Below are 57,671 nucleotides of genomic sequence, written 5' to 3'. Positions count from 1 at the left end.
CCTGCCGACTGGCTGGAGAGCGAAGGCCGTACGGCCGGCTGGGAGAGCGCGCTGCGGGAGGCCGGTGCCGAGGTGCCACCCGTGCTGCGAGGCGACTGGAGCCCGTTGTCGGGATACCAGGCCGGCCAGCAGCTCGCCGGCCGGGCTCTGGCCTCGGGCGGCCGTGGCACGGAACTCACAGCGGTGTTCGTCGCGAACGACCACATGGCACTGGGCGTGTTGCGGGCCTTCCGGGAGGTGGGGCTGCGCACTCCGGCGGACGTCGCCCTCGCCGGCTTCGACGACACGCCCGAGGCGGAGTTCTTCCCTCCTCCGCTCACCACGGTGCGCCAGGACTTCAGATCGCTCGGCCGTAAGAGCATCGAACTGCTCCTGAACCACATCGAAGGCACCGTGTCCAAGGCCGAGCACCTGACGATCGCCCCGGAGCTCATCGTCCGCGCCAGCACCGCCCGCCGCAGGACCGGGATCGAAGAGCCCTCGGCCTGATCCGGGTCCGGCCTGCCTACGCGCTGGGGGTCAGCAGCACCTTGCCGACGGCGCAGTCGCCCGATGCCACCAGGTCCAGAGCCTGCTCGTAGGCATCCAGGGAGAAGGTGTGGGTGATCAGAGGCCTCGTGTCCAGCCCTCCTTCGGCGAAGGCGCGCACGGCCAGGGACCACGCGGCCGATGAAGCACCCAGCACAGGCTGGACCGCGAGCCGCCGCCGCACCAGCTCGACGACATCGAGGGTGCCCGCGCCCGGGCTGGTGCTCGTGCAGACGAGCCGGCCACCCTCGCGCAGAACGCCCAGCACCTGGCGTGACGTGGCGCGCGCGTCAACCGTGTGGATGGCGACATCGCACAGCCCGGGCAGCGGTTCACCGCACGGGACGTAGACCGTTGCCCCGAAGGCCCGGGCCATGTCCGCGCGCTCGGCGCGGGAGCCCACGACGATCACCCGGCCCACGCCCGCGGTCGCCAGGAACCGGGTTATCAGCAGACCGAGCACTCCGTCTCCGAGCACCGCAACACTCTCACCCGGGTCGGCCTTCGCCGTGAGGACGGTCGCCACCGCCAAGGCCGCGGGTTCCAAGAGGGATGCCGCCGCCAGGTCGGCGTCCTGCGGCAGCACGTGCAGCGAGTGCGCGGGCACCACCAGTGTTTCCGCCATTCCCCCCGGCTGGGTGAAGCCCGTCTCTTCGTAGCCCTCGTCGCAGAGCGTGCCCCGGTCCACGTGGCAGGGTTCGCACAGCCGGCAGCCTCGGATGCTCTCGCCCACGACCTTCTGCCCGAGGAGATCGGCAGGCACTCCGTCGCCCACGCGCTCCACCGTGCCCGACCATTCGTGTCCCGGAGTGACGGGGTAACGCACGAGCCTCTGGGGCCGCACGCCCCGCAGCAGGTCCGCGTCGCTCTGGCAGATTCCGTTGCTGTGCACGCGGACCAAGGCTTGTCCGGGCCCCGGCGTCCCGTGCGCCCTGGCGATCAGTCGATGTTCCCCCGGCCGGGTGACCAGGACCGCCGCGGTCATCGCCCGCTCCCGACCCAGCCGTCTCGCCTTACCCCCGCGACCCAGCACGGGGTGCCGCCGCGCCGGAACAACCCTGTTCCGATCATCATCGTCTCCCCACTGTTCGATATTTCGAATGTTGTTCGATATGCTGGCGGTACGTTAGGACTCTTCCGCGATGCACGTCAATGGCACACACAGTGAAGCCAAGGAGCCGAACCGGTCACACTTCAAGAACCCGACCAAGCGCATGCACGGGAGATCACCGACTTCACCGGGAAGGTGGACGCGGGGCACGCGCCGGCGCTTCGGATGGCCTGATCCCGGACCCCGGACCGCCTCGCCCAGACCCGCGCTCCGGCGACCTGCTGTCCCGCATCACGGGGGCCCTCCACGGCAGCCCGGTGACCTCTCGACGAGGGGAGCGCCCCCGAATTGTGGGCGCTCACATTCACCTACGTTATGTGCCCGTCGCCTTCCGGTCGCACCCCCGCTCGCTCGCGCCGATCGCCGCGTCGGCCTGGCCTGCGTCTCCCCTTGCCGGCCGTAGACAGCTCGTCCGCCGGCCGGTCAGCCAACATTCCCTCTGCTGCTCTATCGGTGGACTTGTCCGCACAGGGCACTTGCGCCGCAGGATTGTTAGCGCTCACAATGCGAGGGCAACGACCGTGCCCGTCGCACTGCGGACCCTGCCCGGCTGCTGAGCCGTCCGCGGCCGTACGGCTTCCCGAAAGGCAATCCGGTGACCTCCCCCTCGCCTCCCGCAGACCTCGCCACCCCCTCCTCGGACGACCGCGAGCGGTACACCGTGGGCGTCGACTTCGGCACCCTGTCGGGCCGCGCCGTGGTGGTGCGGGTGCGCGACGGTCGGGAACTGGCCTCCGCGGTCCACGAGTACGCGCACGCCGTGATCGACGAACGCCTTCCCGGCACCGGTGCGCAGCTGCCGCCGGACTGGGCGCTCCAGCATCCCGACGACTGGCGCGAGGTGCTGCGCAGGGCCGTGCCGGAGGCGGTCGCGGCGTCCGGCGTCGACCCCGGTGACGTCATCGGCATCGCCACCGATTTCACCGCCTGCACGGTGCTGCCCACGCTCGCCGACGGAACCCCGCTGGCCGAGACGGACCTTGCCGGCCGCCCGCACGCCTGGCCCAAGCTGTGGAAGCACCACTCCGCCCAGGGCCAGGCCGACCGCATCAACGACCTGGCGCACGCCCGGGGCGAGAAGTGGATCGGCAGGTACGGCGGCAAGATCTCCGCCGAGTGGGAGTTCGCCAAGGCGCTGCAGGTCCTGGAGGAGGACCCGGCGATCTACGACGCGTGCGCCCGCTGGATCGAGGCGGCCGACTGGATCGTCTGGCAGCTCACCGGCGAGGAGTCCCGCAACGCCTGCACCGCCGGGTACAAGGGCATCCACCAGGACGGCGGTTACCCGAGCGAGGACTATCTGGCCGCGCTGAACCCGCGGTTCGCCGACTTCGCCCGCACCCGGCTCGACTTCCCCCTGTCGCCGCTGGGGTCCCGCGTGGGCTCGCTGAGCGATCAGGCGGCCGGGTGGACCGGGCTGCGTCCCGGCATCGCGGTGGCGGCGGGCAACGTCGACGCCCATGTCACGGCGGCCGCGGCCCAGGCCGTGGAGAACGGGCGGCTGCTGGCCATCATGGGCACCTCCACCTGCCACGTCGTCAACGCCGACGTCCTCGCCGAAGTCCCCGGGATCTGCGGGGTCGTGGACGGCGGCATCGTGGAGGGGGCGTACGGATACGAGGCCGGGCAGAGCGCGGTCGGCGACATCTTCGCCTGGGTGCTGCGCCAGGGCGTCCCGCGGGACTACTACGACGAGGCCGCCGAGCGGGGCGAGGATCTGCACGCCCTGCTCACCCGCAAGGCCGCCGGCCAGCCGGTCGGCGGGCACGGCCTGATCGCCCTGGACTGGCTGAACGGCAATCGTTCCGTCCTCGTCGACCACCACCTCTCGGGCGTCATCGTCGGCCTGACCCTCGCCACCCGCCCCGAGGACGTCTACCGCGCCATGCTGGAAGCCACAGCCTTCGGCACCCGTGTCATCGTCGAAGCCCTGGAGGGCGGCGGCGTACCGGTGAGCGAGTTCATCGTCGCCGGCGGACTGGCCAAGAACGAACTGCTCATGCAGATCTACGCCGATGTCCTGCGCCGCCCGGTGTCCCTCGCCGCCTCGAAGCAGGGCCCTGCTCTCGGCTCGGCCATCCACGCCGCCGTCGCCGCCGGCGCGTACCCCGACGTGCGGACCGCGACGGCCGCGATGGGCCGCCTCGAGCGCGCCGTCTACGTGCCCGACCCGTCGCGCGCCGACGCCTACGACGCGCTGTTCGCCGAATACCGGCTGCTGCACGACCACTTCGGGTCCCACGACCTGCTGCAGCGGCTGCGCGGCATCCGCAACGCGTCGCTCACCGCCGGCTGACCCTCCTCCCCGCCGGCCGCGTGCGCCGCGGCCGGCACCGGATCCACCCCTCTCTCTTCTTCAGGAGCCCACGTGCCCAGCCATCGTTCCCCTGTCCGTGAACTCTGGTTCCTCACCGGCAGCCAAGGGCTGTACGGAGAAGAGACACTGAAGCAGGTCGCGGAGCAGTCCCAGCGGATAGCCGCCACGCTGGCCGGTACGGACGGCCTTCCGGTCAGTGTCGTGTGGAAGCCGGTGCTGACCGACGCGGCCGCGATCCGGCGCATCTGTCTGGACGCCAACGGCGACGACCGCTGTGTGGGCCTCATCGCCTGGATGCACACCTTCTCGCCGGCGAAGATGTGGATCGCGGGCCTGGACGCGCTGCGCAAGCCACTGCTGCACCTGCACACCCAGTCGAACGTGGCCCTGCCCTGGGACACCATCGACATGGACTTCATGAACCTCAACCAGGCGGCGCACGGCGACCGGGAGTTCGGCCACATCCAGGGCCGCGTGGGTGTGCCGCGCAAGACGGTGGCCGGCCACATCAGCGACCCGACGACGGTCGCGCGCATCGTGACCTGGGCGCGTGCCGCGTCCGCCCGGGCCGAACTGGCCACGCTCAAGGTCGCCCGCTTCGGCGACAACATGCGTGATGTCGCCGTCACCGAGGGCGACAAGGTCGAGGCGCAGCTCCGCCTCGGTGTCTCCGTCAACACGTACGGCGTCAACGACCTGGTCGAGGTCGTCGACTCGGTGGACGAGAGCGACATCGCGGCGCTGGTCAAGGAGTACGAGGACCTCTACCGACTGGCGCCGGAACTGCGGGCGGGCGGCGAGCGCCACGACTCCCTGCGCTACGCCGCGCGGATCGAGGCCGGTCTGCGGTCCTTCCTCACGGAGGGCGGCTTCAAGGCGTTCACCACCAACTTCGAGGACCTCGGCGGCCTGCGCCAGCTGCCGGGGCTCGCCGTGCAGCGTCTGATGGCCCAGGGCCACGGCTTCGGCGGGGAGGGCGACTGGAAGACCTCGGTACTGCTGCGCGCCCTCAAGGTCGCCGCCGAAGGTCTGCCGGGCGGCACCTCCTTCATGGAGGACTACACCTACGACCTGACGCCCGGCCAGGAGCTGATCCTCGGCGCGCACATGCTGGAGGTGTGTCCGTCGATCGCAGGTGACACACCCGGCTGTGAGATCCACCCGCTGGGCATCGGCGGTCGCGAGGATCCCGTCCGGCTGGTGTTCGACGCGGCCCCGGGCCGTGCCGTCGTCATCGGCCTGAGCGACCTCGGTGACCGCTTCCGCCTCGTGGCCAACGAGGTCGACGTGGTGCCGCCGCCGCACCCGCTGCCCGCGCTGCCGGTGGCCCGCGCGGTCTGGCGTCCCCTGCCCGACCTCCGTACGTCCACGGAGTCGTGGCTGACCGCCGGCGGCCCGCACCACACCGTCCTGAGCACGGCGCTCACCTCCGAGCACCTGGACGACCTCGCCGAGATGCTGAAGGTGGAACTCGCCCTCATCGACGAGACGACCACGTTCCGGCAGTTCCGCAGTGAGCTGCGCTGGAACCAGGCGTACCACCGCCTGGCACTCGGCATGTGACATCCAGCGAACGGACCTCGGGCGGAGAGGCGGCCGCTACGCCCTCTCCAGCCGTCCGTGTCCGCCGTTCCGCACTCTCAGCAGGGCCCGCGCACCGGGAGGCACACCGGTCCGCGGGCCCTGCCTTCCGTGATCGCACGCCATGAGGACGTACATGAACAGCATCATCACGAACTGGGCCGGGAACATCACCTTCGGAGCGCGACGCCTCGCCGCTCCCGCCTCGGTCGAGGAACTGCAGGAGTTCGTCGCCGGGTCCACGGCGGTGCGGGCCCTCGGCACCCGCCACTCGTTCAACGCGATCGCCGACACGGCGGGGGATCTCGTCTCCACGGCCCGCCTCCCGCGCGTTGTCGACATCGATCCGCAGGCCCGCACCGTCACGGTGAGCGCGGGAACGCGTTTCGGCGAGATCACCGGCACCCTTCACGAGTCCGGGTTCGCCCTGCACAACCTGGGGTCCCTGCCGCACATCTCGATAGCCGGCGCCTGTGCGACCGGCACGCACGGATCCGCAACGGGACCCTCGCTTCCGCGGTGCGGGCGGTCGAGTACGTCTCGGCCACCGGCGAACTCGTGACGAGCCGCCGCGGTGACGCGCACTTCGCCGGCTCGGTGGTCGCTCTCGGAGCCCTCGGTGTGGTCACGAAACTGACGCTGGACCTGGTGCCCGCCTTCGACGTCCAGCAGTGGGTCTACGAGGACCTGCCCCTGGCCACGCTCCGGGACCGTTTCGACGAGGTGATGTCCGCCGCCTACAGCGTCAGTCTCTTCACCGGCTGGCAGGACAGCTCAATCGACCAGGTGTGGCTCAAACGACGCGTGGACGAGCCGGAAGGCCCGGTGATCCGACCCGGACGGTGGCTCGGCGCCTCGCTGGCCGACGGGGCGCGGCATCCCGTTCCCGGCATGCCGGCCGACGCCTGTACCCCGCAGGCAGGGTTGCCGGGCCCGTCCCCGCTGCGGCTCCCGCACTTCCGGCTGGAACACACACCCAGCAGCGGTGACGAGCTGCAGTCGGAGTTCTTCGTCGCCCGCGAGGACGCCGTTGCCGCGTTCGACGCCCTCCACCGCGTGCGCGAGGCCTTCGCCCCCCACCTGAGGATCGGAGAGATCCGGAGCGTGGCCTCGGACGACCTGTGGCTCAGTCCCGCTCAGGGGCGGGACTCGGTGGCCTTCCACTTCACCTGGCTGCCCGACCCCGAGCCGGTGACGAAGGCCCTGCACGTGATCGAGGAGGTATTGGCGCCCCTCGCCGCCCGTCCGCACTGGGGCAAGGTGTTCGTGACGCGGCCCGAGGTACTGCGCGGCCTCTACCCGCACTACGACCGTTTCGCCCGGCTCATGTGGGCGTCAGACCCCGAGGGCGTGTTCCGCAACGACTTCGTCGCTCACCACTTTCCCCTCTCGACGCTCGTCCCGGAATGACCGTCCGCGCGTCGGGTGCCCGGCACCGGCCGCTTCAGCAGGTCCGCACCCGGCCTTCGTGACGGGGGCCGAGCGGGTACTACCCGGAGCCGATGGAGCGCCGGCGCGCGCGCACTGTTCGGCCCAGCACGCTGCCAGGAGCCCTCGGTGGAGAGCGGAGGCCCGGATCGGCGAGCAGGTATACCTCGTTGGGAGATCGGCGTGGGCGTGTCGCCGGCGCGCCGACAGATGCCTGCGGCCCGCCGGGTCGTGCCGGTACCCGGTCCGACGCGGTCCGTGGCGGCAGACCACGCTCCCAGGTCAGCCGGACGTCAGCGTGGTCCACTTCTGGTTGGAGCCGCCGGTGCAGTCCCACAGCTGGAGCTGCGTGCCGTCGGCGGTGGAGAAGCCCGGGTCGTCGAGGCAGCGGCCGGAGGCGGGGTTGCGGTAGCCGCCGTTGTAGGGCTGCCATACCTGGTTGGCGGCGCCGTGGCAGGACCAGATCTGCACCTTCGTGCCGTTGGCGGTGTTCCCGCCGGCGGCGTCGAGGCACTTGCCCAGGGAGCGCAGGGTGCCGTCGGTGTAGGCGGACCAGACCTGGCCGGCGCCGTTGCCGCAGCTCCAGATCTGGACGGCGGTCCCGTCGGCGCTGCTGGCGCCGTTGACGTCGAGGCACTTCCCGGCGATGCCGGACTGCACGCGGGTGGGGACGGGGGCGGGGTTCTTCAGCCACCCGGCGTCGTCCGCGGTCCGGATGCCACGGTAGAAGGCGTCGGCCATCTTCTGGTAGCCCGCGTCGTTGGGATGCAGGGAGTCGGCCAGGTCGGCCGTGGTCAGGCCGCTCATGTCCACGTACGCGACGTGCCTGCCCGCGGCCCGCGCGTCACCGACGATGCGGGAGGCGGCCTGGTTGTACGCGCCCCGCAACCGTTCCTCCGAGGCGCTGGTGGATACGACGAGGGAGGCGACGAGGACGGTCGCGTCGGGGACGTCGGCGGTGACCTGACCGACCAGCGATCGCAGCCGGGCGGTGGCGGTGTCGACCTCGGAGGCCCCCTGGAGGTCGTTGGTCCCGATGTGCAGTGTCACGACGTTGGGTCGGTACCGGGTCAGCGAGGCGTCGGCGAGTGCGGCGATCTGGTCGATGCGGTATCCGGAGTGGCCTTCGTTGTCGGGGTCCGACATCGAACCGTTCCGCACCGTGCCTACGAAGTCCAGCGGATGGCCGTCCGCCGCGAGCTTGTTCCACAGCGGTCCCCGGTAGCCGTTGCCCGTGCTGCTTCCCACGCCCCAGGTTATGGAGTCACCCAACGGCATGAGGCGTAAGGGTGTGTTCGATGCGGCGGAGGCAGGGGCCACGCCGGCCGTCGTGACCCCGAGCGCGGCAGCGACAAGCGTGACCAGGGTGAGAATCCAGGACTTTCTCATGCGCACGTCCTCTTCTGGGAGTGAGGGGTGAGGTGACCAGCTCGCAAGTTCGCGATATCGAACATTGGTTGGTCTATCGAGCAACGTGGATGATAGAGGGCCGGCGGGGCGAGTCAATCCTCTGCGCATGGTCCGTCTGGTGATGCGAAACATTCGTGTGTGGCGCGTGTCGGCGCTTCCGCAAGCCCATGGGTCGAACCCCGCAGTTCGGCGGCCATGTGAGGACCTCGCCGGCTGGGTCGCGAGCCGAGGCGGAGACCGGACGGTGTTGACATGTCTGGAGACCTCCCTAGTATCCGTGAGGCCCAACTTTCCGAATGGCGTTCGAAATTGCGAACTACTTGGTGGCTCAAATGTCATGGCCCTGACGGGAAGCTGTTTCCTCCGGGTAAAGGAGTCCTTGGTGCCCAGACGATCAGGCGGACGACTGCTCCGCACCGGGGGTATCCCTGTGGCCGCCTCCACCTCGCGGCTGCGGGGCGGCGCGTCCGGCCGCCGCGCGGACGTGGACAACGCCTCCACCGCCGCCGGCGCCACCGTCCTGCTCTGGGACTGCCACACGGCCGCCAACCAGCTATGGACCACCTGGGCGGGCGGCGAGATCCGCGTCTACGGCGACAAGTGCCTGGACGCCTACGACCAGGGCACCGCCAACGGCACCCGGGTCGTCACCTGGCCCCGCAACGGCCAGGACAACCAGAAGTGGACCCGCCCGTGAGGGGCACCGCGCAGCAGTCGTCCGCCGACATCCTGAGGAGGCCATGATGACGATCCCGGCCCGGCGGTCGTCCGCCACCGGCACGAGGCTCAGCCGGGCACTCGCCTGGACCCTGGGTCTCCTGCTGGCGTTCGCCGTCGTCCCTGCCGCGGTGGGGCCCACGCCGGCCAGGGCCGACAACCCGATCGTGCAGCACGTCTACACCGCGGACCCGGCCCCGCTGGTCCATGACGGACGGGTCTACCTCTACACCGGGCACGACGAGGACGGCTCCACGTACTACACCATGAAGGACTGGCGTGTGTGGTCAGCTCGAAGAAATTGGTCGGAAGGCTTTCGGCTGGATCTATTGACTACCTGTGCTGACAGCATCGGCTCGGGACCGGTGCTGTCCCTGCGGCGGACGTCTGCCAGCAGAAGCGTCATCATCCGGCTGTGGTAGAGCACCCGGTGCCACGGCCTCGCTCAGCGCCTTGTAGGCGTCGGTCCGGCCCTCTCGGGCCCAGCCCTACGGAAGAGGCCGTGTACTCGATGGGCGAGCACGCAAATCTTTCCACGTGCGCCTTGTGCGCCAGTTCGGCTCGTGGAAGCTGAACACCGTCACGCCTGTCCGTGTCTGTCGGTTGCCCATGAATATTTCTACTGAAGGCCCGTAACCGCCCGAATCAAACTATGATGTAGCCCACGTCCCGGGTCTCCAGGGGAGGGAGAGCCGAGGGAGCAGCGCGGTCGAGCATGGGCCGGGCTGTGTGCAAGGGGGGTGTGCATGCCCGAAGGGCAGACGGTTTCTGCGGCATCGCGGAAAGTTGCAGAGCTGGTTCGCGTCTTTACGTCCGGAATTTCTGAGCGGGAACTGGTCGTCGAGGCCAAGAGGCAGTTCGGCACACTGCCGGAGCAGCGGTTAGTCAAGCTGGTCGCCGAGGCGGTCCGTGGAGGTCTGCTGATAGCTTCGGGGGACCTTCTCCTGCCTGCTGCTCTGCAGGAATCGGCGCCCTCGTCGCAGGTGGCGCCTGAACGACGCAAGCCAGGCGCCGACTCCGCTATCGCTGAACGGTTGGACGAGACATCCGTGCTGCGGGCCGTCGCGCTCGACGTCGAGAGCGTTGTACGTACGACGGCGACTGTTCCCTACTTAGAGCGGCACGTCTACGAGGCGGCAGCGGTCAGGTTCGGCGCCGATCGGGAATGGGTCGCTGCGGCCCCACGCTGGCGGCGTTACCTCAGGTTCCATGGGGACACTGAGGAGTTGCGCGGCAGCGTCCGGGACGCCGTACTCGGCCAGGGGCTATCTCCGCGACAGGCATGGACGGAGCTGAGCGACTTCCTGTCGGATGCCGATGTCGTGGTCGCCTACAACGGCACGACCCTGGACTTCCCCGTCGTCAGTGAAGCGGCGAAGAAGGCCAGTACCCGCGATCCGCTCTCCGCTGTGCGCCCTGTCGATGGCCTGTACCTCGCGCACGCCGTTTGGCCGACAGCCTCGTCCCACCGACTTCAGGACCTTGCGCTTCAGCTCGACGTCTTCCGTTCGGACCTCCGTGCCCATACTGCGGACGGCGACGCGGTACTGCTGGTGCGTCTCCTGGAGCGGGCCGCCGCGGAGTTCGCATGCAGGACGGCCGAATTGCGCGATCTCATCGCCGACGTCTGCCCCGACTCCGACGCCTGGCGGTTGCTGCGGGAACTGGCCGAGGGCGAGGCGGCCAACGATCGACAGCCGCGGGTGTGGGAGCAGGCGAGCGTGGCCCGCCTGTTGGGTGCCGAGTTTGGACAGCACACGCCGCGTCGAACCTCTGGCGGAAGGGCACCGGGCAAGGGCGCCGTGGACGTGCCGGACGTCTTTCGGGGCGCCAGCGGGCGGGTCGAGCCGACCGCTCTCGCCCGGGTCGTACACGGCTCCCTCGTTGAACCCCGGCCCGCGCAGCAGGAGATGACGGCGACGCTGCACGACTGGACCGACCGCGGCGTCGGCGGCATGCTGGAAGCGCCCACCGGCACCGGAAAAAGCTATGCGGTACTTGCCGCCGCGCTGGACTGGCTCGCAGGTGGCGATAGACGTACCGCTGTCATCGCCACGTACACCAAACAGTTGCAGAGCCAGATGGCGAAGGACATCCAGGACCTGGAGCGGGCCCTGCCGGGCATCCTCGGAGTCGCCGACCTGGTCAAGGGTAAGTCCAACCGGCTCTCCCTCGCAGCCCTGACGAAGGCCCTCGCCGAGGCCACGCGTCGGCGCAGCTCCGCGGGCACCGCCCGGGCTCGCATCTCCCAGCGGAGCCAGTTCCGCGAACTCGCCGTGTTCCTAGCGCTGCGCCTGCTCGGGGCTAAGGAGCCCCCGCAGTCTTGGACGGCCAGATCGGTCGACCCGGTGGACCTGCCCGCCTTTTTCACCGACTACATCGGGCGCGGCCTGCCGCTCTGGCTGGAGTCGCTGTCGCAGCGCGACGGCGACTACGGCCCCGGCGCAGGCAACCCGCTCACCGCGCACACCGACACCGTCCGGGAGTCGATCGACAGCCACCGCCTCATCCTTGCCAACCACGCGCTCGTCCTTTCCCACCTGGACGACCTGCGTGCCCTCGGACCCGACGTGCTCCTTGTGATTGACGAGGCGCATGAGCTGGAGAACGCCGCCACATCCGCGCTGACCGTGACTGCCGACTACCAGGACCTGGAAGCCTTGCTGCCGGAGTACCAGGCATGGATAGGGGACGCGCACCCGGGCACCGCTAAGGAGCAGGCCGCTGCAGCGATTGCCGACCTCGAGCGGCTGCTCGACGATGAACGCCTTCCGCGACTGACGGCGCAGGCCTTCGACGCCCAGGCCAAGGGCGTGGGCGTACGCATCGGCAGCCGGTCGACCACGCTCGCCAGCCCCTATGCTGGAACCTCCGGCACTAAGCACACCCGGCGGCTGTCGCTAGTGCTGGAGAGCATCGCCAAGGCGCTCGTGTCCTGTCGCATCACGCTGGAGCGGTACGTAGTCCAGCACGCTGCCGATATTGATCCCCTGGTACGCGAGCGCCTGACCGCGCTCGCGGAGCACACCGACTCCCTCACCAATGCCCTCGACCGGATCACGGCCGACATCCGCGCCTTTCTCGACCCCGCCCTCACCCTGGACGAGGCTCCCCCTTCCCGCGTCATACATGTGGAGGAAGTGGACGAACCCAGGGCGGAGCTGCGGTCCTACCGCTTCCGTGTCGCCACCAGTCCCGTCGACCTGCCCGCAGACCCGGAGTGGCGGCGATACCTAGAGTCCTTCGACCGTGTCCACTACGTCTCCGCGACTCTGCGTGTAGCCGGGGAATGGAACTTCATGCGGACCCGACTCGGGTTGCCCGACGATGTGCCGACGCTGGCCCTGCCTTCTCCGTTCGCCCTGCGCAGCCAGGCCGAGGTCGTGTGCTTCTCCGACTTCCCCTCCTGGGCGGAGCAGGAGGAGGGTGCCTTGCGGACTGTCGCCCACCAAGTCGCTGGGTTCGCCGCAGAAATGACGCGTGTACGCGCCGACGGCAACGGCTTCGACGGCGGCGCCGTGATCCTCACGACCGCCCGCTCGACCGCCGCGGGCATCGGCTTCCACCTCCTACGGGAGCTGCGCTCCCGCGCCCTAGACACACCAGTCGTCGAGGCGCTCACTGCCGGCAACGCCCGGGCCTATCAGGCCTTCACCGACCGGCGTGACGGCGGAGGGTTTCTCGTCGGCACGAAGGGACTCTGGCAGGGGGTCGACGTCTCCGACGCCGAGCGGCTGCGTTTGGTGTGGATCAACAAACTGCCCTTCGCGCCGTTCGCCGCTCCGATTGTGGAGGCCCGGCGCGCGGCGGTCGCCGCACGGGCCGAGCAGGCCGGCCACCCCGATCCGGAAGGTGCCGCCACCGAGCACTACTACCTGCCGCTCGCCGCGCTCCAGCTGCGTCAGGCGGTGGGTCGGCTCATCCGCTCCGACCGCCACCGCGGCGTCGTCGTCATCAGCGACCGCAAACTCGCGGGAGCAAGCAGCCTGCGCCGCTCCTACCGGCGTGCCTTCCTCGGCAGCCTCGATGACGGACTTCAGCGCCCCGCCCCGGAAACCGGCGACATCGGAGGTGGCAACGTCGCCACTATGGCCGAAGGATGGCGTCGCATCTGGGGATTCATGGCGGCCCACCACCTCCTGGATCCCGCCAGGGCCGCGGAGCTGTGTACCAACGAAGCCCTTGAACGACAGACCCTCCTGCCGCACACGAGGCGCATCCGTGAATTGGCACTGACCACCGAGGAGACTCAGAAGTTGCGGGAACAGGGCCTGCTGGTAGAGGAGCTCAAGGACCGCTGCGCCCGTATCGGAGGATTGCTGCGGCTCGTCGACGAACCTGTGGCCCTCAAGCCGGCGCAGCAGGCCGTCATCGCCGCCGTAGCCGAGGGACGCAACGTACTCGGACTGCTTCCCACAGGCTTCGGCAAGAGCTTCACCTTCCAGCTGCCCGCGCTGGTCCTGCCGGGCGTAACCGTGGTCGTCAGCCCGCTCATCGCTCTCATGCACGACCAGGCCCTTGAACTGAACCGGTCCATCGGTGGCGCGGTCCGTGCGCTCATCTCCCCGCTGCGCGAGTCCAGCAGCAGGACCGGTAAGACGGAGGTGACGGACCAGCTCCTCGGTCGAGCCGACCACGGTATCCGCCTGGTCTACGTCAGCCCGGAACGTCTGTGCCAGCGGCGCTTCCGGGAGACCGTCCGCGCGGCCGCGGCGGCGGGCCGGGTGACCCGGATCGCCGTGGACGAGGCACACACCCTTCCGCAATGGGAGGACTTCCGGCCGAGCATGCGCCGGGTCAGCAGGTTCCTGGACGAGCTGCGCCGGGACCACGGGGTGGCGGTCACCGCGGTGACCGCCACCGCCAACAGGGCCGTCCATGAGGCGCTGCGCCAAGGGCTGTTCGGTCTGTCCGCCCAGGTCCCGGAGCCCGCTTCCGCCGAGGCAACCGCCGAGGCGGAGCATCCCGGAGTCGTCGGCGGACTCCTGACGGTGCGCGAGAACCCGATCAGGCCCGAACTCGCCGTCTTCCGCCGCTCCCTCGACCGGCTCGGACAGGGAGGTGTGGCGGGGTTGGTCGAGCGCGTCGTCGACGCGCTCGACGGTCACGCCATCCTCTACTGCCTCACCGTCAAGGAGGTCAACACTCTCTATACCCACCTGCGCGAGTACGTGGGTGACGCCGGCGTCCGCGTGCTGCGGTTCCACGGCCGTCTGACGGAGGCGGAGAAGGCGGCCGTCATGACGGAGTTCCGGGAGGCACCCCGGGAAGGCGACGACGGCTTCGCCCCGGTCGTGGTGGTGGCCACCTCCGCCTTCGGGCTCGGTGTCAACCGGCCCGACGTACGCACCGTGATGTGCGTGTCGCCGCCTACCGACCTGGCCGCGCTCTACCAGCAGTTGGGTCGGGCGGGGCGGGACGGCGCGGGCCGGGGGACGGCCGGGGACGGTCCCGTCAACAGCGGTCTGGCCCTCGCGACTAGCCGGGGTCTGCGCATGGTTCGTTTCATGACGGGCCAGGAACTGCCCCCGTCGCTGCTCCGGCGCATGGGCAGCCTTGTCCTCGCCCAGCGGGACGGCACGCTCGATCCGGTACGGCTGGCCGACCTGCTCATGGCCGAGGACGCCGCGAGCGGTGCGCTGAGCGAGGTAGAGCTTGACGACCGGCACACCCAGGAGCGCTACCAGGGCGGCATCATGCGGGCGTTCAGCGCGCTTGCCGACCTTAGCGCCGTCGAGGACCTCGGCGACCACCCGCCGTTCTGCGCGGTCAAGCCCGGCGACCTTTGCCACGCCAGCCACGGCGCAAGACAGACGCCTACCACTGCACCGGAGCGCGACGAGGAAGCGGCCGGTTCCCTGCAACTGGAGCAGACCGTCATTGACACCGCCCTGTCCTGGGACACCCCACGGCAGGTCGACGTCCGAGCTCTCGACCGGGAAATCGCCGGCCGGTACCCCGAATACCGCTCGGTCGCCGATGGGCCGTCGGCGACCTGGGAACTGCTCGCCGACCTCCACGACCGTGGGTTCCTGGACGTCTCCGCGGCACCCAGCCGCCGCCTGGTCACCGGTCTGACCACCCGCACCGGCACCGTGCCCGATGGGTTCCTCCCGCTGCTCGTCCGACGCGGCCGCCGAGCCGCCGAGGAACTGGCCAGGCTCCGGAATTTCTTTGACGCGAGCACGGTCTGCGCCCAACGGGTCTTCGCTGATTACTTTGGTGTCAGCGACCTGCCCGAGGGGTGCTGCACCACGGCCCGCTGCCGCTGCTCGGCCTGCTGGGACACCGGTCGCTGGCCCGTGGAGGACCGGCGCCCTGCCGTCGCCCAGGCCTTCGACAGCCCGCGCCCCCGCGAGGGAGGCGGTGCCGACAATCTACTGCGCGACCAGCGCGTCGACCTCCAGCTCCACCGGCTGCTGCAGCTCCAGCCGCAGGGCGCACACCCGCGCCGGCTCTGGCACGCACTGCGCGGCGACGAATCCTCCTACAACCCGAGCAATCGAAAGATGATCCCCTTGCCGAGGGCGATCCGGGACAGCCGCCACTTCGGCGGTCGCGCCGATCTGCCCTATGCAGCAGTAAGCGCGAGCCTCACACGGCTGGCCGCAGCCGGGGCTGCAGTCGAGGGTCCGGACAGCCTCTGGCGAGCGGTCCGCCCGGTCCGACACACGAGATTCCGCTGGGCGGGAAGCGCATCTGAACGGAAGGACGGCTTGACGTGACCACGATGATCAGCACTGGACCGGACATCTGGCGGCCGTTCGACGGCGAGCCTGTGCTCACTCCTGCCATGACCGGCGGACACGGCAGCACACCCGCCGGGGACCTGGAACGGTTGCGCCACTATCTGGAGGCGGTCGTCGCAGACCGAATGTGTCCGGTGCACACCGTGGTCGCCTTCAACGCGGCCTATTTCGGTTACGAACTCGGTGGTGAAGGCCACGGCAAGGGCCCCTTCGACCCAGACGCGTTCCCATCCCTGACGCTGGGCGACGAAGTACCGGCCCTGCCCGTCGGGGCACTCGTGCGCATCGAAACCGGATCCGACCCGCTGTACGCGGAGATCGTCTACAAGGAGGGCCGCCACCCTGGCGTCGAAGAGGGTGTCGACGTACCCGCTTGGGTATCCGGGGCACCGGCCGGTGCCCGAGGACCGAAGGAGCTGTCGGAGGCACCAAACCCAGTGCGTCGGGAACTGCTGGTCCCTGACCTCGCGGCCTTCGGCTCCGCGCTGCAGCTCGACGAGGTGAAGTTGCAGCGGTTCCGGGCCCGCCAGAAGTGGCTCAACAAGGACGGTCACGTCGTCGTCGACGCCCGCTACGGCTCGGCGCCGCAGGCCGGGCTCGATGACTGCACCGCCTTCGTGCAGCACCTGCTGACTCACCAGCGGGAAGCACTGTTGAGCCCCCTCGTTCCCGTGTCCGTCGCCCACCTGGCTGGGGGTGGCACGGAGGAGCGGCTGAAGAATGCCCTCAGCGGGCTGCTGGACACCGTCGATCACGCCTTGCGCACCAGCGACAGCCTGCGCAGCTGGGGCCACTACGCACTGACTCGCACCCGCATCGGGGCCGCCCTGGGTCGGGACGGGCCGCTGGGCGGCGACGACCTGAGAGCCCTTGCTGGCTCCCTGGAACGCAGTGCAGCCCCTGCCATCCGCCGGCGGCACGGCCTGAACGGTTCCCGCACCGTGTACACGGCGATCGGGCCCTGGCTGCGGGGCGTCCACGGCGCCGAACCACTGCTCAAGGGAGTGGAATACGCGGTCTCGGTGTGCCGCGCCAACCTGGCGGTCGCGGACTTCGTCCGGGGAGACACGGACAATGGCATACGCGCCGGAAGCGATGTACGGATCACCCTCGACGACGACTTTCAGAACGGTGGCATCTGGCGGTCCCACCACCCGGGCTCGGAGGAAGCGGACGACAGTGATCCGCTGCGCCCGGCGGGGCGCGGCTGGCACGACACGATGCATCCACCCGTGCCACCCCAGCCTGTCGCGGTGCCGAACGCACGGAGTGTCCCCCGAGAGGAACAGCTGGAGGACGAACCGTATATCGATGCCGAACCCGCGGACGCCCCGCTCGTGGACGGTGACCGGATCGGTCCGCCGAACTACCTGAGGATCAACGACAGCGAAGTCTGCTGGCAAACCCCACTGCGTCTCGCTCACCTCATGGAGGATCGGCTGCCGTTGAGCGCCAGGGTCCGGGACGGGTTGGCATATCTCGGCACGGATACCGTTTCCGTGCGCCTACGCCTGGAACTCAGCCATCCCGGCGGCGAGCTCGACGCGTCCGAGGAGGTCCAAGAGGTGCTTCTGGACCTCACCGATGAGACCGGCATGCTCCGGAACCTCCAGTGGCCCATCGACTTCTTCCCCGGTCTGTGCCTGTACATCCAGTGGCCGCGCGGCGGCACCGTCTTCCGGGTCCACACCGTCGAACTGGAACACCCCGTCGACATCGACGGGCAGCTCGTCGCGCACCGCTACGACCCGGGAGTGCTCACCCGGGAAGGAGCGCCGGGTAGTGACCGGGACGGTGATTCGTCCGCCGGCCTAGACACCCGGCGTCTCGTCCTGCGTACCGTACGACGCTTCGGCCGCCTCACGCCCGACGGACATGCCCTCCTCGACCGGGCCGCCCTCCCTCGAGGCGTTTACGGCACAACTCCCGCCCTCCATCAAGTCACCGCACTAGAGCAGGCTGTGGACGAGCTCCTCGCCGAAGACTACTTGTATTCGGCCATCGGCAGCCGCGGTGCGGACGGCGAGCCCCACCATCCTGCCCGCGACGGTGAGCCGCCCATCGCCCTGATCGGTTACGCGCCGAACCCCGTGGTGGTGCCACGGCCGGGCTCGGGCGCTGGCGCGCCGCCGCAGGTCCACGGTGTCGCACACTTCGTCCACGGCTTCCTGCGGAGGCTGCCTGCGGGCTCGAATCCGACGGATGCCCAGCGCGCTGCCTACCGCGAGCACTGCCGCCACGTCGGAAAGGCAGACGGCTGGGAACTGCCGCCCGGCTATACCTTCGTCACGGAACACTCCCGCCGGCGCTGATCCGCCCGGTCGGATCGGCCGGGCATGCGCTCGCCACACGCCACACCCCCCGCATCCACATGACAGGAAACAAGAGATCGGGACTGAATGACCGTCAGCTATCCCGTGGTTGCCAAGCCACCGTACTCCCCGCACGGCACACCGATTGGACTGCTCAAGGAACTCGCCGCAACGCTCGACGGGCTCGGCCAAGTTTTGGACGCTGCCCTCGACGCTCTCACGGTCGGCGAGACGGAACTCGCGCTGAACTCCCTTGGCCCCAAGGACCGTCAGGCCATCATGAGGGGCCTCGGCTTTCGCAAGGTCGAGCCGCGGCGATTCGGGCGCGTGCTCAGTGAGCAGGTGCTCAAGCGGTTGCAGCGGATGGAGCCGACTCACCACAGGCATGCCGCCTCCCATCTCACCGCCCGGATCATGAGCGACATCGATCACGTGGTCGCTGAGCACGGGGTCGCCGACACGAGTCCCGGCCTCGTAGACCGCTGGGGTACCTGCCTGCTCCGTTTGGCGCTCTTCTCCCACCTTCAGGCTTCGGCACACGACGCCCGACTGCTGGTATGGGCCGCGGAACACGACTGGTTCGGCATAGAGGCGGACGAGGCGGCACTGGCCGCCGTACTCAAGGCCGCTCAGCAGGTGATCGACGCGACTCTCGGGTGCGACAACGTCACCGCGATGGACGAGGATGCGGCGGCTCAGGAAACTCAGCCGACCGCTGCTGTCCCAGTTCCCCGGCGGCCCGATCACATCTCGGTTCCCGACCTGGCCGAGTCCTCAGTGCAGCAGGGAGAGCAGCCCCCTGATGACGGGTGTTCCCTGGACGATCTGGCCTTCGTCGAGCAGAAGGTCAAGCACGTCGTCGAGAAGGCCCGAGGCGCCGCCGACCGCGTGAGCGCCGCACTGCTTGACGGGTGCCCGCCCGCCGACACGGATTTGGCGTCGCTCGCCACCGTCGCCCCGGCGTTCTCCCGTGCGCTAGGCGTACTCTCCGCACTCGGCGTCACCGGCGTGACTGATCGCCTCACCGATGTCCTGAGGGCGATCGACGAGGCTCGTGCACGCGTGGAACGGAAGGAGAGGAACGCCGAGGTCCGTCACGTGGTGGAGACGGTGACGACTCTAGGCTGCTCTCCGGGCAGTGCGGTGGCCGCGGTGATCGCGGACGCCAGGCTGAGGGCGGAGTCACTGCTTGCGAAGCAGGAGTGGGACGAACAGGACGACGCGTGCGCACACGTTCTCACGCTGCTGGTGCGCCTCGCTGGCATGAAGGACCGGTTGGACGCACAGCAGGAGATCATCGAACTCCAACAGCAGTTGTCGGTCGCACACCCGGCATACGCTGTGGCCGCCGTCCTGTACCACCAGATTTCGCTGACCGAGGACAGGCCCACCTCCCACGACACGGCCGCCGCCCCGCAGGGGGAGGACTCCGCCGAGGTTTCCGAGGCGCTGGCACTGGTCACATCCTCGGAGGCGGTCACCGCCGCACAAGCTGACATCGGCGCGCCTGAGACGCAGCACCACAGCACTACCGACTCCGCCATGGCCGAGCGACCTCCCCGGTCCGCCGACCCCGACCAGCAGCAACCGGCGGGGGAAGAACGGATCGCGGCCGACCCCGCGGTGACCGCTGCTGTCGACAACACCACGGGTACCGCCGACCACACGGGAACGAAGGACATTGAACCCGTCCTCGCCCGGCTCATCGCCGAGAAGCGCTTCGGGCTTGCTGCCCACCTTTCGCAGGCCGCCGACCGCCCGGACACCGAGTCCACGGTCTTGCGCCTGGCCGCCGCGGCGACACTGCTGCACTCCAGGACCGGGCGAGCGGCTCAGGTCATTGAGGAAGCGCTGAACGAGTGGGAAGCCCGTAAGGAGAGCGACAGTGACGCGCTGTCCTTGGTCCTGCTGCCCACGCTGGTCCGCGCGGCCCTCGTGACCGGTGCGCCCGTCGTCGGTGCGCAGCTGAGGGCGCTGGCCCCGCAACTGCCCGATGCCCTGCGCGAAGTGGCCACCATGGTTGCAGAGCGCGCGCTGCAGGGAGCACTACTCATCGCGCCACCCCACGCCGTTGTTGCCGATGTCTCCCACACCGAGGGCGAACTGCGTACGGCCGTGGATGCCTGCCAGGCTCTGCTTACCGTGCCTCGGTTGCGTTTCCAACGGGCCAGCGCCATGGTGCAGAGCTGGCTGGCGCCGACCGGTCTGCTCGGCAGCGTGCTCACCGCCATCGTGGCCGGGGCCCCGGACGCCGAACACCTGGCCGACGAGCTGCTGGAGGAGCTCGCTCGCCGAGTTCAAGTCGAGGCCGCGATCGACGAGATGGACGCTGCACTGCGCGGGCCGGGCGGTCGTGGCATCCAGGGGTCGGGTCGCAACAACGTCCGCCACTGCCTAGAGCGTGTCCGGGGTGCCGTACGGCAGTGGCGTGCGGTCAAGCGCGACCTCGAAGCAGGACGCGCGGAGGAGAACGTGTGGGCGTTCCAGTCCGTCGCATCCCTACGCCTCTCCCTCCTCGGCCTGCGTGAACGGGTCGCCGACGACCTCACTGCGGCCGAACGCAGCTCCGCCGTGTTGGCGAAGGCCACCGCCTACGTGGCGCGGGACCTGTTCGCCGAGGTCTTCTACGGGTTGGATGCGAATAGCCGACCGGCTGAGACGGGAGCCGAACCGGACGTTCAGACGGTTTTGGACGTCGAGCTCCACAAGGCCGAGCCGGCCGTGCCGGGCGAGAAGCCGACCTTGGACCGCTTGCTGATTGCAGTGGACCGTACCTGGGACGACGCGATTGAGCAGCAGCTCGCCCGTGACGAATTCGGTGTGATTCGCGTTATCACGGACCTCGCGGACTTCGACGTCCTTCCTGCGGCCCACACCTTGTCGCTCTCGGAGGAGCGTCGCGCACACCTCGGCGCGTTCGAGAAGGAGCGCCGCGCGGCGCTCGCCGAGAAGCAGCGGCAACTGGCCGCCCGGCTCCGGCGGTCCCAGGCTGACGAGGCGCTCACCGTCGAACAGGACGTCAGCCTCCAGGAGCTGCTCGCGGACGCCCGAGCACACCTGGAGCACGACCGGCCGGGCGAGCTGGCCGCGGTCCGTCGCAACCTCGACCGAGTCGAGGAGCTGCTGCCCCGCTACCGCGAGGAAGCTGCTGACCGGCTGCGTGCCCGGCTGGCCGCGCTGACGGAGGTGAGCGCGGAGGATCGCGAACGAGTCCTGCGCAATCTGGACACCGACAGCCTGGCCACCGCGGCTGAACTGGTCTACTTCCTCGAACTGGGCGAGCCAGTACCGGAGATCAGGTCCGAGGACTCGCATCTGGAAGCCTTCTTTCCCGCCGTGCCGGACTCGTTGCCGGGCGGTATCGACGCGGAGCTGATCGCGGCCGTCCGCGCGCGTGGCCGGTACGGCGACAACGTCGTGCTGGACTACGTAGGACTTTCGGAGGAGGAGGCCGAACGGGCGACCACAGCTCTGGAGTTGTGGAGCACGCTCGCCGCGACCAAGGACCGTATCAACATCAATCCACGCGAGAGCCTCAATCCGGCTCTGGCCCTCCTCGGATACGAGGCCCGGCGCGCACGGCCTCTGGACGACCTACCGCGCGGCAAGGACTACCGCTTCTTCGAACTCGCACCCGTGCACGTCACCGGCCGTGCCTGGGCGCCCGCCTTCGGATCGCAGATCAAGGACCGTGGCGGCAAGCTCCGCGCACTGTTGATCTGGGGCCGGCCCGCGGCCAAACTGCTCATCACCCGCGCTCTGCAGGACCCCGACGAGAGCAGTCTGCTGGTCGTCCACTTCGGGACGCTGGACAGCAGGACCCGAAATGAGCTGGCCGCCGCCTCCCAGGACACCAAGCCGATCATGGTGGTGGACGACGCCGCGCTGGCCTACCTCATTGCGCACGGCAACCGGCGGGTGGACGCCACGACCGAGACGCTGTTGCCGTTCTCCGCGGTGAACCCGTACATCAAGGAAAAGCGGGGCCAGATCGGCCGGGAAATGTTCTACGGTCGGGACCGCGAGCGCAAGAGCATCCACGATCCTGCGGGGACCCAAATCCTCTATGGCGGTCGGGGTCTCGGCAAGTCGGCCCTGCTCGCCGACGCGGGGGACCGTTTCGAGGAGCAGCGGCCGGGATCCTACCGCAAGCTCTACCTCAACCTGGACAAGATCGGTATCGGCCGGGGCACCGCACTCGGTGCCGAAGCCATCTGGCCCACGCTGGACCAGGAGCTGATCAGGCAGGGAGTCCTGGAGGAGCCTCGACGCCGGGGCCCACAACAGGAGGCATGGCAGCGGGTCACCGACGGGATCGCGCGGTGGCTCGCTCAGGATCCCGACCGGCGGCTACTGATCCTCCTCGACGAGTGTGACCGTTTCTTCGAGGCAGACGTTCCCGAGTGCACGGAGACCCGTCGGCTGCGTGGTCTGGGCGAGGACTCGCGCGGGCGGGCCAAGGTGGTCTTCGCCGGTCTGCACTCGGTGCAGCGTTTCACCCGGCTTGCCAGGAACGGCCCGTTCAGCCACTTGGCGCAGACCCCGACGGTCGTCGGACCGCTCTCCCCGCAGTTCGCCGCCGACCTGATCGTGCACCCGATGCGTGCGCTCGGCTTCGAGTTCGCCGACGTCGACCTTGTCAACCGGGTGCTCGGATTCTGCTCGTACCAGCCCTTCCTGCTGCAGATCTTCGGCAGCCGGATGGTGCAGGTCATGCAGAACAAGCGGGCGCGCGCACCACTCGCGCCGCCTCCGTACACCATCGAGGAGTCCGATGTCGACGCGGTGGAGCAGGACACCTCGCTGCGCTCGGACATCACCGCGGCCTTCAAGGACACCCTCGCCCTCGACGACCGCTACCACGTCATCGCCAATGTCCTTGCCCAGCATGCCCGGGACAACGGTCTGGAAACCCGGCTCAGTGACAGGGAGTTGCGGGAGGAATGTGCCGGCTGGTGGCCCCGCGGCTTCGAGCACCTGGACAGCGAGGGTTTTCGTGCTTATCTGCAGGAGATGGTCGGCCTCGGTGTCCTGGCGCCGAACAACGACGGGCAGGGCTGGCATCTGCGGGGGCCCAACGCGCTGCGCATGATCGGTACCGCTCAGGAGATTGAGGCGCGGTTGCTGCGAGCGGAGACGGAGTCCCGGCTGGAGGAGACCGTTGTCCTGGAGAGTCGTCCGGACCTCTCTGACGGCAGGTCGGCCCCGCTTACCGTCAACCAGATCGATTACCTGCTGGGCGAACACGTAAACCAGGTCCGCGTCGTTCTCGGTACGCAGGGGACCGGCGTCGCGGATGTGGAACGGACTCTGCGTGAGGTGACCGGCAGGGTGGCGGGCTGGTCCGTGCCCGCGATCGGGGGCGCCAAGGCGTTTCGCAAGGAACTCGCCGTCGGCCGCGCCGGCGAGCGACGACTGCTCATCAGCGATCTCTCGCAGAGCAGTGAGAAGTCCTGCCGGGAGTCCTTCGACCTGGCCAGGGCCGTGCTGCCCGAGGTCGCCGAGGCGACCCGCTCAGTGGTCCTCGTGTCGGGTGTGGAACAGCTCGGCTTCTGGTCTGGCCTTCTCACCGGTCCCGACGCGGACCATGACACCGTCGTGGTGCTGCGCCGGCATGACCTGCGCAGCCTGAAGGACTGGACGCAACGCCACAGCCTGTGTGAGACGGAGGAACGACTGACGCGCCTGGCGGAGGCGACCGGTGGCTGGCCCTACCTGCTGGACAAGGCGCTGCAGCTGCGTGATCACCGACCGGACCAGGACCGAGTGCTGGCAGACCTGACGTCGTGGCTGGAGCAGAGCAGCGGCGCCGAACAGTTCGTCGACGCCGTGGGACTGCTGGAGCACGACACCCTCAAGGCCGCCTACGACGGGGTCGTTGAGCAACTCGGTACCGACTGGCATGACGACGCCTACCTCGTCACCGCGGCCGAGATGGCTGGTCTCTCGTCCGGGGAGGCGCGTGGTGCCGTCGTCTGCCTGGAGGCCCTCCAGGTGTTCGACCGGGACGGGACGCGCCTGCGGGTGGAGCCGGTCCTGCATACGGCGTTGGGCGTCCTTTAGGCCAAGGTCTCATGAGTCAGGTGGGGCCGGAGTTGCGCCTGGCCCCACCGAGACTCGGCCAGCACACCCGTGTCCTGTCGGCGGCCAGAATCGAGTAACGACGGGACGCTCTACTGTTGGCCCTTTTCCAGCTCGCTCTGCCGTGGCAAGACTTGGCACTGATGGTGATGACCGGGGGAGGGTTAAGCACTCGGTCGGCCCCGTCGTGGCAACGGAACGAGACGGCTCACTGGTCGCGGGGGCGTCGGGGGTCTCGGTCGTAGAGAAGATCCCGGAAATCTACTGGGACGACGCAAAGCCGTGGGTCTGACGCCGGCTGCGTGAGTTCCTCGCGGAATCTTCCGAGCGGCAGTAGGTGCTCCCGGGCGGCGAGTCAGCCTGTAACCGCTGCACCTGATGCGGCGTCAGGTAAGTCGGCATCTGGTCAGCATCAGTTCCCGAACATCCTGAGAGGCTGTCCGAACAGGTGCCTGGTCGGCGGCGCCACAACAGCCTGGTCGGCGCGGAAGCCCAGGTTGGGAGCCGTATCCCAACGACAAGCGATGTTCCTCACAATCATCAACTTCGACGCGTGCCGGTGTAGAGTGAAGACCGCCCTTGACCTGCAGAAAGCTGGCAGGGAGCCGTCTTACAGGAGTCCAAAGTGCTGCGTACTCTGTTCAAGTCCAAGATCCACCGTGCCACCGTCACCCAGGCCGACCTGCACTACGTGGGGTCGGTGACCATCGATGCCGATCTCCTCGACGCCGCCGATCTGCTGCCCGGGGAACTGGTGCACATCGTCGACATCACCAACGGTGCCCGGCTGGAGACGTACGTCATCGAGGGGGAGCGCGGGTCCGGGGTCGTCGGGATCAACGGGGCGGCGGCCCACCTCGTCCACCCCGGCGATCTGGTGATCATCATCAGCTACGCTCAGGTCACCGACGCGGAGGCCCGCGAGCTGCGGCCCCGGGTCGTGCACGTCGACGCCGGCAACAGGATCGTGTCCCTCGGCGTCGACCCGTCCGAGCCGGTGCCCGGATCGGACCAGCAGCGCAGCCCGCAGGCCGTAGGAGCCTGACCGGCGGACCAGGACCAGGAGCGTGCCCATGAGCGAGACCCAGATACGCGACGACCGGGCGGCGGGCCGTCTCGAGGCCGTCGGTGACGACGGCGAGGTCGCCGGCCGCATCGAGTACTTCGTCCTGGAGTCGCCCGCGCGCGCCCTGGTCCCCGTCCACACGATCGTCGAGCCCGCCCACGAGGGCAAGGGCATCGCCGGGTCGCTGGCCCGCGAGCTGTACGCCCTGGCCGAGCGCGAGGGCATCCCGGTGGCCCCGCTGTGCCCGTACGTCGTCAAGTGGGCCGCGCGGCACCCGGAGACCGCGCCGCCCGCCGACCCGGCGCTGCTGTCGGCCGCCAAGGACTGGCTGCGGGCGCATCCGGGACGGTTCTGAGCGAACCGCGCCGTACCGGGTGGAGCGGACCGCCGTATCGGGTCTGAACCGCCCTATCGGGTCTGAACCGTCCTATCGGGTCTGAGTGACGGCCGTACCGGGTCCGGTCGGCCGTCCGCCCGGGACCGGCCGTCCGCCCGGGACCGGCCGCAGATCGCGCCCCGGCATGGTCCGGACCTCTCCGGTCCCGGGGCCCCGGCTACCGTCCGGCCCTCCCCGGTCCCCGGGAACCCCGGCCACCGTCCGGGCCGACCCCGGTCCCGGGACCTGGCCACCGCCCGGCTCCCCGGCCCCGGCTCCCCGGCCCCGGCCACCGCCCGGACCCTCGGCCCCGGCTCCGGGACCCGCCCCACCCCGTCCCCGGGTGAGTGGCCGCGTCGCGCCCGGGTAGGCGGGGGTGGAGATCACTGGCGATGTCCTGTGACAGCCCGGAGGAGACCATGACGAACCCGTACGACCCGGTCCCGCCCGCGCCGGGCCCGGATCCCACCCCGAACCCGGCCCCGCCGGACCCCTACCCCAGCCCGGTCCCGACACCGGAGCCGAGCCCCCAGCCCACTCCGCCCGCACCTGGCCCCGCCCCGACGCCGCCGGCCCCGGGTCCGACGCCCACGCCGCCCGCACCGGGCCCCACGCCGACTCCGCCGGCGCCGCCCCACCCGGGTCCGACGCCGGAGCCCTCGCCGGTTCCGCCGGGTCCCGAGCCCGTGCCGGAACCCGAGCCCGTGCCGGACCCGGAGCCGGGCCGGCCGATCGCCTGAGCGTGCCGGGGATCCGGGAGACGGCGACCGCGCGGCCGGCCGGGACGCGGATGTGTCCGCGCTTCCCGGCCGGCCGCGCGGTTCCCGCGTTCCGTCAGGCGGTCACCTCCGACCGGTCCCCGCCCCACAGCGTGTGGAACGCGCCGTCGCGGTCCGTCCGCCGGTACGTGTGCGCCCCGAAGAAGTCCCGCTGCCCCTGCGTGAGCGCCGCCGGCAGCCGCTCCGCCCGCAGCCCGTCGTAGTACGCCAGGGCCGCCGCGAAGCCCGGCGTCGGCACGCCCTGCCGGGTCGCCGTGACCAGCACCTCCCGCCAGTCGTCCTGCGCGTCGGCGATCTCCCGCGCGAACGTCTCGTCCGACAGCAGACTCGGCAGATCGGGCCGGGCGTCGTACGCGGCGCGGATGCGGTCGAGGAAGGCGGCGCGGATGATGCACCCGCCGCGCCAGATGGACGCGATCCGGCCGAGGTCGATGTCCCAGCCGTACTCCTCGCCGCCCGCCGCGATCTCGTGGAAGCCCTGCGTGTACGACACGATCTTGGACGCGTACAGCGCCTGCTCCACCCGGTCGGCGAAGGCCGCCGCCTCCGCCCCGCTCAGCGCGGTGGGCCGCGGACCGGCCAGCTCCCGCGACGCGGCCCGCAGCTCCGCGTGCCCGGACAGCGACCGGGCGAAGACCGCCTCGGCGATCCCGGACACCGGCACGCCCAGGTCCAGCGCGATCTGCACGGTCCAGCGGCCGGTGCCCTTCTGCTCGGCCTGGTCCACCACCACGTCCACGAACGGCTTGCCGGTGGCCGCGTCCTCGTGGGACAGCACCTCGGCGGTGATCTCGATCAGATAGGAGTCCAGCCGGCCGGTGTTCCAGGTGCGGAAGACGTCCGCGATCTCGGCGGGGGAGTAGCCGGCGACATCGCGCAGCAACTGGTACGCCTCGCCGATCAGCTGCATGTCGGCGTACTCGATGCCGTTGTGCACCATCTTCACGAAGTGCCCGGCGCCGTCAGGTCCCACGTGCGTCACGCAGGGCGCCCCGTCCGCGGCCTTCGCGGAGATCTTCTCCAGCATCGGGCCGAGCGACTCGTACGACTGCGCCGAACCGCCCGGCATGATGCTCGGGCCGTGCAGCGCGCCCTCCTCGCCACCGGAGATGCCCGTGCCGACGAAGTGGATGCCCCGCTCGCGCAGCTCCCGTTCCCGGCGCCGGGTGTCCGCGAAGTGCGCGTTGCCACCGTCGATGATCATGTCGCCGGGCTCCAGCAGCGGGGCGAACTCCTGGATCACCGCGTCCGTCGGCTCACCGGCCTTGACCATGACGACCAGGCGGCGCGGGCGTTCCAGCGCCGCCACGAACTCCTCGGCGGTCTCGGCCGCGACGAAGTTCCCTTCCTGCCCGAACTCCTCGACGAGCGCCTTGGTCCGCGCCACCGTACGGTTGTGCACCGCGACCGTATAGCCGTTGCGGGCGAAGTTCCGGGCGAGGTTGCGGCCCATGACCGCGAGGCCCGTGACACCGATCTGCGCTGAAGTGCTCATACCGCCTGCTCTCTCGTCGTCTCGTGACTACGGCTTCGTCAGTACGTGCCCTGCCCATCCTGGCGTGCCGCCACCGCGGGCGCACATCCGGCCCGCCGGCCACGGGTACGCGGCGGCACCGCCGCTCGTCTCAGCCTCCGGCCGCCGCGCCCAAGTGGGAGGTGTAACCGGCCACTTGAGGGGTAAGGGCGGCCGGTTTCCCGTCTTGTCATGGCCTGTTCGCGGCGCTTACGTTGGCCCCTCCTGACGCATGGCGAGGGGATTTCGGACATGGCCGTACGCGGCCGGCACCGCCGGTACCAGCCGAGCAGGATCAACCGCGCCTCACTCACCGTCACGGCGAGCGGCGCCGGCCTCGCGATCCCGCTGGTCGCCGCGGGCGCCGCGCAGGCCGCCGACACGGCCACCTGGAGCAAGGTCGCCGCCTGCGAGTCCAGCGGCGACTGGAGCGTCAACACCGGCAACGGCTATTACGGCGGGCTGCAGTTCACCCAGTCGACGTGGGAGGCGTACGGCGGCACCCGGTACGCCCCGCGCGCCGACCTGGCCGGCCGGACCGAGCAGATCGCCGTCGCCGAGAAGGTCCTGCACGGGCAGGGACCGGACGCCTGGCCGGCCTGCTCGGACCAGGCCGGGCTCACCCGGGACGCCGGCGGCCCGGACGCCCGCCCCGCTACCGTGTCCGCGCGTCCCGTCGCGGCCGCCGCCCAGCGGTCCGCTGCCCCGCAGGACGTACGGCCGCAGACCGCCCCGCAGACCCGCGCGGGCCTGACCCGGATGTACACGGTGGTGCACGGGGACACCCTGTCCGGCATCGCCGGCGACCACCGGGTGCCGGGCGGCTGGCACACGCTGTACGCGGGCAACCGCGCCACGATCGGCGCCGATCCCGACCTGATCGTGCCGGGCCAGCGGCTCAGCCTGAACGGCACGGCCACCCGGACCGCACCGCACAAGTCCCCTCGGCACACCACGCCTTCGGAGCATCCCGGAACGCACCACACCGCGCCGCCGGCCCGGCACGCCCTGGTCGCCCCGGTGACCGCGTCCATCGGCACCGGCTACCACGTGGCCGGCTCCCACTGGTCGAAGGGTTACCACACCGGCGTCGACTTCCTGGTGCCGACCGGCACCCCGGTGCGGGCGGCGGCGGCCGGCCGGGTGGTGGCCGCGGGCTGGGGCGGGTCGTACGGCTACCAGGTGGTGATCCGGCACGCCGACGGCCGCTACACGCAGTACGCCCACCTGTCCGCCATCGCCGTGCGGGCCGGCCAGAGCGTCACCGCGGGCCTGCGCGTCGGCCGTTCCGGTTCCACGGGCAACGTCACGGGCCCCCACCTGCACTTCGAGGTGCGGACGGGGCCCGGTTTCGGCTCGGACGTCGACCCGCTCGCCTACCTGCGGGCCGGCGGCGTCAGCATCTGACGCGGGCACGGTGCCGGCAGCACGACCGGCATCGGCAGCAGCACGGGCAGCAGCGCCGGCACCGGCAGGTACGGGCGCGCGGCCGGCGGAACCGGAACGCGCGCGGCGGCCGGAAGCGCAGCAGTAAAGGTGGTGGTCGGGGCCCCCGCGGCCCCGGCCCCGTCCGTTCCGCCCCCGGTCCCGGCGAACCGGACCCGGTACGTCCCGTCTCCGGCCCCGGCGGTCCCGGCCCGGACCGCCGTAGTGAGCCCGGCCGCGCGCTGCCGCGGCACCCTGGGGCACGCCCCCACGGCGTCCCGGACCGCCTCGACGGCAAAACCCCGACTCGGCACAGCAAGGCCCGGCTCCGGCACGGCAAGGCGCGGCCCCACCACAGCGAACCCCGGCCCCGGCGCGGCAGCGCCCGGCGTGCCGGGGACCAGCGTGCCGGTGCCCGGTACGGCAGCGTCGGCGTCCGCCGGTGCCGCGCCCCCGGAGCCGCCCGCCCCGCCCAGAGCAGCGGCGGCCTCCACCGCAGTTACCGGCGGCGTCCCCTCCCCGCCCTCCAGTCGTTCCGTCGTCAGCAGGATCAGGCCGCCCGCCGTCACGGCCGCGCAGCCCAGGGCGAGGGCGGTGCCCGCGGTGCCGTGGCGGAACGTCTCGCCGAACAGGACGATGCCGACCACGGCGGCCAGGACCGGATTGACCACCGTCTGCGTGGCCAGCGGGGCGGCGAGCCCGCCGCCCCGGTAGGAGATCTGGGAGAGCACCACGCCGGCGACCGTGAACGCACCGATCGCGGCGAGCGAGGAGAGGTCGCCCAGGCTGATGCCGTGGCTCCAGTCCACGGCCACGGTCTTGGTGAACACCGACGACATGCCGAAAGCGATGCCGGAGGCGGTGGCGAGCAGCACGCTGCGCACCACGGGATGCCGGTGCGCGGCCAGTCCGGTGCACGTCAGCGCCGTCACCGCCGCGCCGGTGACCAGGGCGACGGCCGGCCGCTGACCCGGCGCCAGGGAGTGCCCGGCGGCGGTGCCGACCAGGGCGAGCAGTCCGGCGAGGCCGGCCGTGGCGAGGAGGGCGCCGCGCCAGGCGGTCGCCCCGGCCCGGCGGCCGACGCACAGCGCCGCCATGGGCAGCGCGAAGACGATGGTCAGCGCGCCGAGCGGCTGGACCAGGCTGAGCGGCCCGCAGGCGAGCGCCACGACGTGCAGCAGGCCGCCGAGTCCGTTGAGGCCCAGCGCCCCCCACCAGCCGGGCCGGCGCACCGGGACGCCGCCGGTGGAGGACCCCGCGACCTGCTCCTGCGCGATCGCCCCGCCCGCGTAGGCGAGGGCGGAGACGACCGACAGGAGCACGGACAACGCCAGGGCGCTCATCGGCGTCTCCGGTGGTGTCCGCGCCGGGTGCGGCGGGCGTCCTGGGCGCGGCGCGGCGTGCGGTCGGCTTCCATGGTCACCACTCTGCCCGCCCGTATCCCCCGCGTCGTCGTCCCTGAGCACGCATTGCGTCCTACTGCCGATGGAGTACACCGGCGGGGTGATCATCCCTTGGGCGGGCGACGGCGTACGGACACCCGCCGGACGGCCGCCGGCGCGCGCCTGGTACGACTGGCTGTCGTGCGACTCGATCCCGGCCTGTCCGCGCTGCGCCCGCTCGGCGGCTTCTTCGTCCTGCGCACCCTCGTCTCCGGCGACTGTGCCGCGCGCGGGCTGCCGACGCTCGCGGACGGTTACGCGGGCGCGGCGGCGGACGGCCGCAGCGATCCGGTGACCGCGCGGGTGACCACCGTCGGCGAGCGGCTGCGCACCGCCGAGCCACGGGTCGCCGCCTCCCTCGCGCACCAGGGGCTGGCCGCCCGCCTGTGGTCGGCGGCGCTGGGCTGCGCGGTCCTGTACGGCCGGCTGCCCGACCTGGACCCGCGCCTGCTGCGCTGGGACGTCCGCGCCACCGCCCCCGACGACCTCCTCCTCACCGAGGTGCGCCCGCTCCCCGGGGACGCGGCCACGCTCACCGCGACCGTGCTGCACGGCCATCTGGAGCCCCTGGCCGAGGTGTTGCGGGCCCGTCACGGTGTCGCGGCCGGCCTGCTGTGGGGCAACGCGGGCTCCGCGCTGGCCGCGACCGCCCGGGAACTGGGCCGCTGGGCCCGCGCCCACGGCCGTACCGACGCGGCGGCCCGCACCCGGGCCCTGACCGGTGAACTGTTCGCCCATCCGCTGCTGGCCGGCACCGGCACGCGCACCGGTACGGCCTTCCGGCGCCGCAGTTGCTGCCTGTACTACCGGGTGCCCGGCGGCGGGCTCTGCGGCGACTGCTGCCTGGTCCGGCCGCCCGGCTGCGCCCCGCGCTCTTCCCCGGAAGCCGCATCTGGGTGACCATGAAAGGGAACGTGCCACCGAGACCAGGGAGTTGTCGGGTGCGAGTGGGACTGCTGACCCGGGAGTACCCGCCGGATGTGTACGGCGGCGCGGGTGTCCATGTCGAGTTCCTGGCCCGCGAGCTGGCCTCGCTGGTGGACCTGGAGGTGCACTGCTGGGGCGAGGGCCGCGGGGACGGCGTCGTACGCCACCGTCCCTGGCCCGTGCTGGACGGCGCCAACGACGCGCTGCGCACCTTCTCCGTGGACCTCGCCATGGCCGCCGCCCTCGAAGGCCGCGACCTCGTCCACTCCCACACCTGGTACGCGGCCCTCGCCGGCCACGTCGCCAAGCTGCTGTACGGCGTGCCGCACGTGCTCACCGCCCACTCGCTGGAACCGCTGCGGCCCTGGAAGGCCGAGCAGCTCGGCGGCGGATACGCGCTGTCGGGCTGGGCCGAGCGCACCGCGATCGAGGCCGCCGACGCGGTGATCGCCGTCTCGGGCGCCATGCGCGCGGACATCCTGGCCTGCTATCCGGCCCTGGACCCGGACCGCGTGCACGTCGTCCACAACGGCATCGACACCGGGCTGTACCGGCCCGACCACGGCACCGACGCCCTCACCCGGCACGGCATCGACCCGGACCGGCCCTACGTGCTGTTCGTCGGCCGCATCACCCGGCAGAAGGGCGTGCCGCAACTGCTGCGGGCGGTACGGGACATCGATCCCGGCGCCCAGGTGGTGCTGTGCGCCGGCGCGCCCGACACCCCCGAGATCGAGCGCGAGTTCGAGGAGCTGTTCGAGGAGCTGCGCCGGGCGCGGGCGGGCGTGTTCTGGATCCCGCGGATGCTGCCGCGCCCGGAGGTGATCCAACTCCTCACCCACGCGGCGGTGTTCGTCTGCCCGTCGGTGTACGAGCCGCTGGGCATCGTCAACCTGGAGGCGATGGCCTGCGGCACGCCCGTGGTGGCGTCCCGGGTGGGCGGTATCCCGGAGGTGGTGGCGGACGGCCGTACCGGTCTGCTGGTCGACGTGGACGACGGTTTCGAGGCCGGGCTCGCCCGGGCGCTGGACACCGTCCTCGGCGACCCGGACGCGGCCCGGCGGATGGGCGAGGCCGGACGGGCGCGCGCGGTGGGCGAGTTCGGCTGGGACGCGGTGGCCCGCCGCACGGCGGGACTGTACGAGCGGATCCTCAAGCAGGCTTAGCCCGCTCTCCGCGGGGCATCCTCGGTTTCAACCACGGTGAGGGGAGCGGTCATGCGTCGCGGAGGGCCTTCCGTACTCGGGATCGTGCTGGCGGGCGGCGAGGGCAAGCGGCTGATGCCGCTCACCGCGGACCGCGCCAAGCCGGCCGTCACCTTCGGCGGCACGTACCGCCTCGTCGACTTCGTCCTGTCCAACCTGGTCAACGCCGACGTGCTGCGGATCTGCGTGCTGACCCAGTACAAGTCGCACTCGCTGGACCGGCACATCACCACCACCTGGCGGATGTCCAGCCTGCTCGGCAACTACGTCACGCCGGTCCCCGCCCAGCAGCGCCTCGGCCCGCGCTGGTACCTGGGCAGCGCCGACGCGATCCTGCAGTCCCTGAACCTGGTCCACGACGAACAGCCCGAGTACGTCGCCGTGTTCGGCGCCGACCACGTCTACCGCATGGACCCCCGGCAGATGCTCGCGCAGCACATCGAGGGCGGCGCGGGCGTGACGGTGGCCGGCATCCGGGTGCCGCGCGCGCAGTCGCCGTCGTTCGGGGTGATCACCACGGGCCCGGACGGCCGTACCGTCGACCGCTTCCTGGAGAAGCCCGCCGACCCGCCGGGCCTGCCCGACGCCCCGGACTGCGTGTTCGCCTCCATGGGCAACTACGTCTTCACCACCAAGGTCCTGATCGAGGCGCTCCAGCGGGACGCCGAGGACAGCCAGTCCGTGCACGACATGGGCGGCTCGATCCTGCCCCAGCTGACCGCGCGCGGCGAGGCCCAGCTGTACGACTTCGGCGACAACCACGTGCCCGGCGAGACCAGCCGCGACCAGGGCTACTGGCGGGACGTGGGCACCCTGGACGCCTACTACGAGGCGCACATGGACCTGATCGCCGAGCGCCCCGCGTTCAACCTGTACAACCGGCAGTGGCCCATCTACACGCACTCCTACCAGCTGTCCCCTGCCCGGTTCAACGCGGGCGGCATCGCGAGCGAGTCCATCGTCAGCGCGGGCTGCCTGATCCGCGGCCAGGTCACCCGGTCGGTGCTCTCCCCGGGCGTCCGCGTCGATCCCGGCGCGGTCGTCCAGGGCTCGGTGCTGCACGACAACGTGCACATCGGCCGGGGTGCGGTGGTGCGCGGCGCGGTGCTGGACAAGAACGTGGAGGTGCCGCCCGGTGCGACGATCGGCGTCAACCCCGAGCGCGACGCCGAGCTGTACACGGTCTCCCAGGGCGGCGTCATCGCACTGGGCAAGGGACAGCGGGTGCCGTAGCCCGGCTGACCACCCGTCACCCTCCGGTGCGCGCGACGCGTTCATGTGAAACCTCCGGGATGCCCGGGTTTGGGCCCTGTGCCCTCCAGGATGCAGGCAACGATGTCCAACCCGCGGAGGTCTTCCGACATGAGAGGGACCCGGCGCACACGGCTGTGCCTGGCCGGGGTGATGGCGGCGTCCGCGCTGCTCGCCACCCCCGCCTCCGGTGCCGCCGAGCGGCCCGACGGCCGCCTCACCGACCTGGTCGACCCGTTCATCGGGAGCCAGAACGAGGGCAACACCTTCCCCGGTGCCGCCGTGCCCTTCGGCATGGTGCAGCTCTCCCCGGACACCGGGCACAGCACCGGCTACGACTACACGCAGCACCGGATCCGCGGCTTCTCGCTGGTCCACCTCTCGGGCGTCGGCTGCCGCATCGGCGGCGACCTGCCCGTGCTGCCCACCACCGGTGACGTGACCCGGACGGACTACGGCCGGTACGCGGCGGACTTCTCCCACGACGACGAGGAGGCGAGCCCCGGCTACTACCGGGTCGGCCTCGCCACCGGCATCCGCGCCGAACTGACCGCGACCGCCCGCACCGGCGTCCAGCGCTACACCTTCCCGGCCACCAAGAAGGCCAACGTGCTGCTCAACGCGGCGCAGGCGCTGCACAAGCCGGTGAGCAGCACGGTGGAGATCCTGGACGACCACACCGTGCGCACCGAGATCACCGGGCACGGCTTCTGCCGGGACACCGGCCCCTACACGGTCTACACGATCACCCGCTTCAGCCGGCCCTTCACCGCCTACGGCACCTGGGACGGCGCCGTCGTCAGCCCCGGCTCCCGCAGCGGACCCGGCGGCGCCTACGTCCGCTTCGACACCACCGGCGACCGCACGGTCGAGGCGACCACCGCCCTGTCGTACGTGGACGCGCGCGGCGCCGCGGGCAACCTGCGCGCCGAGGGCGGCCGGTCCTTCGACGCCGTACGCGGCCGGGCCCGCGAGCAGTGGGAGCGCCGGCTCGGCACGGTCCGGGTGCGGGGCGGCGCGGCCGGGACGCACCGGACCTTCTACTCCTCGCTGTACCGGTCGTACCTCGCGCCCAACGTCGGCGGCGACGCCGACGGCCGCTACACCGGCTGGGACCGCCGCACCCACCGCGCCCGGGGCTTCACCTACTACCAGAACTGGTCCCTGTGGGACACCTACCGCACCCAGACCCAGCTCCTCGCCCTGCTCGCGCCGCGCGAGGCGCGGGACATGGCGCGGTCGGTGGTCGCCGTCGCCGAGGACGGCGGCTGGCTGCCCAAGTGGGGCTACGGCCCGGTGGAGACGAACATCATGACCGGCGACCCGGTCACCCCCTTCCTGGCCACCGCCTACCACTCCGGACTGCTGCGCGGTTTCGAGGAGCGGGCCTACCGGGCGCTGCGCCGGAACGCCGACGGCGTGCCGCCGGCCGACTACCCGGGCGTCGGCCGGGAGGCCAACGCCGAGTACCTCGCGCACGGTTTCGCGCCCTACGTCAAGGACCGGCCGTACGCCAAGGCCGGCGACTCCGACTACCACTACGGCGCCTCCGTCACCCTGGAGTACGCGCTCGCCGACGCGATGCTGGCGCAGGTGGCGCGCGGTCTCGGGCACCACGCGGACGCGGCCCGCTACGCCGCCCGGGCCCGCAACTACCGCAACGTCTTCGACCCCGGCACCGGCTTCTTCCGCGCCCGGGACGCCGCCGGCGCCTTCACCGGCCCGGCCGATCCGGCCCGCGGCACCGGCTTCCACGAGGGCACGGCCTGGCAGTACCAGTGGCTCGTCCCGCAGGACGTGCCGGGCCTGGTCGGCCTGCTCGGCGGCAGGAGCGCGGCCGACGCCCGCCTCGACGCCTTCTTCGCCTACGACCGGCTGCTCGCCGACCCGGAGGGCACCGCCCGCCGGGTGTGGGTGCACGGCGACCCGTACGCCTACTACAACGCCGCCGTCTACAACCCGATGAACGAACCGGACCTCATCGCGCCCTACACCTACCTCTCCACCGGCCGGCCCTGGAAGACCACCGACGTGGTGCACGCCGCGCTCACCCTGTTCACCGACAGCCCCGCGGGCATGACCGGCAACGACGACCTCGGCACCATGTCCGCCTGGCACGTGCTGTCGTCCATCGGGCTCTTCCCCGTCCAGCCGGGCTACGGCACCTGGGGCCTGACCACGCCGGTGTTCGACCGGGTCGAGCTGGCCCTGGACCGCCGCTACTGGCCGAGCGGCCGGCTGACGGTGACCGCGCCCGGCACCTCGGCCGCCCACCGCTACGTACAGGCCGTGCGCACGGACGGGACACCGCACGAGCGGACCTATCTGACCACCGGCGCGCTGCGCTCCCTGCGCTCCCTCGCCTTCACGGTCGGCCCCCGCCCGTCCTCGTGGGGAACGTCACCCGAGGCGGCGCCGCCCGCCTTGAAGTGACCCCGGGACGCAGTGACCGCTGATCCGCCCGTCGCCGACGCGTGAGGCACGCCCTTGACTTCCGACCCGCTCGCCCCGCTCGACCTGGCCTTCTGGAATATGGAGTCCGCCCGGCACCCGATGCACCTCGCCGCGCTCGGGATCTTCGCCGCGCGTTCGCCCACCGCCGGGGCGCACGCCGCCGACCTGCTCGCCGCCCGCGCCGCCGCCGTACCCGGCCTGCGGCTGCGCATCCGCGACCGCTGGCAGCCGCGCGCCTTCGGCGGTGCCGCCCGCGAGCCCGACCCGGACTTCGACCCGCTGCACCACGTCCGGCTACACGCCCCGGCCGCCGACTTCCACGCGGCCGCCGGACCGCTCATGCGGAGCCCGCTGGAACGAGGCCGGCCGCCCTGGGAGGCGCATGTGCTGCCCGGCGCGGACGGAGTCTCCTTCGCGGTGCTCTTCAAGTTCCACCACGCCCTCGCCGACGGGCTGCGCGCGCTGAAACTGGCCGCCGGCGTCCTGGACCCCGTCGGCCCGCCCGGACGCGCGCCGCGCGCCGTCGAGCCGCCGCGCGGCCCGCTGCCCGGCCGGCACCCGCTGCCCGCGCTGGTGCCCGCACTGGTCCGGGACGCGCTGTCCGACGCGGGCCGGGCCCTGGACATCGGCGCCTCGCTGGCCCGCTCCACCCTCGGCATGCGCCCGTGCGCCGCGCTGGTCTGCGCGCCCAGCGGCACCCGCCGCACCGCCGGGGCCGTGCTCGACATCGACGATGTGCACCGGGTGCGCAAGAGCGCCGGCGGCACGGTGAACGACGTCCTCATCGCCGTCGTCGCGGGGGCGCTGCGCCGCTGGCTGGACGAGCGCGGCGACGGCAGCGCCGGCGCGGCGCCGCGCGCCCTGATCCCGGTCTCCCGGCGCCGCCCGGGCACCGCCCAGCCGCAGGGCAACCGGCTCTCCGGCTATCTGATACGGCTCCCGGTGCACGACGGCGACCCGCTCGGCCGGCTGCGCGCCGTGCGCACCGCGATGATCCGCAACAAGGACGCCGGGCCCGACCGGGGCGCCGGCGCGGTGGCACTGCTCGCCGAGCACGTCCCGGCCCTCGGCCACCGGCTCGGCGGGCCGCTGGTCGGGCAGGCGGCCCGGCTCTGGTTCGACATCCTGGTCACCAGCGTGCCGCTGCCCGGCTTCGGGCTCCGGCTCGGCGGCCACGAGCTGACCGAGGTCTATCCGCTGGCCCCGCTCGCCCCCGGCCAGGCCCTGGCGGTCGCGATCTCCACCTACCGGGGACGCGTGCACTACGGGCTGGTCGCCGACGCGCGGGCCGTGCCGGACCTGGACCGGCTCGCCCGCGCGGTGACGGCGGAGCTGGCCGCGCTGCGCGCCCTCTGCGCGCACTGACGGGCCGCTTCGGGACGGATCCGGACGTCCCCGGCGCGGGCGCGGGCCGGGGTCCGGACCGCAGCGGTTTGGTCCCGTGGCCCGGCGCTCCGTAAAATCCGCTGTTCGAAAGCGGGCGCGAGTCGGAGCGCTGCGCGGGTGACAGGGAAGCGGCAGCGCGATGACGGTGACACAGGACGGCTCGGCGTCCATGGACGAGATGGTCTACGGGCCCGGTATCGACCCCGAGCGGCTGGCCGTCTGCCTCAGCGTGCTGGAGGAACTGGACGAGCTGGAGATCGACCACCCCGACGCGGTCCGGGTGCGCCGGGCCACCGCGCACATCTACCGCATGGTCAAGCAGCGCCGCCGCCAGGAACGCCGGGCCGCCAAGACCGCCCACGACCGGAACGTGACGGAGACCACCGCGACCGGCTCCGCCGAGCGCATCGACGACGAGACCGAGGGCATCCTGCCCTCCTCCAAGGTCGACTCCGGCCGGATCGCGGGGATACTCCAGCGCCCGCGCTCCTGCTACGTCTGCAAGCAGCGCTACATCGAGGTCGACTACTTCTACCACCAGCTGTGCCAGAAGTGCGCCGCCGAGAACCGCGCCAAGCGGGAGGCCCGCGCGGACCTCACCGGCAAGCGCGCCCTGCTCACCGGCGGCCGGGCCAAGATCGGCATGTACATCGCGCTGCGGCTGCTGCGTGACGGCGCGCACACCACGATCACGACCCGGTTCCCGAAGGACGCCATCCGCCGCTTCAAGGCGATGGACGACTCGGCGGACTGGCTGCACCGGCTGGAGGTCGTCGGCCTCGACCTGCGCGACCCGGGCCAGACCGTCGCGCTGGCCGACCAGGTCGCCGCCGCGGGCCCGCTGGACATCCTGATCAACAACGCCACGCAGACCGTGCGCCGCCTGCCCTCCGCCTACGCCGCCCTGGTCGAGGGCGAGAGCGCGCCGCTGCCCGCCGGGGAGCTGCCCGCCCACCAGGTCATCGGCGCGTTCAACTCCGGTGCCGTCGGCGAGCTGGGCGGGCGCTCCGCGCTGCCCGCCGGCACCAGCGGCCTGGACGCGCAGCAGGTCGCCGACCTCGCCCTGGTCGCGGGCAACGCCAGCGTCGCCCGGCACCTCGACGGCACCGCCATCGACGCGGGCGGCCTGCTCCCGGACGTCGTGGACAGCAACACCTGGGTGCAGACCATCGAGCAGATCTCGCCGGTGGAGCTGCTGGAGACCCAGCTGTGCAACTACACCTCGCCGTTCATCCTGATCAGCAAGCTCCGCCCGGCCATGGCGGAGGCCGCGCGGCAGGCGCGCAGCGGCCGGGCGTACGTCGTGAACGTCTCGGCCATGGAAGGCGTCTTCAGCCGTGGCTACAAGGGCGCCGGCCACCCGAACACCAACGCCGCGAAGGCCGCGATGAACATGGTGACGCGGACCAGCGCCCAGGAGATGTTCGAGGCCGACGGCATCCTGATGACCTCGGTCGACACCGGCTGGATCACCGACGAGCGCCCTCACTACGACAAGCTCCGCCTCGCCGAGGCCGGTTTCCACGCCCCGCTGGACCTCGTCGACGGCGCCGCCCGCGTCTACGACCCGGTCGTGCGCGGCGAGGCGGGCGAGGACCTGTACGGCGTCTTCCTGAAGGACTACGCGCCCGGCAAGTGGTAGGCGGCGGGGCGGTCTTGGCCGACCGCCGCACGCCAAGCTCGAAGAAGTGTTCGCTCCTGTAGGCCGAACGGGTGGTTCCCGGTAACGGACGCGTGACCGGCTTGTTGCAAAAAGCCCCACATTGCGGGGTGTTGAGGGGCTGCCTGAAGCGCAGTGGTTACTGCTTGTTTGCCATCCCTATCGAGCGGACGGCCGCTCATTTGGTTAGTCTGGAGGGGACGGACACCAGTACGGGGTTCCACCCACACCCACCGTCCGTCCTGGGGCTCGCCGGCGCACCACGGTCTGCTCCGGCAGAGTCACCGGCGCCACCGCGTCCGTACCGGCTTTCCATCCTGACCCGAGCGGGCGTCCGGCGCCGATGCGCGGACTGTCCGGTATGCCCCGAGGGTGACCCGACACATAAGGAGTGCGCGGTGACACCGGAGAAGACCAATCGCGAACAGCGCCCCGAGGAACGCGCGGACCGAGTCCGCCGGCCCGGAGAACTCGGCAGCCTCGACGTGTGGGCGCGTTCCGCCCCGATCCGCCTCGCCGGGTACGAGGAAGACCTCGCCGAGCCCCACATCCTGCCGAGCGTGGACTGACCCGCCCGGCACGATCGCCGCCCGCCCCCGCGGCACGGCTCCCGCTACCGCTCCGCCGCCACGGGCGCCGTTCGCCGCCAGGGGCTCAGCTCCTCCAACTGCGCGGCCACGCCCAGCAGAACGGACTCCGTGCCGGGCCGGCCCACGAGCTGTACGGCGCAGGGCGCCCCGGAGGGCAGGGTGCCCACCGGCACTGACATCGCCGGCCAGCCGGTCAGGTTCCACGGCGGAGTGAACGGCGCGTAGGCCGAGTTGGCGAGGACGTTGCGCAGCCAGCCGCGCTCGTGCCACGGCCCGGCCTGCGGGGAGCGCCGGGCCAGGGCCGGGGTGAGCAGCACGTCGTACTCGGTGAGGAACGGCGTCAGCCGGGCCCGCAGCCGGTCGCGGGCGGCGCCGGTGCGCACGGCCGGCTCGAACCGGCGGCCCACCGCCGCGTGCACCCGGGTCCGGCGGGACAGCCGGGTCCGGTCGTAGGCCGCCGCGTCCACCGCCGTCCCGGCCGTCCAGTGCCGCAGCGCGGTCACCCCGAGCGAGAGCGGATACGGCGGCTCGGCCCGTCGCACCCGGTGCCCGGACCGGGCCAGCGTCCCGGCCGCCTGCCGGACCGCGGTCGTATACGGCCGGCTCACGCCCACCCCGGCCAGCGGGCTGCGCAGCCCGACGGCGATCCGCCACGGACCGCGCTCGGTACGCTCCGCGAACTCCGCGCCGGCGAGCACGCCCAGCATCAGCCGCAGGTCCTCCACCGTCGTGGCCAGCGGGCCGTTCTCCGACATGCCGAACCAGTCGCCGCCGCCGATCCCGGCCGGCACCACCCCGTGCCCCGGCTTCAGCGTGACCAGCCCGCAGTTGGCCGCCGGGATGCGCAGCGAGCCCATGCCGTCGTTGCCGAGCGCCAGCGGCACCAGCCCCGCGGCCACCGCCGCCGCGCCGCCGCCGGAGGAACCGCCCGCCGTGCGGGACGGGTCCCACGGATTGCGGGCGATGCCGTACGGGCCCTCCGTGGTGGCGAAGACGCACAGTTCGGGCACGTTCGTCAGACCGACGACCACCGCGCCGGCCGCGCGCAGCCGGGCCACCGTCACATGGTCCTCGGCGGCCGGCGCGTCCGGGGTGGCGGCCGAGCCGTTGCGGCACGACTCGCCGCGTACCGGCAGATTGTCCTTGACCGCCACCGGCACGCCCGCGAGCGGCAGTCCGGCCAGATCCGCACGGGCGGCCACCGCGTCGGCCTCGGCGAGCGCGGCCTCGGCCCGGACCGTGCGGAACGCGCCGATGCGGCCGTCGAGCCGCTCGATCCGCGCGAGGTGCGCGGCCACCACCTCCCGGGGCGTCACCCGCCGGCCGCGGACGGCGGCGGCGATCTCGGCGGCACTGCGGCCGGCCCAACTGCTCAACGGAACTCCTCGGCTGGTCGTCGGCGCCGCGCCCGCCCACCGGCTGCCGGCCGGTACCGACGAGCGCGTGAGGAGAACTGTGCCCGGCCGCGGCCGGTACGTCGAGTACCCGCCCGCGCGTCCGGGGTCACGGGACCGGGCTGACCCGGACCTCACCGCTGTCGTGGTCCACCTGGACGGCATGACCGGCCTGCGCGAGGACCGCCAGCAGCGCCGACCGTAAAGCGGCGCGAATGCCCTCGAACCCGGCGTCCTCCCGGCTCGCGGGGTCCAGGGCGCTGTCGGGCACCCATCCCACCGTCACCGAGTCCGTCTCCCGCCGCACCCGCAGTCCCGAACTGTCCTCCTCCCCGGCCGATGCCACGTCGAAACCGGCACCGGTCAACGTCCCGCACACCTCGATGAGCAGCTTGTCCACGGCATCACAGACCACGGACCAAGATTATCCCCACCCTTCCCGACGTGTTCGAGCACATCTGCTTCACACTTCGCGGAGCGTCAGGAGCGCCGGCTGCGTCGGCGACGGCGGGGCGGCGAGCAGACGCTCGCGCGGCCCGGCGGCCGCTAGCCGCCCTGCATCCGCAACCACTCCTCCACACCGCTCACATGGGCCGCGGCCGCCGCGCGGGCCGCCTCCGGGTCGCGGGCGGCCAGGGCTCGGTGGATGGCGGTGTGTTCACGGCGGGTGCGGGCGAGGGCGCCGCCCTCCTCGTAGCCGCGCCGGACGCGGGCGCGGAACGTGCGCGTGGACAGGCCGTCCAGGAGCGCGGCCAGGGTCTCGTTGCCGGCGGCGGACGCGACCGTGCGGTGGAAGGCGAGATCGTGGGTGAGCGCCTCCTCGGGGTCGTCCGTGGCGTCCATCGCCGCCAGGTGCTCCGCCGCGACGGCGAGCTGGTCCTCGGTGATGCGCGCGGCGGCCAGCGCGGCCGCCGTGGACTCCAGGATCCGGCGCACCTCCAGCAGTTCGGCCAGCCGGGGCCCCCGGGACAGGTCCGCGACCACCCCGAAGGTCTCCAGCAGGTCGCCGGCCCGGAGCGCGGTGACGTAGATCCCCGAGCCGTGCCGCGCCTCCAGGACGCCCATCGCCGTCAGCGTGCGGATCGCCTCCCGCGTCGAGCCGCGGGAGATGCCCAGCCGTACGGCCAGCTCCCGTTCGGTGGGCAGCCGCCCGCCCGGCTCCAGCCGGCCACCGGAGATCATCGCCTTGATCTCCTCGACGGCTCGCTGGGTCACCGTGCCCCTGCGCGGGACCGCGTCGTCCACGCCATTCCTCCAGTCACCGGGTGCGTCGCAGTCTAGTCAGCCGAGTGGTCCGACCACTATGGACGGGACGGCCGGGAAAATCGCCGCACGAGGGTGTCGTAACGGCTCAGTGGTCTGATAAGTATGCGGCGTCCCGTGCCGCGTTCCGCGCGGTCCGGGCCTCCTGACCGCCCGGACGAAAGGCCCCCCGTGTCCCCGACGCCCGTGCGCATCACCGCGGTCGACACCTACGACGTCCGCTTCCCGACCTCGCGGGACCTGGACGGCTCCGACGCGATGAACCCGGACCCCGACTACTCGGCCGCCTACGTCGTGCTGCGCACCGACGCCGGGGACGGACCCGAGGGGCACGGCTTCACCTTCACCATCGGGCGCGGCAACGAGGTCCAGGTCGCCGCCGTGCACGCACTGCGCCACCATGTGGTCGGACGCTCCGTCGCCGAGCTGTGCGCCGACCCGGGGGCGCTGTACCGGGACCTCGTCGGCGACAGCCAACTGCGCTGGCTCGGGCCCGAGAAGGGCGTGATGCACATGGCGATCGGCGCGGTCGTCAACGCCGTCTGGGACCTCGCCGCCCGGCGCGCCGGCAAGCCCCTGTGGCGGCTGCTCGCCGAGTCCGAACCGGAGTGGCTGGTCGCCCAGACCGACTTCCGCTACCTGTCGGACGCGCTGACCCCGGACGAGGCGCTGACGCTGCTGCGCCGGGGCAGGGACGGCGCCGCCGCGCGCACGGCCCGGCTGCTGGAGCGCGGCTACCCCGCCTACACCACCTCCGCCGGCTGGCTCGGCTACGACGACGGCAAACTGGCCCGGCTCGCCGAACGGGCCGTCGCCGACGGCTTCCGGCAGATCAAGCTGAAGGTCGGCGCGGACCTCGCGGACGACCTCCGCCGCTGCCGGGTGGCCCGCGCGGCCGTCGGACCGGACGTGCGCCTGGCGCTCGACGCCAACCAGCGCTGGGACGTGGCCGAGGCCATCCGCTGGACCACGGCGCTCGCCGAGTGCGACCCGTACTGGATCGAGGAGCCGACCAGCCCCGACGACATCCTCGGCCACGCCGCGATCCGCCGGGCGGTCGCACCCGTGAAGGTCGCGACCGGGGAGCACACGCAGAACAGGGTCGTCTTCAAGCAACTGCTCCAGGCCGGCGCCCTCGACATCCTCCAGCTCGACGCGGCCCGCGTCGCCGGCGTCAACGAGAACCTGGCCGTCCTGCTGCTCGCCGCCAAGTTCGGCGTCCCCGTCTGCCCGCACGCCGGCGGCGTCGGCCTGTGCGAACTCGTCCAGCACCTGGCGATGTTCGACTACGTGGCCGTTTCCGGCAGCACCGAGGACCGGGTCATCGAGTACGTCGACCACCTCCACGAGCACTTCCTCGACCCGGTCGTGATCCGCGCGGGCCACTACGCGGCACCCACCGCGCCCGGCTTCTCCGCCGCCCTGCGCCCGGAGTCCGTCGCGTACCACACCTTCCCCGGCGGCGCCTGCTGGAGCGCCGACGAATCCCGGAAAGGACAGGCCACATGAGCGAGTTCACGGGCCTCAGGGCCCTGGTCACCGGCGGCGCGTCCGGCATCGGCCGGGCCACCGCCGGCCTCCTCGCCGAGCGCGGCGCCCGGGTCGCCGTCCTCGACCTGGACCCGTCCCCGGTGCCGGAGCCGCTGCTCGCCCTGCGCGCCGACGTCACCGACGACGCCTCCGTGCGGTCGGCCGTACAGCGGGCCGCCGACGCCCTGGGCGGGCTGGACATCCTGGTGAACAACGCGGGCATCGGCGCCCAGGGCACCGTCGAGGACAACGACGACGCCGAGTGGCGGCACGTCCTGGACGTCAACGTCCTCGGCATGGTCCGCACCGCCCGCGCCTGCCTGCCCCGGCTGCGCCGCTCCGCCCACGCGGCCATCGTCAACACCTGCTCCGTCGCGGCCACCGCGGGCCTGCCCCGGCGCGCCCTGTACAGCGCGACGAAGGGCGCCGTGCACGCCCTGACCCTCGCCATGGCCGCCGACCACGTCCACGAGGGCATCCGCGTCAACTGCGTCAACCCCGGTACGGCGGACACCCCGTGGATCGGCCGGCTGCTGGACGCGGCCGCCGACCCGGCCGCCGAACGCGCCGCCCTGGAAGCCCGCCAGCCCACCGGACGGCTCGTCACCGCCGAGGAAGTCGCCCACGCCATCGTCTACCTGGCCGGCCCGCACGCCGGCGCCACCACCGGCACCGCGCTCGCCGTCGACGGCGGCATGCAGGGCCTCAGGCTCCGGCCCGGGGCCGGGCGGTGAAGTCGCTGGGCCGCACCGGCGTCCGGGTCAGCCCGCTGGGCTTCGGCGCCGCCGCCCTCGGCAACCTGTACACGCCGGTGAGCGAGGAACAGGCGCACGCGGCGGTCCGGGCCGCCTGGGAGCGCGGCATCCGCTACTTCGACACCGCGCCCCACTACGGCCTCGGCCTGTCCGAACGGCGCCTCGGCGCGGCCCTGCGGGAGTACCCCCGCGCCGCGTACACGGTCTCCACCAAGGTGGGCCGCCGCCTGGACCCGGCCGACGGCACCGGCGACGACCTCGCCCACGGCTTCGCCGTCCCCGCCACCCACCACCGCGTCTGGGACTTCAGCGCCGACGGCGTCCGCCGCACCCTGGAGGAAAGCCTCGGCCGCCTCGGCCTGGACCGGGTCGACGCCGTCTTCCTCCACGATCCCGACGACCACGCCGAACAGGCCTTCGGCGAGGGCTATCCGGCCCTGGAGCGGCTGCGCGCGGAGGGCGTGGTCGGCGCGATCGGCGCCGGCATGAACCAGACCGGGATGCTGGCCCGGTTCCTCCGCGACACCGATGTCGACGTGGTGCTCTGCGCCGGCCGGTACACCCTGCTCGACCAGGACGCGGCCGGGGAACTGCTGCCCGAGGCGTTGCGGCGGGGCGTGTCGGTGGTCGTCGGCGGCCCCTTCAACTCCGGACTGCTCGCCGCTCCGCGGCCCGAGGCGACGTACGACTACCGGCCCGCGCCGGCCGAGCTGCTGGAGCGCGCGCTGCTGCTGGCGGCGGCGGCCGAGCGGCACGGCACCACGCTGCGCGCCGCCGCCCTCGCCTTCTGCGCCGCGCACCCGGCCGTGGCGAGCGTCCTGGCCGGCGTCCGCTCGGCGGCCGAAGTCCACGACTGCGCCGAGCAGTTCGCGTCCCCCGTCCCGGCCGCCTTCTGGCAGGAACTGCGCGCCACCGGCCTGCTGCCCCCGCCCGGACGGGAGTTGCCGTGACCGTGGACGCCCACCACCACGTCTGGGACCTGGCCGTCCGCGACCAGGACTGGATCCGCGGCCCGCATCTCGCCGCGCTGCGGCGGGACTTCACCCTCGCCGAGCTGGAACCCCAGGCCCGCGCCGCCGGAGTGGAGCGCACCGTCCTCGTCCAGACGGTCGCCGTCCCCGAGGAGACACCCGAACTGCTCGCCCTGGCCGCCGGACACGGCCTGGTCGCCGCGGTCGTCGGCTGGACGGACCTCACCCACCCCGGCGTCGCCGACGCCCTGGCCCGGCTGCGCGCCCTTCCCGGCGGACATCTCCTCAAGGGCGTCCGGCACCAGGTCCAGGCCGAACCCGACCCCGAGTGGCTGCTGCGCCCCGACGTGCTGCGCGGACTCGCCGCCGTGGCCGACGCCGGCCTGGTCTACGACCTCGTCGTCCTGCCCCACCAGCTCCCGGCGTGCGCGCGGGCCGCCGCCCTGCTGCCCCGGCTCACCTTCGTCCTGGACCACCTGGGCAAACCACCGGTCGCCTCGGGCGCGCGCGAGCCCTGGGCGGCCCGCCTGCGCTCGCTGGCCGCCCTGCCCAACACGGTCGCCAAGCTGTCCGGCCTGGTCACCGAGGCCGCCCGCGCCACCTGGACGACCGACGACCTGCGCCCGTACGCCGACACCGCCCTGGACGCCTTCGGTCCCGGCCGGCTGATGTTCGGCTCCGACTGGCCGGTGTGCACACCGGCCGCCTCCTACGCGGAGGTACGGCACCTCGCCCAGGAACTGTGCGCCGGACTCGGCCCCGCGGAACGCACCGCGCTGTTCGAGTCCACCGCGACCCGCGTCTACGGCCTCTGAGCCGCACCCGCCAGCCGCGTCGGCGGCAGATACTCCCGCACGAACGTCCGGTCCCAGCACGCCCCCGTCTCCCGCAGCTCCCGCCGGCTCGTGTACCGGTAGCGGAACAGCCGGGCCCGGACGTAGCGCGGCGGGGTGTCCGGCGGGAACGGCGAGCGGCGCAGCAGCCGCAGCGTGTCCCGGTCGTTCTCCAGCAGGCGTTCCACCAGGGCGCCGAACCACTCGCCGGCGTAGGCGGGCGACAGCGCCGCGAACCACATCAGCCAGTCCAGCCGCAGGTGGTAGGGGGCGAACTGGCGCGGCCAGCGCCGGGGATCGCCGGGCTTGCCCTTGAACGCGTACTCCCGCCAGTCGGAGTCCTCGCGCGGGGTGCCGTCCAAGGTGCCCTCGACGACCACCTCGTAGCGCACCCGGCTGACGCTGCCGAACGCGCCGTAGGTGTTCACCAGGTGCAGCGGGTCGAAGGAGCGGTTCATCACCTGGCGGCGGGAGACCATGTTCAGCACCGGGCGGTAGCTCAGGAAGACCAGCAGCGCGGCGACCGCGAGCACCAGCACCTCGTACCACAGCGGTGCCCGCGGCCCGGGCGGCACCGTCGCCGGCAGCCGCAGCGCGGACACCGCCAGCACGATGGTGATCCAGTTCAGCCAGGCGAAGTTGCCGGAGAGCACCAGCCAGAGCTGGGTGACGATCATCAGGGCGGCGGCGGCCGAGGCGACCGGCTGCGGGGCGAACAGCAGGAAGGGCACCACGAGCTGGGTGAGGTGGTTGGCGGCCACCTCCGCCCGGTGCAGCGGCTTCGGCAGATGGTGGAAGAACCAGCTCAGCGGGCCCGGCATCGGCTGGGTCTCGTGGTGGTAGTCCAGACAGGTCAGCGTCCGCCAGCAGGCGTCGCCGCGCAGCTTGATCAGCCCGGCGCCGAACTCCACCCGGAACAGGATCCAGCGCAGCAGGAACAGCACCACCACCGGCGGCGCCGCCTCGTCGTTGCCGAGGAACGCGGCCAGGAACCCCGTCTCCAGCAGCAGCGACTCCCAGCCGAACGAGTACCACGTCTGGCCCACGTTCACGATCGACAGGTACAGCGCCCACGGCACCAGCCACAGCACGATCCCGGCCCACAGCGGCAGCGCCGAGTCGACCCCGGCCAGCAGCGCCGCGGACAGCGCGCAGCCCGTCCAGGCACAGCCCGCGAAGAAGCGGTCGGAGTAGTACAGCTGGAACAGGCTCGGGGCGCGCCGGAACCGCACCCGGGCCGTGAAGCGGGGGACCGGCAGCATCCCGTGCTCGCCCAGCAGGGCCCGGAACTGGAGGGCCGCCGTCAGGAACGCGACCAGGTACACGGCGGCCAGCGCCCGCTGGAAGACCAGCCGGCTCAGCTCGTAGCCGGGTGCGGTGAACCAGTCCATGGCTGTGCGCGCCCTTCCCTGCGGCTTCGCCGTCACCGCTCCCGGCACGGCGTTCCCCGAGTTGCCAGCCAAACCTGTGCGATGCCAACAATAGGGCGTAATCACCCATAGTGATGGGGAGTGTACGGTGCGGATACCCACCCGAACGATGGTCACGGTCTGCGCGGTCTCGGCCGCGCTGTGCGCCGCGGGCTGCGCGGGGACCGGCGTCAGGCAGGCCCGGGTGGGCGAGGTGGTCTTCCTCCAGGCCGCCACGGACCGGGGGCCCGCCCCCTTCACCGCCTCCGCGGCCACCGCCGCCGGCACGGTCGTGCCCCGGGTCCGCGCCGGAGCCACCGCCGGCGAGCTGGCGGCGCCCCTGCGCGCGGCCCGCACCCTGTCCGGGGCGACCCCCGGCCTGTACGCCGGCGCCCCGCACGTCGCCGGCTGCGACACCGAGCGGCAGGTGCGCCACCTGACGGCGGACGCGTCCCGGGCCGGCGCCTTCGCCCGGGTGGCCGGCGTCGGCAGGGAGGCGCTCCCCGCCTATCTGCGCGGCCTGACGCCCGTCGTCCTCGCCGCCGACACCCGCGTCACCAACCACTCCTACCGGGACCACCGGGCCGACGACTACCAGGCCGTCCTCCAGGCCGGCACCGCCGTCCTCGTCGACGACCGGGGCGTGCCCCGGGTGCGCTGCGCCTGCGGCAACCCGCTCGGCCCGCCCGAGCCGACCCACGGCGGCGCCGCCGCCCACGGCACCGCGTGGGCCGGGTACCGGCCCAACAAGGTGGTCGTGGTGAGCCCGGCGCCCCGGGCCGTCGCCAGCCTCACGCTCGTCGACGCCGTGACCCGCACCTGGACCGAGCGCCGGGTCGGCCCCGACGTCCGCCGGGACCGCGTCGTACCAGCGCCGCCGGCCACCGCCAGCCCGTCCGAGACCGCCCGGGCGAGCGCGGACACCACGGTCACCGGACACCCCACCACCACCGGAAGCCACGCCACCGCCGACCCGCCCCCGCCCGCCCCCACGGCACCGTCCCCGCCCGGCACCGCCCAGGCACCCGGCCGCGACCTCGGCCTCCGGAACGAAGACACCGGACCCGGGGACGACACCGGACCCCTGGACGGCGGCACCGCAGCCCCTGACGGGGCCGTTCCCCTTGGCGGCACCGGGCCCCTGAACGGCGGCACCGGCCGCCCAGGCGCCGGCACCGCAGCCCCGGGCAGTTGAGCGGTGGGCCCCGCGGGGTGTGGGCCGTCGGACGGATGTGCGCCGGGGCCGGCCGGCGAGTCGAGGAATCGTCCGGATGCTGGCAAGGTGGGCCCATGGCCGATCGGGGAGCGAGCGCCCTGTCCCTCCCGGAGGACTGGCCCGCGCACCCGGACCCGGTCCTCGCGCTCAACCGCATGGGCAGCTTCGACTGGGACCTGGACTCCAATCTGCTCCACCTGGACGCCCAGGCCCTCCAGGTGTTCGACCTGCTGCCCGGGGAGTTCGACGGCCGCGCCGAGTCCCTGGCCGTCCGGGTGCCGCCGCCGGAGGCCGCCCGGCTCGACGCGGCGGTCGCCCGCGCGGTCGAGGACGGCAGCGAGAACTACGGCGCGTACTTCCGCATCCGCTGCCGCGACGGCACCCCGCGCTGGACGCACACCCAGGGCTGCATACGGCGCGACGACGCCGGCCGGCCGCGCCGGGTCGTCGGCATCGTCCGCGACGCCACCGAGGAACTCGCCGACAGCGCGGCACGCAGCCTGCGCGCGGCCAAGGACGAGGCGTTCCGGCAGCAGACCGGCGTCGTCCAGGCCATCTCCGCCGCCCTCGCGCACGCCCGCACCGTCCAGGACGTCATCGACGTGCTCAAGGACACCCATGGCATCCGTCACCTGGGCGCGGCCAGCCTGGTGATGGGCCTGGTGGAGGCGGGCCGCATCCGGCTGGTCGCCGAGGGCCCCGCGGGCAGCTTCGTGCCCGGCACCCGTGTCACCCGGACCGACGAGCCGTACCCGATGAGCGAGGTCGTCCGCACCCTAGCGCCCCGGTTCATCGAGTCCCCCGAGGAGTTCGCCGCCGGCTATCCGGTCCTCTGGCCCCACCTCGCCGGCCTGCGCATCACCTCGGCGGCCTACCTGCCGCTGATCGCCGAGGCCCGCCCGATCGGCGCGATGGGCCTGCTCTACGACGACCGGCGCGGCTTCTCCGCCGAGGAACGCGCCGTCCTGGTCGCGCTCGGCGGCAGCATCGCGCAGAGCCTGATGCGGGCCATGCTCTACGAGCAGGAGAAGGACCTCGCCCAGAACCTCCAGCAGGCCATGCTGCCGCGCACCATCCCCGGCGTCCGGGGCGCCGACGTGGCGGTGCGCTACCGCTCGGCCGCCCTGGGCCGGGACATCGGCGGCGACTGGTACGACCTGATCCCGCTGCCCGGAGGACGGACCGGCGCGGTCATCGGGGACGTCCAGGGCCACGACACGCACGCGGCGGCCGTCATGGGCCAGCTCCGGATCGTGCTGCGCGCCTACGCCGCCGAGGGCCACCCCCCGGCCACCGTGATGGCCCGCGCCTCCGTCTTCCTGCACGAACTGGACACCGACCGGTTCGCGACCTGCCTGTACGCCGAGGCCGACCTGTCCACCGGGGTCGTCCAGGTGGTCCGCGCCGGGCACATCGACCCGCTGCTCCGCTGCGGCGACGGCGGCTGCGCCCGGGTCCCCGTCGAGGGCGGGCTGCCGCTCGGCCTGTCCGCCGAGTTCGGCCGGCTGGAGTATCCCGTCACCACCCTGGAACTCGATCCCGGGCAGACCCTGCTGCTGTGCACCGACGGGCTGGTCGAGCAGCCCGGCACCGATCTGGACGACGGGCTGCGCGCGCTCACGGCGCTCGTCGGCGAGGGCCCCGACGACGTGCGCGGCCTCGCCGACCGGCTGATCCGGGCCGCCGAGGAACGCGGCGGCGACGACGACGTGGCGCTGCTCCTGCTGCGCCGCCGCGCCCGGGAGGCCGGCCGGCCCGGCGGCCGGCTGCGCCGGCGGGTGACGCCCGGCGACCCGGAGTCCCTGGCCCGGGCCCGGCACATGATCCGGGCCGCGGTCCGTGCCTGGGGCGCCGGGGAGCGGGCCGACGAGATCGAGCTGGTGGCGGACGAGCTGACCACCAACTCCCTGCTGTACACCGAGGGTTCCGCGATCGTCACGCTGCGGGCCCTGGAGGGCGCCGAGCGCAGGCTGCGCGTCGAGGTCGAGGACTGCTCCAGCGCGCTGCCCCGGCGGCGCGACGCGGGGGAGAGCGGTGCCTCGGGCCGCGGTCTGCTCCTCGTGGACCGGCTCGCCGACGGCTGGGGCGTGGAGGCGCGCGGCGGCGGCAAGGCGGTGTGGTGCGAGTTCCGGCTGCCGCCGGGCCGCCCGCCCCGGACCGGGCCGCAACCGGACGGCTGACACCGGCCCGGCAGGAGGTTCCGGCGAACGGCGTGGCGCTGTCGGTGCCGGATGGCACTCTGGACGTATGCCGGAACTGCCCGAGGTAGAAGCGCTGACGGACTTCCTCACCGAGCACCTGGTCGGACGGCGGCTGATGCGGGTGCTGCCGGTCGCCGTCAGCGTCCTGAAGACCTACGACCCTCCGCTCACCGCGATCGAGGGCGCCGAGGTGACGGAGTTGCGCCGGCACGGCAAGTTCCTGGACGTCGTGACGGACGGCGGGCCGCACCTGATCACCCACCTGGCGCGCGCGGGCTGGCTGCACTGGCGGGACCCGCTGCCGGACGGCCCGCCCAAGCCCGGCAAGGGCCCGCTGGCGCTGCGCGTGGCGCTGGACACCGGCGCGGGCTTCGACCTGACCGAGGCCGGCACCCAGAAACGCCTCGCCGTGTACGTCGTCCGCGACGCCCGGGACGTGCCCGGCATCGCCCGCCTCGGCCCGGACCCGCTCGCCGCCGGCTTCACCGAGGACCGCTTCGCGGCCCTGCTCCGGGACGAACGGCGCCGGCTCAAGGGCGCGCTGCGCGACCAGTCGCTGATCGCGGGCGTCGGCAACGCCTACAGCGACGAGATCCTGCACGCCGCGAAGATTTCCCCGTTCAAGCTGGCGGCGTCCCTCACGCCGGAGGAGACCCACCGGCTGTACGGGGCGCTGCGCGCCACGCTCACCGAGGCCGTGGAGCGGGCCCGGGGCGTGGCGGCGGGCCGGCTGAAGGCGGAGAAGAAGAGCGGGCTGCGCGTCCACGGCCGCACCGGCCTGCCGTGCCCCGTGTGCGGCGACACCATCCGCGAGGTCTCCTTCAGCGACTCCTCGCTCCAGTACTGCCCGACCTGCCAGACGGGCGGGCGGCCGCTGGCCGACCGCCGGCTGTCCCGGCTGCTGAAGTGAGGGCGGCCGCCGCCCGCCGGCGAGGGCGGCGCGCTACGGCACCGGGACCGTGACCAGCCGTCTCCCGTCCGCCGTCCGGACCTCGTAGCGCGCGATCTGGTCCGGGTGCAGCGCCGTCGCCCCCAGCGCGGTGGTGGGCCGGGCGCCGTCGCCCCGGCTGGTCCAGGCGGCGACGGTCCGCCGGGTGCCGTCCCGGCCGACGGCCACCAGCCGGCAGGTGTGCGCCCCGGTGCCGTCCGCGACCTCGATCCGCAGTTCGCTGCCCCACGCCCGGTCCGCGGAGGTGACCCGCGCCCACACCCCGGTGCGCGGATCGGCCGCCGCGCCGGCCCGGGCCGCCGGCGGGTCCGGGTGACCGGCGAAGGCCACCAGGCCCGGACCGGCCACGGCCAGCACCACGGTCGCGGCCAGGCCGTACAGCAGCCGGCGCCGCCGCGCCCGGTGCCGGCGCGCCAGCTCGCCGAGCAGCCGGTCCAGCAGCCGGGGGCCGGGCTGCGCCACGGGGTGCACGAAGCGGGGCGTGGCCCGCCGGTACAGCATGAGCTGCCGGGCCGCGGGACCGAACCCGGTCAGGTGCGCCGTGCACCGGGGACACTCCACGAGGTGGTCCTCGAAGCGGAAGGCGTCCGCCTCGTCCAGCACGCCGAGCGCGTACGCGCCGGCGTCGCGATGCCGTTCCAGGGACCTCATGCCGAATCCTCGTGCCGATGGGTGCGGGCGGGGTTGCTCCGTGCCCCCACCCGTACGCAGCCGGCCGGCGAATCACTCAAGGCGCGCACCGAATCGTGACCCGGGCGGCACGGCGCGGTCCGGACCCGCGAGAGGCTCCGCGGTCCGGCCCGCGGACCGGTGTGAATCTCCTCCTACCACGCGGATCTCCTCGTACCGGGGCGGATCCCCGCCGGTCCGCGGCCGTCAGAAGAGCTGGATCGCGAGGTGCCCGAGGGGCAGTCCCAGCCGCCAGGCCGGCGTCCACACCTTCGGCCCGTCGTCCTCCCCGGCCACCGCGCCGCCGCCCGGCACCGCGTCCAGGTCCGGCGCGAGCAGCTCGGTCTCCTCCAGCCACCGCCAGGCGTCCGCCGCCAGCGCCAGGTCCGGCCCCGGAGCGCCGCGGCCGTCCGCCCGTCCGGTCAGTTCGGCCATGCGCGTCCGCACCCAGTCCTGCCACGACTGCTCGCGGGCGGTCAGCGACAGCCAGTTCTCCAGTTGGGAGATCACCCGGATGCCGGACAGCTCCCCGTCGGTGTCGGACAGGAACACGGTCAGCGCCAGCGCGTCCCGGCCGGCCCGGAACTCGAAGGACGTCGGCGGCATGAGATCGCCGGTGCGCAGCAGCTCGTCGGCGATGTACTCGGCGTAGAACCAGGCCAGGGGAACGGCCAGGCCCTCACCCTCCGTGCCGTCCGTGCTCTCGTGACCTCTGTGCTCCATCCCTTCCTGCCCTTCCTCCGGTGCGTACGCGTCACCCGGACCCCGCCGGGGTCGCGGCCCCGGGTCCCCGCCCGGAAACGCGGATGAGGACAGCCCATGGCCCGGACGGGGGTCACAGCAAGGCGCTTTACCGAGGCTTGACCAGGCTCACGGTTTCACCGCAGGTCGGCCGTATAACCCGGGAGGACCCGGCGCAGCGCACGCAGCGCGTAGTACGCGCGGGACTTCACCGTACCCGGTGGAATCCCCAGGGCCCGGGCCGCCTCGGCCACACTGGCCCCCTGGAAGTACACGAGTACCAGCACGTGACGGTGGTCGGGCGTGAGTGTCTTCACAGCCTCCCGGACATCGAGCACCGCCGCGGCCCGCTCGGCGTGGTCGGCGGTCACCCGGGCGTTCTCGGGCAGCTCCGCGCCGGTCTCCGGCGGCCGGGCCTGCCGGGCCCGCCGGGCGTCGATGGCGAGCCGCCGGGCCACCGTGAGCAGCCAGGGCCGTACCGAGTCGAAGCCGTCGGCGTGCAGCGCCTCCGGGTGCCGCCAGGCGCGCACCAGCGTCTCCTGGACGAGGTCCTCGGCGCGCTGGCGGTCTCCGTCGCACAGCCTGAGCAGCAGGGCGAACAGGGGGCCGCCGTGCTCGCGCTGGAGCGCGGCCAGCTCGTGCTCGGCGGTCGTCGTCCCGCGGGTGAGTGAGGTTGCGGCCGTCATGGCCGTATGGCAGCGCAGCCGGCGGCCGGCGGACAGGGGGCGGCACCGGTCGTGCGGCGGACGGTCGATCGCGTCGGCGAACGGTCGGACGAGCGGGACGCCAGGACACCGGACGGGTTAATGACGCCGCCCGGACCGTTTATCCGGCACACCAGCTTCATACCCATATGCCCGTCACGGCTTCGTCTGTATATACGACAACCTGGGGTGTGTTGATGATCGGACGCAGACAGCTGGTGGCGCTGGTCCTGACCGCCGTCCTCGCGGCCGGGGCGGCCTGCCAGAACCAGCACCGGGAACCCGGCGCACCGGACCACGCCGTGCCCCCGCCGCGCCCGGCGCCCGCCGGGACCCGCGGGACCGGCGGCTTCACCCTCGTCGCCGCCGGCGGCATCCTGCCGTCCGCCGCCGTCCTCGACCGGGCCGCCTACGACGCGGGCGGCACCGGAGCTGACTTCCGCCCCCTGCTCGCCGGCATCCGACCGGTCGTCGCCGGCGCCGACCTGGCACTGTGTCACCTGACCGCCGTCTCCGGCCCCGGCGACGGCTCCGCGCGGCCCGCCCCCGCCTTCCCGCCGCGGATCGCCGCGGACCTCGCGGCGACCGGCTACGACGGCTGCGCCACCGCCTCCGGCCACGCCCTGGACGACGGCCCGGCCGGGGTCCAGCGCACCCTCGACGCCCTGGACCAGGCCGGTCTGCGGCACACCGGGACCGCCCGCGGCGAGGCCGAGGCCCGCTCGGTGCGGTTCCTGCGGGCGGGCGGCGCCCAGGTGGCGCACCTGGCGTACACCGCCGCCACCGACCGCCCGGTACCGCCCGGACAGCCCTGGGCGGTCAACCTGATCGACGCCGACCGGATCGTCGCCGACGCCCGCGCAGCGCGCCGGGGCGGCGCCGACGTGGTCGTGGTCTCGCTGGACTGGGGCAGCCAGGGGCAGCAGGAGCCCGACCCGCTCCAGCTCACCCTGGCCGGGCGGCTCACCGCCTCCGCCACGGACGGCCGCCCGGACATCGACCTGATCCTCGGCACCGCCGCCGGGCTCCCGCAGGCGTACGAGAAGGTGAACGGCACCTGGGTGGTCTACGGACTCGGCGACCAGATCGGCGGCGCGCCGGACGGCGGACAGGGCGTCCAGGACGAGCGGGGCCGCGAGTCCACCCTCGGCCGCTTCACCTTCGCCCCGCCGGCCCGCCCGGGCGGCCCCTGGCGGGTCACCGGGGCCGAGTTCGTCCCGCAGCTCTACGACCCCGACGCCGGCCGGGTCGTCGACCTCGGCCGGGCCATCGCCCAGGGCGCCGAACTGGACGGCGTGCGCGACCGGATCAGGGACGTGATCCTCAGCCGCGGAGCCGCCCAGGACGGCCTGGTCATGGCGGAGTGATCAGCCGGCGGACCGCCCGGCGGCGAGTGCCGAACGCCGGTAGGAGTAGCCGAAGTAGATCGCGCAGCCGATCGCGAACCAGATCGCGAACCGCACCCAGGTCTGCCACTGGAGGAAGGTGATCAGCCAGACGGAGAAGACGATCCCCAGCGCCGGCACCACCGGCATCGCCGGCGTGCGGAAGGTGCGCGGCAGCTCCGGCTGCCGGTAGCGCAGCACGATCACCGCCGCGCACACCACCACGAACGCCAGCAGGATGCCGATGTTGGTCAGCTCGGCCGCCTCGGCGATCGGGACGAACCCGGCGATGACCGCGGAGGCCGCGCCGACGATCCAGGTCACCCGGGTCGGCACGTGCCGTGTCGGGTGGGTCTTGGCGAACCACCGGGGCAGCAGCCCGTCCCGCGACATCGAGAACCACACCCGGGTAACGCCCAGCATGAAGGTGAACATCACCGTCAGGATGCCGATGATCGCCCCGACCGCGATCACGTCCGCCAGCGCGCCCAGCCCCACCGACTCGAACGCCGTGGAGAAACCGGACTCCTTGTCGATGTCCTTGTAGTTCTGCATGCCCGTCAGGACCAGGCAGGCCGCGACGTAGAGCACCATGGAGACGACCAGCGAGTAGATGATCGCCTTCGGCATGTGGCGCTGGGCGTCCTTCGACTCCTCGGCCGCCGTCGACATCGCGTCGTAGCCGAACACCGCGAAGAACACCGTCGCGGCACCCGTGAACGCCCCGCCGAGCCCGAACGGGAAGAAGGGGTGGTAGTTCCCGGTGTCGATGTGGAACAGCCCCACCCCGATCACCAGCAGCACCACCAGCACCTTCAGGACGACCACGAACGTCTCGAACCGGGCCGCGGCGCGGATGCCCAGGTTCAGCAGCCAGGCGATCAGCAGACAGAGCACGGCCGCGAACAGGTCGACCCGGTGACCCGGCCCGGTGCCGGGCGCGCCCAGCATCCACCGGGGCAGACCGGCGCCCATCGCCTGGACCAGGAAACCGAAGTAGCCGGAGATGCCGATCGCCACCACGGCCACGATCGCCGTGTACTCCAGCAGCAGGTCCCAGCCGATGAACCAGCCCGCGAACTCGCCGAGCACCGCGTACCCGTACGTGTAGGCGGAGCCGGCCTTCGGGATCAGCCCGGCGAACTCGGCGTACGACAGCGCCGCGCAGGCGCTCGCCATACCGGCGATGAGGAAGGACACCAGGACGGCGGGCCCGGCCGTGCCGTTGGCCACCGTGCCGGCCAGTGTGAAGATGCCCGCGCCGATGATGCCGCCCACACCGATCGCGGTGAGCTGCCACAGCCCGAGCGACTTGTCGAGCCGGGTGCCCTCGCCGGCCTCGG

The 57,671-nt window shown here is 72.4% G+C and carries 37 protein-coding genes and 2 pseudogenes (2 of these 39 cut by a window edge); 27 read left to right on the top strand and 12 right to left on the bottom strand.

Annotation, left to right across the window (positions count from 1 at the left end):
* Window positions 1-489 carry the final stretch of a LacI family DNA-binding transcriptional regulator gene (locus tag ACH4OA_RS01990; RefSeq protein WP_397967153.1) on the top strand. 579 nt of this gene lie to the left of the window's left edge, so the window shows 489 of its 1,068 coding nt (coding positions 580-1,068); the start codon falls outside the window, past its left edge; its stop codon occupies window positions 487-489.
* Between the two features lie 16 nt (window positions 490-505).
* Here ACH4OA_RS01990 and ACH4OA_RS01985 read toward each other — a convergent pair whose 3' ends face one another.
* On the bottom strand, window positions 506-1,513 hold the full coding sequence (locus tag ACH4OA_RS01985) for a zinc-binding dehydrogenase (protein ID WP_397967151.1): 1,008 nt from the start codon (window positions 1,511-1,513) through the stop codon (window positions 506-508).
* A gap of 721 nt (window positions 1,514-2,234) precedes the next feature.
* Between ACH4OA_RS01985 and araB the strand changes: the two genes are divergently transcribed.
* The 3 genes and pseudogenes from araB to ACH4OA_RS01970 all read left to right on the top strand — a co-directional run bounded on the left by araB (window position 2,235) and on the right by ACH4OA_RS01970 (window position 6,947).
* Window positions 2,235-3,935 (top strand): ribulokinase, encoded by a 1,701-nt coding sequence (gene araB / locus ACH4OA_RS01980; protein ID WP_397967149.1) that lies wholly within the window; start codon window positions 2,235-2,237, stop codon window positions 3,933-3,935.
* Between the two features lie 72 nt (window positions 3,936-4,007).
* A complete protein-coding gene (gene araA / locus ACH4OA_RS01975) occupies window positions 4,008-5,519 on the top strand; it encodes an L-arabinose isomerase (protein WP_397935214.1) in 1,512 nt (503 codons plus the stop codon).
* A gap of 154 nt (window positions 5,520-5,673) precedes the next feature.
* A pseudogene (locus ACH4OA_RS01970) lies at window positions 5,674-6,947 on the top strand (FAD-binding protein).
* A 300-nt stretch (window positions 6,948-7,247) separates the two neighbouring features.
* Here the strand turns inward: ACH4OA_RS01970 and ACH4OA_RS01965 are convergent.
* The gene (locus tag ACH4OA_RS01965) at window positions 7,248-8,354 is read right to left on the bottom strand and encodes a ricin-type beta-trefoil lectin domain protein (protein ID WP_397967146.1); all 1,107 of its coding nucleotides are present in this window, start codon (window positions 8,352-8,354) and stop codon (window positions 7,248-7,250) included.
* A gap of 436 nt (window positions 8,355-8,790) precedes the next feature.
* On the opposite strand from ACH4OA_RS01965, the pseudogene ACH4OA_RS01960 reads away from it, so the two are divergent.
* The 7 genes and pseudogenes from ACH4OA_RS01960 to ACH4OA_RS01930 all read left to right on the top strand — a co-directional run.
* Window positions 8,791-9,063 (top strand): annotated as a pseudogene (locus ACH4OA_RS01960) (ricin-type beta-trefoil lectin domain protein); the annotation flags it as partial.
* 52 nt (window positions 9,064-9,115) lie between these two features.
* Window positions 9,116-9,514 carry a hypothetical protein gene (locus tag ACH4OA_RS01955; RefSeq protein WP_397967143.1) on the top strand — a complete coding sequence of 133 codons (399 nt, stop codon included), beginning with the start codon at window positions 9,116-9,118 and terminating at the stop codon, window positions 9,512-9,514.
* 324 nt (window positions 9,515-9,838) lie between these two features.
* Window positions 9,839-15,817, top strand: coding sequence for a DEAD/DEAH box helicase (locus ACH4OA_RS01950; RefSeq protein ID WP_397967141.1), 5,979 nt, complete (start codon window positions 9,839-9,841; stop codon window positions 15,815-15,817).
* A 5-nt stretch (window positions 15,818-15,822) separates the two neighbouring features.
* The gene (locus ACH4OA_RS01945; protein WP_397967372.1) at window positions 15,823-18,153 is read left to right on the top strand and encodes a hypothetical protein; all 2,331 of its coding nucleotides are present in this window, start codon (window positions 15,823-15,825) and stop codon (window positions 18,151-18,153) included.
* An 87-nt stretch (window positions 18,154-18,240) separates the two neighbouring features.
* On the top strand, window positions 18,241-24,216 hold the full coding sequence (locus ACH4OA_RS01940; protein WP_397967139.1) for a hypothetical protein: 5,976 nt from the start codon (window positions 18,241-18,243) through the stop codon (window positions 24,214-24,216).
* 643 nt (window positions 24,217-24,859) lie between these two features.
* Entirely contained in the window at window positions 24,860-25,279 is a 420-nt protein-coding gene (gene panD, locus ACH4OA_RS01935; protein WP_397967138.1) for an aspartate 1-decarboxylase, read from the top strand.
* Between the two features lie 28 nt (window positions 25,280-25,307).
* A complete protein-coding gene (locus tag ACH4OA_RS01930) occupies window positions 25,308-25,655 on the top strand; it encodes a GNAT family N-acetyltransferase (protein WP_397945583.1) in 348 nt (115 codons plus the stop codon).
* An 855-nt stretch (window positions 25,656-26,510) separates the two neighbouring features.
* Here ACH4OA_RS01930 and gndA read toward each other — a convergent pair.
* Entirely contained in the window at window positions 26,511-27,950 is a 1,440-nt protein-coding gene (gndA, locus tag ACH4OA_RS01925) for an NADP-dependent phosphogluconate dehydrogenase (RefSeq protein WP_397935172.1), read from the bottom strand.
* 270 nt (window positions 27,951-28,220) lie between these two features.
* Between gndA and ACH4OA_RS01920 the strand changes: the two genes are divergently transcribed.
* Complete coding sequence (locus ACH4OA_RS01920) at window positions 28,221-29,375, top strand: transglycosylase family protein (RefSeq protein ID WP_397945582.1); 1,155 nt, start codon at window positions 28,221-28,223, stop codon at window positions 29,373-29,375.
* On the opposite strand, the gene ACH4OA_RS01915 is transcribed toward ACH4OA_RS01920, so the two are convergent.
* Complete coding sequence (locus ACH4OA_RS01915; RefSeq protein ID WP_397935169.1) at window positions 29,345-30,736, bottom strand: DMT family transporter; 1,392 nt, start codon at window positions 30,734-30,736, stop codon at window positions 29,345-29,347. The genes ACH4OA_RS01920 and ACH4OA_RS01915 overlap by 31 nt on opposite strands.
* A 240-nt stretch (window positions 30,737-30,976) precedes the next feature.
* On the opposite strand from ACH4OA_RS01915, the gene ACH4OA_RS01910 reads away from it, so the two are divergent.
* From ACH4OA_RS01910 to ACH4OA_RS01880, 7 genes are all read left to right on the top strand, one after another.
* Entirely contained in the window at window positions 30,977-31,735 is a 759-nt protein-coding gene (locus ACH4OA_RS01910; protein WP_397967136.1) for a (2Fe-2S)-binding protein, read from the top strand.
* Between the two features lie 41 nt (window positions 31,736-31,776).
* On the top strand, window positions 31,777-32,928 hold the full coding sequence (gene glgA / locus ACH4OA_RS01905) for a glycogen synthase (protein WP_365875846.1): 1,152 nt from the start codon (window positions 31,777-31,779) through the stop codon (window positions 32,926-32,928).
* A gap of 51 nt (window positions 32,929-32,979) precedes the next feature.
* On the top strand, window positions 32,980-34,200 hold the full coding sequence (gene glgC / locus ACH4OA_RS01900; protein WP_365875844.1) for a glucose-1-phosphate adenylyltransferase: 1,221 nt from the start codon (window positions 32,980-32,982) through the stop codon (window positions 34,198-34,200).
* Window positions 34,201-34,329: 129 nt separating this feature from the next.
* Window positions 34,330-36,651, top strand: a complete 2,322-nt coding sequence (locus tag ACH4OA_RS01895; protein ID WP_397967134.1) for a GH92 family glycosyl hydrolase — start codon at window positions 34,330-34,332, stop codon at window positions 36,649-36,651.
* A 54-nt stretch (window positions 36,652-36,705) separates the two neighbouring features.
* On the top strand, window positions 36,706-38,037 hold the full coding sequence (locus ACH4OA_RS01890) for a wax ester/triacylglycerol synthase family O-acyltransferase (RefSeq protein WP_397967132.1): 1,332 nt from the start codon (window positions 36,706-36,708) through the stop codon (window positions 38,035-38,037).
* A 160-nt stretch (window positions 38,038-38,197) separates the two neighbouring features.
* Complete coding sequence (locus tag ACH4OA_RS01885; protein ID WP_397967131.1) at window positions 38,198-39,700, top strand: SDR family NAD(P)-dependent oxidoreductase; 1,503 nt, start codon at window positions 38,198-38,200, stop codon at window positions 39,698-39,700.
* Window positions 39,701-40,116: 416 nt separating this feature from the next.
* Complete coding sequence (locus tag ACH4OA_RS01880) at window positions 40,117-40,287, top strand: hypothetical protein (RefSeq protein WP_365875836.1); 171 nt, start codon at window positions 40,117-40,119, stop codon at window positions 40,285-40,287.
* A 44-nt stretch (window positions 40,288-40,331) separates the two neighbouring features.
* Here ACH4OA_RS01880 and ACH4OA_RS01875 read toward each other — a convergent pair whose 3' ends face one another.
* From ACH4OA_RS01875 to ACH4OA_RS01865, 3 genes are all read right to left on the bottom strand, one after another.
* Entirely contained in the window at window positions 40,332-41,684 is a 1,353-nt protein-coding gene (locus ACH4OA_RS01875; RefSeq protein ID WP_397945573.1) for an amidase, read from the bottom strand.
* Between the two features lie 127 nt (window positions 41,685-41,811).
* Window positions 41,812-42,117 (bottom strand): hypothetical protein, encoded by a 306-nt coding sequence (locus ACH4OA_RS01870; protein WP_397935160.1) that lies wholly within the window; start codon window positions 42,115-42,117, stop codon window positions 41,812-41,814.
* Between the two features lie 131 nt (window positions 42,118-42,248).
* Complete coding sequence (locus ACH4OA_RS01865) at window positions 42,249-42,947, bottom strand: FadR/GntR family transcriptional regulator (protein WP_397967129.1); 699 nt, start codon at window positions 42,945-42,947, stop codon at window positions 42,249-42,251.
* Between the two features lie 189 nt (window positions 42,948-43,136).
* Between ACH4OA_RS01865 and ACH4OA_RS01860 the strand changes: the two genes are divergently transcribed.
* From ACH4OA_RS01860 to ACH4OA_RS01845, 4 genes are read left to right on the top strand one after another with little or no spacing between them, the layout of a single operon-like run.
* Complete coding sequence (locus ACH4OA_RS01860) at window positions 43,137-44,474, top strand: L-fuconate dehydratase (protein WP_397967127.1); 1,338 nt, start codon at window positions 43,137-43,139, stop codon at window positions 44,472-44,474.
* A complete protein-coding gene (locus ACH4OA_RS01855; protein ID WP_397935156.1) occupies window positions 44,471-45,229 on the top strand; it encodes an SDR family NAD(P)-dependent oxidoreductase in 759 nt (252 codons plus the stop codon). Before ACH4OA_RS01860 ends, ACH4OA_RS01855 begins: the two co-directional genes overlap by 4 nt.
* A complete protein-coding gene (locus ACH4OA_RS01850) occupies window positions 45,226-46,200 on the top strand; it encodes an aldo/keto reductase (RefSeq protein ID WP_397935154.1) in 975 nt (324 codons plus the stop codon). The genes ACH4OA_RS01855 and ACH4OA_RS01850 overlap by 4 nt, the downstream gene beginning before the upstream one ends.
* Window positions 46,197-47,036 (top strand): amidohydrolase family protein, encoded by an 840-nt coding sequence (locus tag ACH4OA_RS01845; RefSeq protein WP_397935153.1) that lies wholly within the window; start codon window positions 46,197-46,199, stop codon window positions 47,034-47,036. Before ACH4OA_RS01850 ends, ACH4OA_RS01845 begins: the two co-directional genes overlap by 4 nt.
* Here ACH4OA_RS01845 and ACH4OA_RS01840 read toward each other — a convergent pair.
* Window positions 47,024-48,445 carry a lipase maturation factor family protein gene (locus ACH4OA_RS01840; RefSeq protein WP_397967125.1) on the bottom strand — a complete coding sequence of 474 codons (1,422 nt, stop codon included), beginning with the start codon at window positions 48,443-48,445 and terminating at the stop codon, window positions 47,024-47,026. The genes ACH4OA_RS01845 and ACH4OA_RS01840 overlap by 13 nt on opposite strands.
* 127 nt (window positions 48,446-48,572) lie before the next feature.
* Between ACH4OA_RS01840 and ACH4OA_RS01835 the strand changes: the two genes are divergently transcribed.
* The 3 genes from ACH4OA_RS01835 (at window position 48,573) to ACH4OA_RS01825 (ending at window position 52,790) form a co-directional block, all read left to right on the top strand.
* On the top strand, window positions 48,573-49,658 hold the full coding sequence (locus tag ACH4OA_RS01835; protein WP_397967123.1) for a DUF6777 domain-containing protein: 1,086 nt from the start codon (window positions 48,573-48,575) through the stop codon (window positions 49,656-49,658).
* 95 nt (window positions 49,659-49,753) lie between these two features.
* Window positions 49,754-51,859 (top strand): SpoIIE family protein phosphatase, encoded by a 2,106-nt coding sequence (locus ACH4OA_RS01830; protein ID WP_397967121.1) that lies wholly within the window; start codon window positions 49,754-49,756, stop codon window positions 51,857-51,859.
* A 67-nt stretch (window positions 51,860-51,926) separates the two neighbouring features.
* Window positions 51,927-52,790 carry an Fpg/Nei family DNA glycosylase gene (locus ACH4OA_RS01825; protein WP_397935149.1) on the top strand — a complete coding sequence of 288 codons (864 nt, stop codon included), beginning with the start codon at window positions 51,927-51,929 and terminating at the stop codon, window positions 52,788-52,790.
* Window positions 52,791-52,823: 33 nt separating this feature from the next.
* Here the strand turns inward: ACH4OA_RS01825 and ACH4OA_RS01820 are convergent, their stop codons facing one another.
* The 3 genes from ACH4OA_RS01820 to ACH4OA_RS01810 form a co-directional block, all read right to left on the bottom strand.
* Window positions 52,824-53,480: a zf-HC2 domain-containing protein gene (locus ACH4OA_RS01820; protein ID WP_397935148.1), complete on the bottom strand. Its 657-nt coding sequence runs from the start codon at window positions 53,478-53,480 to the stop codon at window positions 52,824-52,826.
* 225 nt (window positions 53,481-53,705) lie between these two features.
* Window positions 53,706-54,221 (bottom strand): hypothetical protein, encoded by a 516-nt coding sequence (locus ACH4OA_RS01815; RefSeq protein ID WP_397935146.1) that lies wholly within the window; start codon window positions 54,219-54,221, stop codon window positions 53,706-53,708.
* A gap of 155 nt (window positions 54,222-54,376) precedes the next feature.
* Window positions 54,377-54,925, bottom strand: coding sequence for a sigma-70 family RNA polymerase sigma factor (locus tag ACH4OA_RS01810; RefSeq protein ID WP_397967118.1), 549 nt, complete (start codon window positions 54,923-54,925; stop codon window positions 54,377-54,379).
* Window positions 54,926-55,140: 215 nt separating this feature from the next.
* On the opposite strand from ACH4OA_RS01810, the gene ACH4OA_RS01805 reads away from it, so the two are divergent.
* Window positions 55,141-56,310: a CapA family protein gene (locus ACH4OA_RS01805; RefSeq protein ID WP_397967116.1), complete on the top strand. Its 1,170-nt coding sequence runs from the start codon at window positions 55,141-55,143 to the stop codon at window positions 56,308-56,310.
* Here ACH4OA_RS01805 and ACH4OA_RS01800 read toward each other — a convergent pair whose 3' ends face one another.
* Window positions 56,311-57,671, bottom strand: the 3' portion of a protein-coding gene (locus ACH4OA_RS01800) for an amino acid permease (RefSeq protein WP_397935145.1). It continues 64 nt past the right edge of the window; 1,361 of the gene's 1,425 nt are visible here — the last part of the coding sequence; its start codon lies off the right edge, out of view; its stop codon occupies window positions 56,311-56,313. It lies immediately after the preceding gene.

It is taken from the genome of Streptomyces sp. NPDC017095, from assembly GCF_044332325.1.
In the GTDB taxonomy this organism is placed as follows: Bacteria; Actinomycetota; Actinomycetes; order Streptomycetales; family Streptomycetaceae; genus Streptomyces.
The sequence above is the reverse complement of the archived record's forward strand: the minus strand, read 5'-3'. Positions and strand labels throughout refer to the sequence as shown.

Bases quoted from the DNA above. Each gene is read 5' to 3' on its own strand.
- ACH4OA_RS01985 (WP_397967151.1), bottom strand. From the start codon at position 1,513: ATGACCGCGGCGGTCCTGGTCACCCGGCCGGGGGAACATCGACTGATC.
- ACH4OA_RS01965 (WP_397967146.1), bottom strand. From the start codon at position 8,354: ATGAGAAAGTCCTGGATTCTCACCCTGGTCACGCTTGTCGCTGCCGCG.
- ACH4OA_RS01955 (WP_397967143.1), top strand. From the start codon at position 9,116: ATGATGACGATCCCGGCCCGGCGGTCGTCCGCCACCGGCACGAGGCTC.
- ACH4OA_RS01950 (WP_397967141.1), top strand. From the start codon at position 9,839: ATGCCCGAAGGGCAGACGGTTTCTGCGGCATCGCGGAAAGTTGCAGAG.
- ACH4OA_RS01945 (WP_397967372.1), top strand. From the start codon at position 15,823: ATGATCAGCACTGGACCGGACATCTGGCGGCCGTTCGACGGCGAGCCT.
- ACH4OA_RS01940 (WP_397967139.1), top strand. From the start codon at position 18,241: ATGACCGTCAGCTATCCCGTGGTTGCCAAGCCACCGTACTCCCCGCAC.
- ACH4OA_RS01930 (WP_397945583.1), top strand. From the start codon at position 25,308: ATGAGCGAGACCCAGATACGCGACGACCGGGCGGCGGGCCGTCTCGAG.
- gndA (WP_397935172.1), bottom strand. From the start codon at position 27,950: ATGAGCACTTCAGCGCAGATCGGTGTCACGGGCCTCGCGGTCATGGGC.
- ACH4OA_RS01920 (WP_397945582.1), top strand. From the start codon at position 28,221: ATGGCCGTACGCGGCCGGCACCGCCGGTACCAGCCGAGCAGGATCAAC.
- ACH4OA_RS01915 (WP_397935169.1), bottom strand. From the start codon at position 30,736: ATGAGCGCCCTGGCGTTGTCCGTGCTCCTGTCGGTCGTCTCCGCCCTC.
- glgC (WP_365875844.1), top strand. From the start codon at position 32,980: ATGCGTCGCGGAGGGCCTTCCGTACTCGGGATCGTGCTGGCGGGCGGC.
- ACH4OA_RS01895 (WP_397967134.1), top strand. From the start codon at position 34,330: ATGAGAGGGACCCGGCGCACACGGCTGTGCCTGGCCGGGGTGATGGCG.
- ACH4OA_RS01885 (WP_397967131.1), top strand. From the start codon at position 38,198: ATGACGGTGACACAGGACGGCTCGGCGTCCATGGACGAGATGGTCTAC.
- ACH4OA_RS01855 (WP_397935156.1), top strand. From the start codon at position 44,471: ATGAGCGAGTTCACGGGCCTCAGGGCCCTGGTCACCGGCGGCGCGTCC.
- ACH4OA_RS01840 (WP_397967125.1), bottom strand. From the start codon at position 48,445: ATGGACTGGTTCACCGCACCCGGCTACGAGCTGAGCCGGCTGGTCTTC.
- ACH4OA_RS01830 (WP_397967121.1), top strand. From the start codon at position 49,754: ATGGCCGATCGGGGAGCGAGCGCCCTGTCCCTCCCGGAGGACTGGCCC.
- ACH4OA_RS01825 (WP_397935149.1), top strand. From the start codon at position 51,927: ATGCCGGAACTGCCCGAGGTAGAAGCGCTGACGGACTTCCTCACCGAG.
- ACH4OA_RS01820 (WP_397935148.1), bottom strand. From the start codon at position 53,480: ATGAGGTCCCTGGAACGGCATCGCGACGCCGGCGCGTACGCGCTCGGC.
- ACH4OA_RS01815 (WP_397935146.1), bottom strand. From the start codon at position 54,221: ATGGAGCACAGAGGTCACGAGAGCACGGACGGCACGGAGGGTGAGGGC.
- ACH4OA_RS01810 (WP_397967118.1), bottom strand. From the start codon at position 54,925: ATGACGGCCGCAACCTCACTCACCCGCGGGACGACGACCGCCGAGCAC.
- ACH4OA_RS01805 (WP_397967116.1), top strand. From the start codon at position 55,141: ATGATCGGACGCAGACAGCTGGTGGCGCTGGTCCTGACCGCCGTCCTC.